A 46,058-nucleotide genomic window follows, 5' to 3' on the forward strand; every position below is an offset into this window, starting at 1 on the left:
GCCATCAACACCGTCGCATCCGACCAGCCGCTCTCAGGGGTGTCCGAGGTGCGCATCACGGGCCGCGATGCCGGTCGCGGCGCGGCCGCCGCCGCGTCCCACGACCGGCTCCGCTTCATCGGCGCCGACATGACCGATCGGGCGTCGGTGGAATCGCTGGTGCAGCGGGCCGGCGAGGTCGATGTGCTCGTCAACAACGCGGCCAGTTTTCCCGGAGCGATGACACTCGATCAGGACGCCGCGTCGTTCGCCCGCACCTTCGACACGAATGTGCGCGGGTCATACTTCCTGACCGCCGGTCTCGTCGCAGGCATGCTCGACCGCAGACGTGGCAGCATCGTCAACGTCACGTCGATGGTGGCGGTCAAGGGGGTGGCCGCCGCATCGGTTTACAGCGCGTCGAAGGCGGCGCTGGAATCGCTGACCCGCACGTGGGCTGTCGAATTCGGCCGTCACGGCGTCCGCGTCAACGCAGTCGCACCGGGCCCGACGAGAACCGAAGGCGTGCAGGCCGAATGGGGCGACATCAACGACGAGTTGGGGCGCGCCCTGCCGCTCGGACGCGTCGCCGAGCCGCAGGAGATCGCACACGCCGTGCTGTTCCTGGCGTCGCCGCGGGCCAGCTTCGTCACGGGGACCACCCTGCATGTCGACGGCGGCGGAGCCGCCATCTGAACCGGGGCCGGCGGAGCCGCCATCTGAACCGGGCCGGCGGATGAGTCTCGCCACTACCCGGTGTTCTGGGGGACGTCAGGCAATCCCGTCCGTTGTGAAGGAGAAGAACATGAGCGTGGTCGACACCACCTGGACCGGTAGGTACGGCGAGTTGGTTCCGTCGCGTTATGCGTTGCAGATCGGCGACATCGACGTGATGGTGATCAGTGACGGGGTATTGCCCATCACCGCCTCGACGTTGGCCACCAACGCCGATTCGGCCGAGCTGGCGGGCTGGCTGGACGGCATGTTCCTGCCTCCCGACGTGGTCAACTGGCCGCTGAACGTGGTGGTGGTGCGCAGCGGCGACCGGACGATCCTCGTCGACGCCGGACTCGGGGTGGAGTTTCCCGACTTCCCGAGGGCCGGGCAGACGGCGGCGCGACTGGAGGCCGCAGGCGTCGATCTCGCGTCCGTGACCGACGTGGTGCTCACCCATCTGCACATGGACCATGTCGGAGGCTTGCTCACCGACGGGCTCAAGGCCCGGTTACGTCCGGATCTGCGGGTGCATCTGGCGGCCCGCGAGGCGGAATTCTGGACGTCACCCGATTTCTCCCGAACCTGCATGCCGCAGCCGGTGCCCGACGTGCTCCGGTCCGTCGCCTCGCGGTTCCTCGACGAGTATCACGGCCGGCTGCAGGCCTTCGAGAGCGAGCACGAGGTGGCGCCCGGCGTGCTGATCAGCCGCACGGGAGGTCACACTCCCGGGCACAGCATGGTCCGGCTGGCCTCGCGCGGCGAGGGTCTGACCTTCGCGGGCGATGCAGTGTTCGCGCCGGGATTCGACAACCCGCAGTGGCACAACGGTTTCGATCACGACCCCGGCGAGACCGCCCGCGTCCGGGTCCAGCTGCTGCGGGAACTGGCGGCGACCGGCGAGTCGCTGGTGGCCACCCACCTGCCGTTCCCGTCTGTCTGCCACGTGGCCACCGCCGGGGATGCGTTCCGTTGCGTGCCAGCCGTCTGGGACTACTGACCCGCTTCAGCCGACGAAAGCAGGCATGGAGTCCCAGCCCCGCACGGTCGCCGTCGGGGCTCGGACTGCGTTCTGCTCGTCGATCGTCCAGTCGGGCCAGCGCTTGAGGATCTCCTCGAGCGCGATCCGGCCCTCGATGCGGGCCAGGGACGTGCCGAGGCAGAAGTGGGCGCCGCGGCCGAAGGTCAGATGGTTGGGGTTGCGGCGGATGTCGAACACGTCGGGGTCGGCGAACCTGCGCTCATCCCGGTTCGCCGCGCCCGCCATCAGCAGCAGCGCACTGCCGGCCGGCACCGTCTGACCGTGGTACTCCACATCTTTGGCGACGTACCGGGCGATGTTGTGCACCGGGGGCTCCATACGCAGGATCTCCTCGATCGCCGACGGGATCAACGACGGATCTTCTGCGAGTTCGTGGCGTGCGTCCGGGTGGTCGGCGAGCATCTTGCCGAGCCAGCCGAACAGCCGGCCCACGGTCTCGGTGCCGGCGTTGGCGATCACGCCGAGGAACACCAGCAGTTCCTCCTCACGCAGCTTCCGCTTCTCACCGTCGACGTCCTCGAACTCGACGTTGAGCAGTTCGGTGACGAGATCGTCGGCCGGATTGTCCTTGCGCCATGCGACGTAGTCACGAAACATGTTGCCGTTGAAGTAGTTGTCCTTCTTTACCGGCAGCGGTTCGCCCGGCTTGTTGCGCAACCGCGCGCCGGCCACCTTGCGGACGCTGCGCTGCAACGCCTCAGGCATTCCGACCAGCATGCCGATCACCCGCATCGGCATCTCCGAACCCAGGTCCAGGGTGAAGTCGAAGCGATCACCACCCTGCAGCGGGTCCAGGCACGCCGCACAGAACGCTCGAACCTGTTCCTCGATGGCTTTCATCTTGCGCGGGGTGAACGCGCGCGACACCAGCAGTCGGTGCACGGTGTGCACGGGCGGATCCTCGTTGATGAACACCCCGTCCGGCATCGTGGGCTCGGCCTTGACGACCTCGAGGATGTCTCCTTTGGCGTTGCTGAGATTGTCGACGTCCTTGAGCGCGGAGTCGACGTCTGCGAAGCGGCTCAGCGCCCAGAAGCCGAACTTCTCGTTGTGGTACAGCGGCGCCTCGTCACGCAGCCGTTTGTACACCGGGTACGGGTCGACATCGATCTCGACGTTGTAGGGGTCGTAGTACAGCTCGCTCACCTATACGATCGTACAGCAGTCGCGCCGCTTCGAGGGAGAGTCGATGGACATCGGATTCGTCAGCATGAACACCCCGGCAGATCTCCGTCCGGATGTGCTGGCAGCAGAGCTGGAGCAACGGGGGTTCGAATCACTGCGGGTCGGTGAGCACCCGCAGATCCCGGTGTCGGCCGCAGGTTCGATGCCGCCGGCGCTACTGCATGCACAGCAGCGGATCTGGGATCCGCTGCTGTCCCTGCTCGCCGCGGCGCAGAGCACCTCCACGCTGCGGTTGGGCACCGCGGTCGCGTTGCCTTTGGAGCACGAATTGTTCACGTTCGCAAAGCAGGTCGCGACGCTCGACCAGTTCGGTGACGGCCGGGTGCTGCTGGGCGTCGGCGTCGGGGTGCGTGCCGAGCTCGCGGTGTCGAGCTCGATCGCCTGGGCCGACCGCTACCGCGCGCTGGCCGACATGGTCACAGCGCTGCGGGCGCTGTGGACCCAGGACGAGGCGTCGCACCACGGTGAGTTCTACGCGTTCGAGCCGGTGTGGAGCCATCCCAAACCACAGCAGCAGCCCGGCCCACCGCTCCTCGCCGCCGCCACCGGCCCGAAGGCGATCGGCGACTGCCTTCCATGGGCCGATGGGTGGCTGCCCGGCGACGCCGCGTACCGGGATCTGCCCGCGGCGGTGCAGGATTTCAGAAGGCGGGCCGAGGACGCCGGACGTGACCCGGCGAAGCTGGACCTGACGGTGATGGCATGGGGAGACCCGTCGCAGAACCGCCTCAGCCGCTACCGCGACCTCGGAGTCAACCGGGTGGTGATCGGCGGCGGCCGGCGTGACGGCGATGACCCCTCGACCACATTGCCGTTCCTGGACCGGTATGCGGCGATGGTCACCGAGCTTCGTTGACCGGGGGGACCGGCCGTACCCGCTCGTTGACCAACTCGATCAACTGACCGTCGGGATCGCGCACCATACAGGCGAATCCGCCGCCGGGGTCGGCGACGACCGCTCCCCCGGCGGCCGTCACCGCATCCTGCGCCGCGGCGAGATCGGCCACGGCGACGGACAGATGCGTCAACCCGGCCCCGACCATCCCGCGCTCCGGTTCGTCGGGTGCCGGATAGCCGGAGAACGTCAGCAGCTGCAACACGACGCCGCCGTTGCGCAGATACACGGCCTCGAATCCGATGGGTGGCGACAAGCCCAGCAGGCCCTCGGCCATCTGGTCGGGCACGGTCAGGCGCTTCGCCTCGGTGAATCCGAGCGCGGTGTAGAACTTCACGGACGCGTCCAGATCACGCACCCGGACACCGATGTGGCTGACGTCCATGCTCACACCCCCGCCGGGCCGGGGCCGCCGTGCATGTAGAGCGTCTGCCCGGAGCAGTAGCTCGATGCGTCGGAGGCGAAGAACAGCACGCCGTAGCCGATCTCGTCGGGTTCGGCGATGCGGCCCGACCCGTTGGTCTGGCCGATCATGTCGATGTCGAAACCCTGCCGTTGCGCGTCGGCCTCCAATCCGGGGGTGCGGATGGCGCCGCAGGCGATGCAGTTGACCCGCACGCCTTTTCGCGTCCAGGCCGCGGCCATCGACCCGGTCAGATTGTTCAGGCCTGCCTTGGCGGCGCCGTAGGCCGCCGCCTGCGGCATGGCCAGCAGGCTGGCGCCGGACGAGATGTTCACGATCGCGCCCTTGCCTTGGGCGATCATCGGTTTGGCGGCGGCCCGCGACAGGTACCAGGCGCTGGACAGGTTCAGATCCAACACGTGGTGCCACTCGTCGTCGGTCCACTTCATCAGCGACTTCGTCTCGCCGCCGCCCGCGTTGTTCAGCAGCACGTCGAGCCGGCCGAACTCGGCGAGCGCCGCATCGACCAACGCCTGACATTCGTCGGAGCCGGTCACGTCGGTCGAGACCGCGATGGCGCGCCGTCCCAGCGCCTCCACCTCGGCGGCCGTCGCCTTCAGCGGTTCCTCACGTCGTCCGGCCAGCACCACGTCGGCGCCGTGCTCGGCCAGCACCAACGCCGAGGCCCGCCCGATACCGGTGCCGCCGCCGGTGATGACCGCGACCTTGCCCTCCATCGAAAACCTGTCGCTCACAGCATCACTCCCATCAGTCGGGCGTCGTGCAGTACGGCTGTACAGCATCCGTGGTGCTGGACACCCCGGCGTCGGTCGAGTACACCAATGGACATGCCGCATCCGACCGACGATGTCTGGGAAGTGCTGTCCACCGCCCGTTCGATCCGGCGGTTCACCGACGACCCGGTCGACGACGCGACGCTGGACCGCTGCCTGCAGGCGGCCACCTGGGCGCCGAACGGCGCCAACGCGCAGTTGTGGCGGTTCATCGTGCTCGACGGCCCCGAACAGCGGGCGGCGGTTGCGCAGGCGGCCAGGATCGCGCTGGAGTCAATCGAATCCATCTACGGCATGACCCGGCCCGCGCCCGACGACGACAGCCGCGCCGCCCGCAACAACCGTGCCACCTACGAGTTGCACGACCGCGCCGGTGAGTTCACCTCGGTGCTGTTCGCCGCGTACAAGAACGAGTTCTCCTCGGAGTTCCTGCAGGGCGGCTCCATCTATCCGGCACTGCAGAACTTCTACCTGGCGGCGCGCGCGCAGGGGCTCGGCGCGTGCATCACCAGCTGGGCCTCCTACGGCGGGGAGAAGGCCCTGCGCGATGCTGTCGGGATCCCCGACGAGTGGTTCCTGGCCGGGCATGTGGTGGTGGGCTGGCCACGTGGACGCCACGGTCCGGTGCGGCGCCGTCCGCTGCCGGACGTGGTGTTCCGCAACCGCTGGGACCCCGCTCGCGCCGACATCACCTACGGCCGCGGCGCCCGCCCCCGGGGCAAGTGACCTCAGCGCATCACATGGGCCTGTTGCTGATTCGGGCGCACCCCGAAAAGATCACGGTAGGAGGGCGGTTGACGGTTGCCTTCGTCCTTGATGCCGTACTGGAAGGCCAGTTCCGCACCGATCAGGGTCTGCCCGCTGACCGCCATGACGTCCGGATCGCGATACAGCGCCCAGATGACATGGCCGGTCAGCTCGGGCGTCTCGGCGGTGTCGAGGATGTGGCCGAATTTCACCGGGTTGCTCGCGATGATCGCGCGGACCCGGTCGGTGAGCAGCGATCCCATCCAGATCGACACCGCGGCGATGCCGACGTCGCGGAAGTCGTAGGCCATGTCCGCCGCCATCTTGTCGACTGCGGCTTTCGGGACGCCGTAGGCGGGACCGAAGGCGTAGTGCACCGCGCCGGAGGACGACGTGAAGACCACCAGTCCTTTGCGGTTCGGCACCATCAGCGGCGCGGCGTACACCGTGGCGACATAGCTGCTGCGCAACCCGACGTCGAGGGTGTCGATGACGTTGAGTGGCTCTTCCCAGAACTTGGTGCGCCCCATCATCTCGTCGCGGATGATCGCGGCGTTGTTCACCAGGATGTCGATGCGGCCGTGGTCGCGGGCGACCTGATCGACGAACGCCGCGACCTGTTGGTCGTCGTGGTGGTCGACCTGCACCGCGATGCCTTCACCGCCGGCGGCGGTGACCTTCTCGGCCGTCTCGCCGATGGTGCCGGCCCGCGTTCCGCCGCCGTCGACGGTGCGTCCCGTCACGTAGACGGTGCAACCGTGCATCCCGAGCGCATGCGCGATCCCCGCACCCGCCCCACGGCTTGCTCCGGTCACCACGGCGACCGGGCGATCGCCCGTCACACCGTCCCCTCGATGCGTGCGGCGTCCTTGAGTTCGGTGATCGGACGCGCCAATCCCTGGTCGTCGCAGATCTTCTGGAGCTTGGTGATGGTTTCGGCCACGCCGGGGCCCAGGCGCGTTCCCGGGGTGAACTCGGCCGGCAGGTGCCGCATGCCCTGGATGACGCCGATGCTGTCGTAGTGCACGGTCCCTTCCGGCAGGCAGTGGTAGTCCGGCATGCGGTCGAGCACCGCGGTCAGCATGGATTTGAACACGGTACGCGCCACGTTCGATCCGATGCAGCGGTGGATGCCGAGACCGAAGCTGAAGTGTCGGTTGCCCTTCCGATCCAGCACGATCTGATCCGGGTCGCTGAAGACGGCCGGGTCCCGATTGGCCATCGCCCAGGACAGCCACAGTCGCTGCCCTTCGCGCAGTTCGACACCGTCGAGTTTGATGTCCTCGGCGATGGTGCGGGCGTCGCCGGGGGCAGGGGTGAAGTACCGGAGGAACTCCTCGGTCGCCGGGTTCAGCAGCGTGTCGCGTCCGGCGCTGAGCCGTGCCCGCTCGTCGGGATGCTCGGACAGCCATTCCAGCGCGTGCGCCGTCAACGCGGTGGTGGTGTCGAACCCGCCTCCGATCAACAGGTTCAGCATGCCGACGAGCTCGATGTCGGGCGGGGCCTCACCGTCGATCCGCAGCTTCGCCAGCGCGTCGATGATGCCCGGGCGCGGGTGTTCCCTGATCTCGATCAGGGAGGTGAACAGGTCGACACCCATCGCCAGGTACAGTTCCCGCACCCGCTCGGCGTCCGGTGAGTCCGGCGGCGTATAGACCGATGCGTGCGCGGGCTCGTTGTACATCTCCCACTTCGCCAGCGGCACCCCGAGCATCGCCAGCGTCAGCACGGCGGGAACCACGTTGGCAAGGTCGTCGACGAAATCGATTTGCCCCGTGTCGATGTGGTCGTCCAAGCAGGCACGCACGATCTCGTCGACGAACGGTTCCCAGCGCTTCACCGCCGCCGGCGACAGGTACGGGTTGAGCGTGGTGCGGTAGTACCGGTGCTCCGGGTCGTCCATCTCGAGCATGCCGCCGCGGAAGCCTTCGGCCTCCACCATCCGCGGGATCGAGATGCCCTTGTAGCCGCGGCGTTCGTTGTTGACATCGTGGTCGTTGGACACGTGCGGACAGCGCGCCAGCTCGAACACCGCGTCGCCGCCCGCGGCCACCCAGTGCCCGTCGTAGGTGTCGGTCCACGCCAGTGGGCACCTCTGGTGCATCTCATGGGTGATGTCGAGGAACTTGTTCCGGTAGTCGCGGCTGTGCCGGTCGAAGTGGTAGCGGGTCTCGGGCTCGTCGCTCATACGACCGCACCGCCGTTCACACCGATGACCTGGCCCGTCACGTACCCGGCGGCATCCGAGCACAGGAAGGAACACACGGCGGCCACATCCCCTGGCCCGCCGACCCGTCCGACCGGGATGGCCTGGGTCAGATACTCGTCCGGCGGCAGCTTGCCTTCGGCCTGCTGCTGACGAAGCATCGGCGTCTCGATCGCGAACGGCGGCACCGAGTTCGCGGTGATCCCGTGCCGGGCGTAGTCGCGCGCCACGGTCTTGGTCAACGCGATCACGCCGCCCTTGGTGGCCGAGTAGTGGGCCTGCCGGGGCGCGCCCTGCTGTCCTGCGGCCGACGAGATCGTCACCACGCGGCCCCACCCCGCAGCGACCATGTCGGACTGTGCGGCGCGGATGGTCAAGAACGTGCCGGTGAGATTGACCGCGAGGTATCGGTTCCATTCGTCGAGGGTGATCTTGTCCAGGCGGGTGAAGCCCCCGATCGCGGCGCTGGTCACCAGAATTTCCGTGGGGCCGAATTCGGTTCGCACTGTGGCGAATGCGCGCTCGACCCCGGCCTCGTCGGCCACATCGACCGCGACGGCGACGGCCTGCGCTCCGCGGCCACGAAGTTCGGCCGCGACCTCCTCGGCCGCGTCGGCGTCGAGATCCAGCACGGCCACCCTGTGGCCATCGGCGACCAGGCCGGCACAGATCGCCTCGCCCAGCCCGGAAGCGCCACCGGTCACCACCGCCACTCGACTCACCAAGGCTCCTCACGTCGCTGTACGGATGTATAGCACACGCTCTATGCTCGGACCAACAGTTGACGAAGTTCAGCGCCCCTGCAGAATGAAATCCGCTGCGCGCCAGGCCATCGCCATGATGGGTCCGTTGAGGTTCCCGGCCACGATGGTCGGCATCACCGAGCAGTCCACCACCCGCAGGCCTTCGACTCCCCTGACCCGCAACTGACTGTCGACGACGTCCTCGTCATCGGGTCCCATCGCGCACGTGCCGACCGCGTGATAACCGCAGTAGCCGCCGTCGAGCGCGGCGTCGACGAGTTCCTCGTCGCTGCGCACCTGCGGTCCGGGATAGGTCTCGTGGCTGATCCGCTCGGTAATCAGTGACTGTTCGAAGACGGACCGCATCCGGCGCAACAGGTTCGCCGTCGCCTCGCGATCATGGGCGGTCGTCAGATAGTTCGGGGTGATCCGCAGCGGCCCTGCCGGATCGGCGCTGGTGATCTCGACAACGCCCTGCGAGGTCGGGCGCAGCACCATGCCGAGGCAGGACAGACCTGGTTCGCGTTCGATGACCACCGGTTCGCCGGTGTTGTACGGCGGCAGCGTCCAGGGCCCCATCATGATCTGCCCATCGGGACGTTCGGCGCCGGGCTGGGCTTTGACGAAGCCGACGATGTCGAAAGACGGTGCGGCCAACGGACCCTTGCGGGTGGCCAGGTACTTCATGCCGGTCATCGCCTGGCCGACATTGGTGGCCAGCATCTTGTTGTAGCCCAGGTCGTCTTTCAGCCGGTATCGCAGGGTGGCGCAGCGATGTTCGCGCATCCGGCGTCCGACGTTGTCCCGCTCCAGGTAGGTCGGCACACCGGCGGCGGCCAGTACGTCGCGCGGTCCGATCCCGGAGAGCTGCAGCAGCCTCGGCGAGTTGAGGCTGCCGAGCGACACGATGACCTCGCGGTCGGCCCGCAGCTGTTCGGTACCCGACGGCCCGGTTGCCCCCGCCACCTCGACCCCGACGGCGCGCTCACCGTCGAACAGCACGCGCCGGACCACCGCGCCGGTCCGCACGGTCAGGTTCGGGCGGCGCAGTGCGGGCTTGAGGAAAGCGGTGGCGGCGCTGACCCGGCGGCCGTTGCGGATGGTCGAGGTCGCGTAGCCTATCCGCTCACCGTCGGACTCGTTGATGTCGGACACCCGCCACAGCCCGATGCCGACGGCAGCGTCGATCATCTCGTCGCACAGCGGATCGGGGTCCCGCGGCACCGAGATGTGCAGGGGCCCGCCGGTGCCGCGGGTGTCGGACGCACCCAGCTCGTTGTTCTCGAAGCCTTTGAAGATCGGCAGCATGTCGTCCCAGCCCCAGCCCTTGTTGCCGAGCTGTTCGAGGCCGTCGTAGTCGGCGCGCTGGCCGCGGTTGTAGATCATCCCGTTGATCGCGCTGGAGCCGCCCAGCACCTTGCCGCGCATCCACTGCTCGACGTGCGGTTTCGGACCGAACGGGGTGGTCTCGTAGTGCCACATGTGGCGCTCGCTCTCGAAGAGCTTGCCGGCACCCTTGGGGATGTGCAACCACAGGTTCCGGTCCCCGCCGCCGGCCTCCAGCAGCAGCACGCTGATCTTCGGGTCGGCGGACAACCGGTTCGCCAGCACGCACCCCGCCGAGCCGGCCCCTGCGATGATGTAGTCATAACGCGTCACGGCGGCCCCGGCCTCTCGTCGAGCTGTGCTGTACGTCTGTATAGTACCCCGGTTTCCCACGGAGGAGGTCGAATTGCCGGGCGCCCCGAACTCTTTCGACACGGCGCGCGGAGTACGAGGTCTAAGCTGGTCGGACATTCGCCAAGAGGAGCTATTCGGTGATCGCCGCGTGACCGTGCCTGAAACCACGACCGACCGTGTGTACGCACACATTCGGGCAGCCATCATGTCCGGCGACTATCCGCCCGGCTCGCAGCATTCGGTCTACCGCGTCGCCGAGGACCTCGGGGTGTCCCGGACGCCCGTGCGGGAGGCGGTGCTCCGCCTCGCCGATGCCGGCCTGGTGTCCGTCGAGCGCAACCGCGGGTTCACGATCCGGCGAGCCACCCTCCGCGACATCCGCGAGATCTTCGAGTACCGCATCATCATCGAGGTCCCCGCCGCGTCATACGCCGCTTCCCATGCCGACGCGTCGGTGCTCGCCCGCCTGCGCGACGAACTCGTCGCGATGCGCGAGGCCGCGGACAGCGGCGCCGAGGCTGCGCTGACCGACAGCTGCATGCACGAGGCGATCATGGAGGTGATGGGCAACCCACGCATGTCGGCCACCCTGGCCGAACTGCGTGATGCGACTAAGCTGCGCTGGTTCTCGGAGGTCGGGCCCAGCAGGTCGCTGGCCGAGATCGAACGCGAGCATCGGCCGATCGTCGAGGCGATCGAGCGCCGCGACCCGTCCGCCGCCGCCGCCGCGATGGAGGAACACCTGGTGCGGTCCGGGATGCGCATCCAGGAACGCATCGTCGGTGACTCAGCGGTTTTCGGTTGGCAGCGCCGGTTTCACGATCACGTCCGGGTGGGCGGCAGTCAGCCCTGACGGCGCGGCGGTCCGCCGCGCCGGGCGGTCAGGGCTGGACGTACGCGGTTTTGGTGTGCGTGAAGAACTCCCGCGCGACGCTGCCCTGTTCACGGGGACCGTAGCTGGACCGCTTGCGGCCACCGAACGCCACGTGTGGGTCGACACCCGCGGTCGGCAGGTTCACCATCACCATGCCGGCGTCGGCATGGGCCTGGAAGTGCTCGGCGTACTTCAGCGACGTCGTGCAGATCCCGGCGACCAGGCCGAAGTCGGTGTCGTTGGCCAGGGCCAGCCCCTGCTCGTAGTCGTCGACCGCGATCACCCCGGCCACCGGGCCGAAGATCTCTTCCCGGTTGACCGTGGCGTTGTTGTCCAGGCCGGTGATCAACGCCGGGGCCAGGAAGTTTCCGCTGGTGGCCCGCTCGACGCGTTCACCGCCGTGCACGACACCACCGGCCGACCGGGCGAGGCCGAGGTAGTGCTCGTCGGTCTGGAGCTGGTTCTCGTCGACGACCGGCCCGATCGTCGTGTCCGGGTCCAGGGCGTGCCCGACGCGTAGCTCCGCCATGCGCGCCTTCATCATCTCGACGAACTGATCGTGCACGGAGCTCTCGACCAGGATTCGACTGGACGCGGTGCAGCGTTGGCCGGTCTGGTAGAAGGCTCCGTTGACGGCGACCTCGACCGCCGACGGCAGATCGGCGTCGGCGACGACCAGCAGCGGGTTCTTGCCGCCCATCTCCAGCTGCACCGGGATCATGCGTTGCGCCCCGGCAGCGGCGATATGGCGTCCCACATTCTCCGAGCCGGTGAACGTGACGGCATCGATTCCCTCGTGGGTCACGATGGCTTCCCCCACCGTCGAGCCGCGACCCAGCACCAAATTGAAAACTCCTGGCGGGAAACCGGTTTCGTCGATGATGCGGGCGAGTGCGATGGCGGTGGCAGGCACCACCTCGGCGGGCTTGAGCACGACGGTGTTCCCGAAGGCCAGCGCGGGCGCTGACTTCCAGGCCGGAATGGCGATCGGGAAGTTCCAGGGCGTGATGATGCCGACGACACCGATCGGCTCGCGGTGCAGCGTGACACTGACCCCCTCGCGGGTCGAGGCCTGCCGCTCTCCGGTGATCCGCAACGCCTCGCCGCTGAAGAACCGGAAGATCTGGGACGCCCGCACGACTTCCGCCCGCGCCTCGGCGAGGGTCTTGCCCTCCTCGCGCGCCAGCAGTTCTGCGAGTTCATCGGCCGAGGCCGCGATCCGGGCGGCCACTCCCTCGAGAAGATCGGCACGGCGCTGCGGTGACGTGCGTGCCCACCCCGGCTGCGCCCTGCGCGCCTCGGTGACGGCGTCATCGACCGCCGCCGGTGTCGCCTGTTGAACGACTGCGACGGTGTCTGCGTGGTCCGAGGGGCTGATGTCGCGCACCTCCGGGCCGCCGCCATCGGTCACCCAGTGGCCACCCACGTAACTCGTCTGCATGCTCATGCCCCGAACGTAGCATGTTACTAACACGCCACTCCGCGTTGAGTTACGGTGAACGCATGCCGCCCCGGGCCGATCACACGTCGACCTCCGATGTCGTATTCCGGAAGCTCCGCGGTGCGATCCTGTCCGGCGAACTCCAGCAGGGCAGCCTGCACTCCATCTACGAGTTCGCCGAGAAATACCAGGTGTCACGGACTCCGGTACGCGAGGCGGTGTTGCGGCTGGCGGATACCGGCATGGTGGTGATCGAGCGCAACCGCGGATTCCGCATCCGCGGCCTGAGCGTCGACGACGTGCGGGCGGTCTTCGAGTTCCGCCTCGTCCTGGAGACGACCTCGGCGTCCTACGCCGCGCAGCATGCTAGCCCGTCCGTGGTGGAGCGGCTGGTGGAGAACCTGATGCAGATGCCCCCCGTGATCGCCGCCGAGGACGGGGCGGCGTTCACCCGCTTGGACCGCGAGTTCCACGACGAGATCATCGCGACGATGGACAACTCGCGGGTGCGGCAGGAGTTGGCCGGTCTGCGCGCGGCCACCCAGTCGATGGGTGTCACCACGATGGGCAGGACGTCGCGCCTCCGCGAGATCTACTCGGACCACCAACCGATCGTGAAGGCGATCGTCGCCGGCGATTCACTCGCCGCGGCGCGCGCCATGACCCGGCACCTGGTGCACAGCGGCTGCGTGATCATGAGCGAGGTCGCCGAGCGCACCGGCGACACCCTGCCGCAGAACTGGCCGGACTTCCTGTTGCCGTCCCTGCTCGACAACCGCCCGGAAACAACCGACGCGCGCTAGTCGCCGCGGCGGCAGCATACTGCCGCACCGACCTGCCGCTGGCCGGCCAGTGGCATGCTAGCTTGCCGACAGTGAAGATGCGGTCCGCTGCCCCGCTACCGAGATGGCTGTGGCGCCTGCTCATCGCCATGACCCTCACCCAGGTCGCGGCGTTCCTGGTCCGCCCGGCACTGACCTACCGGGCGCTCGAACTCGGCGCGGACGACGTCTACGTGGGCCTGCTGGTCGCGATCTACGCCTTCCTGCCCGCCCTGCTCGCCGTGCCGATCGGGCGCTACACCGACCGGCACCGGCCGGGGCCGGTGTTCATCGCCGGCACCGGACTGCTCGGCATCGGATCGGCCGGACTGGCCGTCGCGCCGTCGCTCGCCACCGTCGCCGCCGCCACGGTCGTGCTCGGGCTCGGCGCGATGACGATCATGGTGGGTGCGCAGTCCATAGTCGCGCTGATGTCGACCGAAGACACCCTCGACCGCGACTTCGGACTGACCACCGCCGCCGCCGCGATCGGGCAGATGATCGGCCCGCTGGGCACCGGGTGGATCCTCACCGGCGAGCGGGGACCGACAGGCACACTCACCGCCTTCGCCTGCGGCGCCGTCCTGTGCGTGCTGGCGTCCGCGTTCACGTTCGGCTTTCCCGACCACCGGCGGCCGGCGCCGGACGCCCCTCCGCCGCAGTGGCGGGAAACCATGAGTATCCTGCGGATTCCCGGCGTCCCGGGGGCGATGACCGCGAGCATGGTCCTGCTGGCCACCGTCGACCTGCTCGTCGCCTACCTTCCGGTGATCGGCGAGCGCGCCGGCATCGGAGCCGGTGTCGTCGGCATTCTGCTGAGCCTGCGCGCCGCCGCCTCGGTGGGTTCGAGAGTGTTGCTCGGACGACTCGCGCGGCGCTTCTCCCGCCGCCGCCTCATCACCGCCAGCACGCTGGTGACCGCCGTGCTGGTCCCCGCCATCGCGTTCGTGTCGAACCCCTGGGCGCTGGGTGGCCTGCTCGTCGTGCTCGGGTTCTTCCTGGGCCTCGGCCAGCCACTGACGATGACCCTGATCACGACGGCGGTGCCCGCGACGTCCCGGGGCGCCGCACTGGCGATACGGATGCTGGGCAACAAGGCCGGGCAGGTGGGCGTGCCCGCCTTCATCGCCGCGACGACCGCCGTCGTCGGTATCGGCGGCGGTTTCGCGCTGCTCGGCGCGATCGTCGCGGCCGCCACCTACGCGGCCTCGAGACGGCACGGGTAGCCGCACGGGTAGCCCCGCCCACCGTCCCGCGCGTGCGTCAATTTCGGCCGGGCACCGTATTGACACAACATGTGAAGTGAGTAACATGCTACCAAGTAGCGTGCTACTCATCATGCGGTAGCACGCTAGGCCGGAAGTCAATGGAGACACACAAAGGAGTGCCCGTGAAGAAGCGCAACATCCTCGGCGGCCTCGCCCTGACGGCGACGCTGACGCTGACCGCGTGCGGTGGTGGCGGCGGCGCCGACGGAGCCGCCCCGGACGACTACCCCACGGGCCAGATCACGATCAACTCGCCGTTCAACCCCGGCGGCGGCATCGACCTCGCGATCAACAGCATCATCGCGGTGCTCGGCGAGACCGGGCTCACCGACGCCCAGCTGCGGCTCAACAACATGCCCGGCGGTTCCGGCATGGTCGCCACCGGAACGCTGGCCTCCGACCACAGCGGCGCCGACGACCAGCTGCTCGTGACGAGCGTCAGCAATCTGTCTGCCAGCCTTCAGGATTCGGCGAACGTGGGTCTGCTCAACATGGTTCCGCTGGCAGGTCTGTTCGCCGAGTACACCTACGTGTACGTGCGCCAGGACTCCCCGTTCACCCAGCTCAGCGACGTGGTCGACGCGATCGAGGCGAATCCCGGCGCCGTGAAGATCGGCGGGGCCTCGCTCGGCAGCGCCGACAACATCGTGGTCGCCAATCTCGCGAAGTCGGTCGACGTGCCGTTCTCCGCACTGGCCTACCTCCCGCTCGAAGGCGGTGAGAACCAGACCAACCTGCTCGGCGGGCAGATCGACGTCGCCTTCGGCGGACCCGACCTGCTGGACCTCGTCGAGAGCGGAGACGCCCGCGTGCTCGCCGTCAGCGCTCCGGAGCGCCTGACCGCCGAGCGGGTGAAGGACGTGCCGACGATGACCGAGCTCGGGTACGACGTGACCCAGTCCAACTGGCGCGGCGCGTTCGGCCCGCCGGAGATGCCGGAGTACGCCCAGAAGTACTGGGGCGACACGTTCAAGGCGATGTCGACGACACCGGAGTGGCAGGCCGTCGCCGATCAGAACTCCTGGGACATCACCGGATTGGACCCCGCCGAGTTCCAGGACTTTCTGGAGAACGAGCAGCAGAGCCTGACGGATTCGCTCACCGAACTCGGTCTGATCCAGAACTGACGCTGCCCGAACAACAGGGGCGGCGCGGGGTTTTCCCCGCGCCGCCTCTGCTGGAACGTTTTTCGATGACCCGGAGGAAGTGAGGACGACGTGCCTCCCGAACCATCCAACCCGTCCGACAGCGGCCCACAGCCGGTGTTCGCCGCCGGAACGACTGAGCCCCACCAGGAACCGGATTACGAGCTACCCCCGTTGGGGCATGTCGCCACCTGGATTCGGCACGTGTCGATCATCGTGGTGTTCCCCGCCTTCGCGCTGTTCTACCTGTGGCAGGCCAGGACCGTGGAGCTTCCCAACCGCGAACTGCTGGTGTCGCCGCGCGGCTTCCCGACGGCGATCGCCGTCGCCATGGTGGTGGTGTCGGTCCTCCTCGCGGCGCTGCAGGTGCTGAAGCTGGTCAGGCAACGGCTGGCCCGGCGCAACGGCACCACCGTGGCTGAGGACAAAGACGACGACCGCGAACGGATCACGTGCTGGCGTGACGCCTGGGTGACGCTGGGAGCGCTGGTCGTCTACATCGCCGTGTTCCCCCATCTGGGCTTCGCGCTGTCCACGCTGCTCTTCCTGGCCGGGTTGTCCACCTACCTCGCCCCGCGGCACCTGGTCCGCAACGTGATCGTGTCGGCGATCTTCGCCGGCGTGGTCTATTACCTGTTCACCTACCTGCTCGGCGTCCAGCTTCCCGCCGGACTGCTCTCGGGAGTTCTGTGACATGGACGCACTGCTTCAGCTCTTCGGCGCATTCGGCACGGTGTTCCAACCGGAGTATCTGCTGTATGCGCTTCTCGGCGCCGCGATCGGCACCGCCGTCGGCGTCCTGCCGGGTCTGGGCCCCGCCGTCACCATGTCGCTGTTGTTGCCGATCGTGTTCGCCCTGGGCGACCCGCTGGCCGCGATCATCATGTTCTGCGCCATCTTCCTGGGCGCCATGTACGGCGGGTCGACGACCTCGATCCTGCTGAGCACCCCCGGTGAATCCTCATCGGTGGTGACGGTCATGGACGGCTACCGAATGACCAGGGCCGGGCGCGGTGGAGCCGCGCTGCTCACCTCGGCCGTCGGCTCCTTCGTCGCCGGTGTGCTCGCGACCTTCGGGCTGACGCTCGTCGCCGAGCCGCTCGTCGGGTTCGCTCTGACCTTCGGTCCCGCAGAGTATTTCGCGTTCGCGCTGCTGGCGCTCTCCACCACCAGCATGCTGGGCGGCAAGCCGCTCAAGGCGGCGTTCGCCGCGCTGCTCGGCCTGGCCGTCGGCACGGTCGGGATCCACGCCGTCAGCGGCACCAATCGGTTCACCTTCGGAATCCTGGCCATCTACAACGGAATCGACTTCGAACTCGTCACCATCGGCATGTTCGCCATCGTCGAGGTCCTGTTCGTGGTCGGAACCATGCGCTACGCGTCCCGGGCGCGCGTCAACGGCACCATGGGCAAGCTGTACATGACCAAGGAAGAGTGGCGTCGCTCGCTGCCGGCATGGCTGCGCGGCTCCGGGCTGGGCTTCTTCGTCGGAATCCTGCCCGGCGCAGGGGCGACCGTCGCCTCGTATCTGTCCTACGGTGTCGAGCGCAACGTCTCCAAGACACCCGAGAAGTTCGGCCGCGGCGAAGGCATGATCGAGGGCCTGGCCGGACCCGAGGCCGCCAACAACGCCGCGGCCCAGGGCTCCCTGGTTCCGCTGCTCACGCTCGGCATCCCGCCCACCGCCGCCACCGCGGTCATGCTCGGCGCGCTGCAGGGCTTCGGCGTCACCACCGGCCCACTCATGTTGCGCGACAACGCGAACTTCGTCTGGGCGATCGTGGCCAGCCTGTTGGTGGGCAACTTCCTGTTGCTCCTGCTCAACGTGCCGCTGATCCGCGTATGGGTGAAGTTGCTCAGCGTCCCGGTCGCACTGCTGTCACCGATGATCCTCGTCATCTCCACCGTCGGGGTGTTCAGCCTGTCCCGTAACACCACCGACCTGATCCTGATGATCATCTTCGGCGCGCTCGGGTTGCTGCTCCGAATCTGCGATGTACCACTGGCCCCCGCGATCCTCGGCCTGGTGCTCGGCCCGCTGATGGAGGAACAGTGGGGCCGCGGGCTCACCACGTCACAGGGTGACTGGTCGGTGTTCGTGTCGAGCCCCACCGCGATCGTCATCCTCGTCCTCGCGGCCGTTGCCCTGCTCTTCGCCCCGATGAAGAACGTCCTACGCGCCCGATCCGCTGTCGACAAGAAAGAGGTTGTGCACTGATGAGATCCGCGACGACACCGGGGACGGTGTCACGCACCGGCGCACAGGTACTGGTCGACCAGCTCGCGCTGAACGGCACCGACACGATCTTCGCCGTCGCCGGAGAGAGCTATCTCGCGGTCACCGACGCGCTCTACGAGCACCCGCAGATCCAGCTGTACTCCTGCCGCCAGGAAGGCGGCGCCGCGTTCATGGCGGAGGCGACCGGCAAGCTCACCGGACGTCCCGGCGTCTGCCTGGTGACTCGAGGCCCCGGCGCCACCAACGCCAGCATCGGCGTGCACACCGCGTTCCAGGACTCGACACCGATGATCCTGCTCGTCGGTCAGGTCGCCCGGCCGGCCATGGGCCGCGAGGGTTTTCAGGAACTCGACTACGTCCAGGTGTTCAGCGGCCTGGCCAAGTGGGCCGTGCAGATCGACGACGCCGCGCGCATCCCCGAGATCATGCACCGCGCCTTCACCACGGCGATCTCCGGCAGGCCCGGCCCGGTGGTGATCGCCCTGCCGGAGGACATGCTCGAAGACCAGGTGACCGTCGCCGACGGCAAGGCCGCGGTGGCGCACCGGGCGCACGCGTCGAACGAGCAGATCGCCCGCCTGGCCGAGCTTCTGGCGGCCGCGCAGCGGCCGCTGCTCATCGCCGGGGGCAGCTGCTGGGATCAGGACACCGCGCACAACCTCGTGCGGTTCGCCGAGACCTGGCAGGTCCCGGCGATGACGACATTCCGCCGCCAGGACCTGGTCGACAACAACTCGCCGGCCTTCGCCGGTGCCCTCGGCGCCGGTCTGGGTAAACACCTGACGGCCCGGGTGCGCGAGGCCGACCTGATCATCGCGCTCGGCGGCCGGCTCGGCGAGATGACAACCGCCGGCTACACCCTGCTCGGCGTGCCCGACCCCGGCGTACCGCTGGTCCATGTCCACCCCGATGCCGACGAGCTGGGCCGCGTCTACACGCCCGAGCTCGGGATCAACGCCGATCCGCGGAACCTGGTGCCCCGGCTGCTCGAACTCCCACCGGTACCGCAGCCCCGCTGGACCCAGTGGTACGAGGACTCCCGCCGCGACTACCTGAGGTTGTCCGAGCCGTCCGGCGAATCCGTCGGCCTGAACCTGGCCGAGGCGGTGCGCGTGGTCTCCGACAGCGTGCCCGCCGACACCGTGATCACCAACGGTGCAGGCAATTACACCGCGTGGCTGCACCGGTTCCACCGGCACGCCCAGCACCCGACGCAGCTGGGCCCCACCAACGGCGCGATGGGGTACGGGCTGCCCGCGGCCATCGCGGCCGCGGTGCAGGACCGGCAGCGGCTGGCCATCGCGTACGCCGGTGACGGCTGCATGCTGATGAACGGTCAGGAACTCGCCACGGTCGCGCGGTATGACCTGCCCGTGATCGTCATCGTGGTCAACAACGGTCACCTCGGCACCATCCGGATGCATCAGGAGATGCGTTATCCGGGCCGCGTCATCAACACCGGCCTGACCAACCCCGACTTCGTCGCCTACGCCGAATCGTTCGGCCTGTGGGCCGAACGTGTCACCGAAACCGACCAGTTCACAGCCGCTTTCGGTCGCGCCCGCAGTTGCGGGCGGCCGGCGCTGCTGGAGTTGGTCACCGATCCCGAACAGTCGACGCCCGACGCCCGGCTGTCCGGCATGCGCGCCGCCGCACAAGACAGGAGCACCCGATGAGATACGCCCGCATCGCCGTCGCCGACACCCCCCGTTGGGGCGTCGTGGACGGCGACTCCGTCGAACTCGTGGACGGCAACCCCTACGACGGCGTGACGCCGACCGGGAAAACCCTGCCGCTGGACGAGGTTCGCCTGCTGGCCCCCGTCACCCCGTCGAAGATCTTCTGCCTCGGCAAGAACTATGCGGCGCACCGCACCGAAATGGGTTACGCGCACGACGGTGCGCCGTCGGTCTTCATGAAGGGCCCCACCACCGTGATCGGGCCCGGCGAGGACATCGTCCTGCCACCGCCGAGTATGAGCACGCACGTCGAACACGAAGCCGAACTGGCCGTCGTCATCGGCAAGCCCGCCCGGTTCGTCAGCGCGGACGACGCCCTGGACTACATCCTCGGCTACACCTGCGCCAACGACGTCAGCGCGCGCAACCTGCAACGCGGCGACCCCCATCCGACCCGGGGCAAGGGGTTCGACACCTTCTGTCCGGTCGGCCCGTGGATCGAGACCGACCTGGACCCGATCAGTGGGGTTCGGCTGCGCTGCAGCGTGAACGGCACGCTGCGTCAGGACGGGTCGACCTCGGACATGACCTACGGGATCCCCTTCCTCATCGAGTACCTCACCGGTTTCGCGACACTGCTGCCCGGTGACCTCGTGATCACCGGTTCGCCGGGCGGCACCGCGCCCATCGGCCCGGGCGACCGGATCGACATCGAGATCGACGGAATCGGGACGCTGACCAACGGCGTCGTCGCCTCCGACCGGTCCTGACCTCCACCTTCGACGACCTCAACAGAAAGAAGGCAACCATGCCCACCGTGTCCGAATCCACCCTGCGCGACATGCTCGTCAAGATCTACACCGCCAAGGGGGCACCGCTGGAGGAGGCCCAGATCGTCGCCAAACACCAGGTCGAGGCCAACCTGGTGGGACACGAGTCCCACGGCGCGATCCGCACCCGCAAGTACGTCGAACTCATCGACAAGGGCCACATCGTCCCCGGCGCGCCCTACGAGGTGGAGAAGTCCGGCCCGACATCGACTGTGGTGAACGGGAACTGGGGCTTCGGTTTCGTCGTCACCGAGCGGGCGATGACCGAGACCATCGCCAAGGCCAAGGACGCCGGTGTCGCGATGGCCGCCGTCCGTCATCAGGGGCACGTCGGACGGCTCGGTGCGTACGCCGCGATGGCGGCCGAGCAGGGCATGATCGCCATGATCATGGCCGACTCCGGGCTCGGACCGAAGTTCGTCACCCCGTTCGGTGGGCGGGAGTCGCGGCTGGGCACCAACCCGATCTGCTTCGCCGCACCTGCCGGGGACCAGGGACCCGTGGTGCTGGACATGGCGACCTCCGCGGTGGCCGCCGGCAAGATCCACGTGGCCCGCGACCGCGGACTGGACATCCCGGAGGGCTGGATCCTCGACAAGGAGGGCAAGCCGACCACCAACCCGCTCGACTACTATGACGGCGGCACGATCCTGCCGGTGGGCGGCGACCAGGGGCACAAGGGTTACGGGCTGTCGTTCATCGTCGAGATGTTCTGCGGACTGCTCACCGGCCTCGGCTTCGGTATCGATCCGCTCGGCAGGCACAACGACGGCATCTTCCTGTCGGTCTTCGACATCGAGCGCCTCCAGGACCGGGGCCGCTTCGAGGGCATGATGGGTGAGTTCATCGCCTACCTGAAGGACACTCCGCTGGCGGAGGGATTCGACGAGATCCTCTTCCCCGGCGAGATCGAACAGCGTCTGGGCGCCCAACGCCGCGAATCGGGCATCTCGCTCAGCGACAACACCTGGGCCGATCTGGTAGCCCTGTCCGAGGAAGTCGTCGCCGCGAAATGACAGGTCGACCAACGGTTTTCGTCACTCAGCCGATCGACGAGGACTCGCTGACACTGCTCGCCGAGCATGTCGAGGTCGTGCGCGGCTACGGGCCCGACGCGCAGGAACTGTCCGATCACCAGGCGCGCGTCGAGGTGCTCATCGTCCGGGCCGACAAACTCGACGCGTCGCTGTTCGCCAACGCCCCCCGGCTGCGGTTCGTCCAACGCGTCGGGATCGGGGTCGACGGCATCGACCTGGCGGCCGCGGCCGCGGCAGGGGTGCCGGTGTACAACACCTCGGGCGGCAACGTGCACACCGTCGCCGAGATGACCATCGGGCTCGCGCTGGCCGTGGCACGGCAGATTCCGCGCTGGGACACCACTGTGCGCCAGGGCGGGTTCGCCACCCGCAATCAGGATCCGGGCCGCGAACTGCACGGGAAGCGCTGGGGCATCGTCGGTCTCGGCGCGATCGGGCAGGAAGTGGGCCGCATCGCCCACCACGGCCTCGGCATGTCGGTGGCCGCCTATCACCCGACGCGCAGCGCGGAGTGGATTCGGGGCCGTGGCGCCGAGCCCACGCCCGGCCTGACCGACCTGATGGCGCAGTGCGACGTCGTCAGCCTGCACGTGCCCCGCACCGACGCGAACCACGGCATGATCGGCCGGGCCGAACTCGCCGCGATGCGCGACCACGCCATCCTGGTCAACGTCGCCCGGGGTGGCGTGGTCGACGAGCAGGCACTCTGCGAGGCGCTGCGGGCCGGACGGATCGGCGGGGCCGCGGTCGACGTCTTCGAGAGCGAACCCCCACCGGCGGACCACCCGCTGTTCTCGTTGCCCAACGTCGTGCTGTCCCCGCACCGGGCCGGCCGGACGCACGAGGCCACCGAGATCCAGGGCGAGCGGGCGGTGCGCCAGGTGCTGGAACTGCTCCGCAACCCGTCCATCGACGGCGCGCTGAACGAGGGCTTGCTATCGCGTGCAGGATGACACTGTGACCGATATCGACCACCGCGACCTCCGCGAGGCGGCCACCCGGCTGCGCACCGCGATCCGCGGCGAGGTGGACGTCGACACGCGCCGCCGGGCCGAGTACTCCTCGGACGCGTCGAACTACCGGGTGGTGCCGTCGGCGGTGCTGTTCCCGGCCGACGTCGACGACGTCCTCGCGATCGTGCAGGAGGCGCGCCGGCTCGGGATCGCCGTCACGGCCCGCGGCGGCGGAACGTCGGTGGCCGGTAACGCGATCGGACCCGGCTGGGTACTGGACTTCAGCCGGCACCTCGGCCGGATCCTCGACGTCGATCCGGTGCACAAGACCGCCCGGGTGCAACCCGGTGTCGTGCTGACCACCCTGCAACGCGCCGCCGGTCCCGCCGGGCTGCGATTCGGACCCGACCCGTCGACGCAGGCGCGCGCCACCCTCGGCGGGATGATCGGCAACGACGCCTGCGGGCCGCGTGCCGTCAGCTGGGGCCGGACCAGCGACAACGTGCAGTCACTGCGCATGGTCGACGGTCACGGCCGCCTCGTCGACGTCTCCAGCGGCTTCGCCGACTACCCCGAGCTGGAGGACTTCACCCGCCGCCACCTCGCGGTGATCCGCACCGAGTTCGGACGGTTCGGCAGGCAGGTGTCGGGTTACGCCCTGCAGCGGCTGCTGCCCGAATCGGGACGCCAACTGGCCCAGTCCCTTTCGGGCACCGAAGGCAGTTGCGGACTCCTCGTCGAGGCCACGGTGAAGCTCGTCGACGTACCGGCCGTCACCATGCTGACCGTTCTCGGATATCCGGACATGCCGTCGGCGGCCGACGACGTGACGGCGCTGCTCCCGATTCGGCCGCTGGCGATCGAGAGCATGGACTCCTACCTCGTCGACGTGGTCCGCCTGCACGCCGGTGAGCGTCCTGTCCCCGACCTGCCCCGGGGTGGCGCCTGGCTGTTCGTGGAGACCAGCGGTGACACCGCCGGCGAGGCGCGCAGCGCCGCCGAGGCCGTCGTCAGGGCGGCCACCGCGGTGGACAGCCGCATCGTGACGGCGCCGGAGGAGGCCCGCGCGTTGTGGCGGGTCCGCGAGGACGGCGTCGGCCTGGCCGGCCGCACCCCGGACAACCAGCCCGCCTGGCCGGGCTGGGAAGACGCCGCGGTGCCGCCACCGGTGCTGGGCGCCTACCTCCGCGATTTCGAGAAGCTCAAGCAACAGCACGGCGTCCAGGGGCTGTCCTACGGCCACGTCGGGGACGGCTGCATACACACCCGGCTGGACCTGCCGATCGCCGACGCCCCCCGACGATTCCGCGCGTTCCTGGAAGACGCCGCGGACCTGGTGGCCGGATACGGCGGATCGCTGTCCGGCGAGCACGGCGACGGTCGCGCGCGCGGCGCGCTGCTGTCCCGGATGTACTCCCCGGCGGCACTGCGCGCGTTCGGCGAGTTCAAGTCCGTCTTCGACCCCGACGGCGTGCTCAATCCCGGCATCGTCGTCGACCCGCCGGAGGTCGACGACGCACTGCGGCTCCCCCAGGCGCGCCGGGTACCGACCCTCGGCTTCGCGCTGCACAGCGACGGCGGCGACCTGTCGACGGCGGTGCACCGGTGCGTCGGCGTCGGGAAGTGCCGCGCCGACAACGCGGCCACGGGCGGCTTCATGTGCCCGTCCTACCAGGCCACCCGCGACGAGCGGGAAACCACCCGGGGCCGCGCGCGTGTCCTCCAGGAGATGGTCAACGGTTCCCTGGTACGGGACGGATGGCGGTCGCCGGAGGTGGCGGAGTCGCTGGACCTGTGCCTGTCGTGCAAGGCGTGTTCGACGGACTGTCCCGCCGGGGTGGACATGGCCACCTACAAGTCGGAGTTCCTGTACCGCCGCTACCGTCGCAGGCGGCGCCCGATGAGTCACTACACCCTGGGTTGGCTACCCACCTGGATGCGGCTGGCGGCGTTGGCGCCGTGGGCGGTCAACCAGACAGCGCGGCGATTCCCCGGCCTGGTACGGCTCGGGCTACGGGTCGCGGGCGCCGATCCGCGTCGCGAGGTACCCGCGCTGCCGCGCCGCACCTTTCGCCGAGAGTTCCGCAAACACGTTCGCGCACAACGTAATCCCCGCCCGCAGGTGGTGCTTTGGGTGGACACGTTCACCAACGGGTTCTCCCCCGACGTCGCCCACGCGGCCGTCCGAGTGCTCGAGCACGCCGGATACGACGTCGCACTCACCCGGCGACAGCAGTGCTGCGGGCTGACCTGGATCAGCACCGGCCAGCTCGACCATGCGCGGCGGTTGTTGCGCAGGAGCCTGGACGCGCTGGAGCCGTTCCTGGCCGACCCCGGCGTCGCCGTCGTCGGGTTGGAGCCCTCGTGCACCGCGGTGCTGCGCTCCGACGCGGCCGAGCTGCTGCCCGACGATCCGCGTGCCGCGCGACTGGCCGGCCGGGTCTACACCGTCGCAGAGTTCCTGACCTCCAAGGACATTCGGCACCCCGCCGGTTGGCAGACCCCACGCCTGGACGGCGTCGAGATCGTGGCACAGCCGCACTGTCACCATCACGCCGTCATGGGCTGGGAGGCCGACCGCGCGCTCCTGGCCCGGGCGGGTGCGACGGTGACCTCGATCGCCGGGTGCTGTGGACTGGCGGGGAATTTCGGGATGGAGAAGGGGCACTACGACGTGTCGGTCGCGGTCGCGGAGAACGGTCTGCTGCCTGCGCTGCGGGCGTCGGCCGGGGCCGAGTTCCTCGCCGACGGGTTCTCCTGCCGGACGCAGGCGACCCACCTGGCCCGCCGCAGCGGACGCCACCTGGTCGAGTTGCTGAGCGAACGGTTGACCTAGCGGCGCGAACCCCGCCGTGGGCTCGGCGTCGGGAACAATGGCGGGCGATGCAACTGCCAGTGATGCCTCCGGTGGCGCCGATGCTGTCCAAGCCGGTCATGGCGATCCCCGCCGGGGCGTCCTATGAACCCAAATGGGACGGGTTCCGGTCGATCGTGTTCCGCGACGGTGACGAGATCGAACTGGGCAGCCGCAACGAACGCCCGATGACGCGCTACTTCCCCGAGCTCGTCGCCGCGGCGCTGTCGGAGTTGCCGTCGCGGTGCGTCGTGGACGGCGAGATCGTCATCGCCACCGAAGACGGCCTCGACTTCGAGGCGCTGCAACTGCGGCTGCACCCCGCGGCGTCGCGGGTGCGGATGCTGGCCGAGGCGACGCCGGCGTCGTTCATCGCGTTCGACCTGCTGGCACTCGGCGACACAGACTACACCGCGCGCCCGTTCGCCGAGCGGCGGGCTGCGCTGGTCGACGCGCTCGCCGGTGCCGGGCGCTCGATCCACGTCACGCCCGCCACCCGGGACGTCGGCACCGCGGCCCGGTGGTTCGACGAGTTCGAGGGCGCGGGTTGCGACGGTGTGATCGCCAAGCCGCTCGACGGCCCGTACCTGCCCGACAAGCGCGTCATGTTCAAGGTCAAGCACCAGCGCACCGCCGACTGCGTCGTGGCCGGCTACCGGCTGCACAAGTCGGGCGCCGACGCGGTCGGGTCGCTGCTGCTGGGGCTCTACGACGACGGTTCGCTGGCGTCGGTGGGCGTGATCGGCGCGTTCCCGATGGCGCGGCGCCGCGAGTTGTTCACCGAGCTCCAGCCGCTGGTGACCACGTTCGACGAGCACCCGTGGAACTGGGCCGCGAACGTCGACCCGGACATGGTGCGCCGCTACGGGGGCGGTTCACGGTGGAACGCGGGCAAGGATCTGTCGTTCGTCCCGCTGCGTCCCGAACGCGTCGTGGAGGTGCGCTACGACCACATGGAGGGACGCAGATTCCGGCACACGGCGCAGTTCAACCGGTGGCGGCCCGACCGTGATCCGCGGTCGTGCACGTTCGACCAGCTCGACCGGCCGGTGACCTTCAGCCTCGGCGACATCGTGCCGGGCCTTGGCGGTCCTGCGCCCGGCCGCTGAGTTCCTGCCAACGGGGAATCCCGGCCCGGCACGACGCCTTGTAGCCGGCATGGAACTCGGAATTCATGTGCCAATTTTCGACATCGACGGCGGCACCACCGCCATCGCCGGTGAACTCGCCCGGGTCGGCACCGCCGTGGAGGAGTCCGGGGCGACGTGGCTGTCGTTCATGGACCACTTCTTCCAGATCGAGCCGACCGGGCTGCCGGCCGAAGCCAACATGCTGGAGGGATACACCACCCTGGGCTACCTGGCCGCCCACACCGCGACGGTGAGCCTCGGACTGCTCGTCACCGGGGTCACCTACCGGCATCCCGGCCTGCTGGCCAAGACGGTGACGACGCTCGACGTGCTGTCGGGCGGGCGTGCCGTGCTCGGCATCGGCGCGGCGTGGTTCGAGCGTGAACACCACGGCCTCGGCGTGCCCTACCCGCCGGTCGCCGAACGCTTCGAACGCCTCGAGGAGGCCCTGCAGATCTGCGATCAGATGTGGGACCCGGACAACAACGGGCCCTTCGAGGGCAAGCATTATCAGCTGCAGGAGACGTTGTGCTCACCGCAGCCGATCAACCGGCCGAAGGTGTTGATCGGCGGTGGCGGCGAACGCAAGACGCTGCGCCTGGTCGCCCGGTACGGGGACGCGTGCAACCTGTTCGCGACATCGCCCGACGAGGTGGCGCACAAACTCCAGGTGCTGCGTGGGCACTGCGACGACCTCGGGCGGGACTACTACGCCATCCGTAAGACGGTGACCGTTCACGATCCGCAGCCGACACCGGACACCCGCGACGAGTTCGTCCGCAGCATGGCCTCCTACGCCGCGCTGGGCATCGACACCGCGATCGTCATGCCGGCCGACGGGTCCCCGGCGAAGTGGATCGACAGCATCGCCCCCGCGGTGCGGCAGCTGGCCGATCTGGGCTGAGTCTCCGCCCGCCCGCGGCAACCCCTTGACCTCAACATTGGTTCAGGTTGCAGCCTGTGGGCATGAAACAAGTACTCAGCGATCTGTGGGAAACCCGTACCGACTCACCGTTTCCCGGGCTCACCACGCACGCCTACCTGTGGACCCCGGCCAACGTCCTGTTCTACTCCCCTGCCACCGCCGCCGAGTTCGACGCACTCGCCGGACTCGGCGGCGTCAAGGACCAGTATCTGTCGCACCGTGACGAGGCCGGTCCGATGCTCGCCCGCATCGCCGACCGCTTCGGCTCGACACTGCACGCACCCGCGGCCGACCTTTCCGACATCACCGGGCACGCGCACGTCGACGTGCCGGTGAAGGGGCGCTATGTCGACTACAACGGCATCGAGATCGTCCCGACCCCCGGCCACTCTCCGGGCAGCGTCTGCTATCTGGTGCCCGGCGCCGAGGGCAGGTATCTGTTCACCGGGGACACGTTGTACCGCGATCCCGACGGCCAATGGCATGCCGGCTACATCGAGGGCTTCCACCAGCGCACCGACGCCGACACCATCGCCGGCAGCCTGCGCGTCCTGGCCGAGATCGCCCCGGATGTCGTGATCTCCAGTGCGTTCCAAGGAAATTCGGCGGTGCACCGGATCGAACCGGGCCAGTGGCGCGGACACATCGCCCACGCGATCGCCGGCCTGCCGACCTCGGTCCGGGCGTAGTTCCGGTTGACGCAAATGGTCGTACCATTTACGTTGTGGTGACGCCCCGCCGACCGCACGACAGGGAGTCCCGTGTACGACTACGGCACGTTCTCGTTCGAGTCCAAAGCCCAGGTACTGGAGCTGGCCAAGAAATTCTGGAACCCGGACAAGACGCAGTTCTGGACCGACTCCGGTGTCGACCTGGTGATCGACCGCAGACAGGACTACTTCCTGTGGGACATGAGCGGCCGCCGGCTGATCGACATGCACCTCAACGGCGGCACCTACAACCTCGGGCACCGCAATCCCGAAGTGATGCAGGCGATCATCGACGGGATGGCGTACTTCGACGTCGGTAACCACCACTTCCCGTCCGTCGCGCGCACCGCGCTGGCGCAGCGGCTCATCGAGTCCGCACCCGACTCGCTGACCAAGGTCGCGTTCGGCTCCGGCGGCGGCGAGGCCATCGACATCGCGCTCAAGAGCGCCAGGCACGCCACGCAGCGCCGCAAGATCGTCTCGGTCATCAAGGCCTACCACGGCCACACCGGACTCGCGGTCGCCACCGGCGACGACCGCTTCGCCAAGTTGTTCCTCGCCGACCGTCCCGACGAGTTCGTCCAGGTGCCCTTCGGCGACGCCGAGGCCATGGAGCGGGCGCTGCGCGGCGGAGACGTGGCCGCGGTCATCATGGAGACCATTCCCGCCACGTACGGCTTCCCGTTGCCACCAACCGGTTACCTGGAAGCGGTCAAGGAGCTGTGCGAGCGTCACGGCGCGCTCTACATCGCCGACGAGGTGCAGACCGGGCTGATGCGCACCGGTGAGATGTGGGGCATCACCAAGCACGGCATCGACCCCGACATCATGGTCACCGGCAAAGGCCTGTCGGGTGGGATGTACCCGATCACCGCGACGCTGCTCAGCGACCGCGCCGCGCAGTGGCTCGACGAGGACGGCTTCGGCCACATCTCCACCTTCGGCGGTGCCGAACTCGGGTGTGTCGCGGCCATCAAGACGCTGGAGATCACCAGCAGGCCCGAGGTCCGGTCCTCGGTGCACGAGATCGCCGCGTTCTTCGCCACCGGCCTGGCCGGCATCCAGGCCCGGCACCCGGACTGGTTCGTCGGGATCCGGCAGAACGGCGTCGTGATCGGGCTGGAGTTCAACCATCCCGAGGGCGCCAAGTTCGTCATGCGCGAGCTCTACGAGAACGGGGTGTGGGCGATCTTCTCGACGCTCGACCCGCGTGTGCTGCAGTTCAAACCGGGTCTGTTGCTGAGCCCGGAGCTGTGCCGGGACGTCCTGGAACGGGTCGAGGTCGCGGTGGGACGGGCCCTGGCCACCGCTGCCGAAGCCGCCGCCGCGCAGTAGTCTGCGGCGATGGCAGTGAGTGACGACAGGCCCGTCGCCGAGAAGGCGCTGGCGGCTTTCGACCTGCCGCAGGGTTCGACACTGCGGCTGCTCAACCTGTCCGAGAACGCGACCTACGCCGTCGAGGAACCCGGGTGCGGGCACCGGTCGATCCTGCGGGTGCACCGCCAGGGTTACCACCGCGTCGACCAGATCGAGTCCGAGCTGACCTGGCTGGACGCGCTGCGCCGGGACAGCGACGTCACCGTCCCCACGGTGATCCCGGCGCACGACGGACGGCGCGTGGTCACCGTCGAGCACGACGGAAGCCGGCGCCATGTCGTGCATTTCGAGATGGTGCCGGGCGCCGAGCCGGACGAGAACACGGTGACCTCGACCGACTTCCATACCCTCGGCGCCATCACCGCGACGCTGCACGACCACTCCCGCGGCTGGACGCGGCCGAGCGGTTTCAGCCGGTTCGCCTGGGACTGGGAACACAGTCTCGGTGGCGCGCCCCGCTGGGGCCGGTGGCGTGACGCGGTCGGCGTCGGTGCGTCCGAGACCGAGATACTGAGCCGCGCCGAGCAACTGCTGCACCGCCGTCTCACCGAATACGGCACCGGTCCAGACACCTTCGGCCTGGTTCATGCCGACCTGCGGTTGGCCAACCTGCTGGTCGACGGCGACTCCATCACGGTGATCGACTTCGACGACTGCGGATTCAGTTGGTACTTCTACGATTTCGGGACGGCGGTGTCGTTCTTCGAGGACCACCCCTCCGTCCCCGAATGGCAGGACGCCTGGGTCAGCGGGTACCGCACGCGCCGGCCGATGGATCGGTCCGACGAAGACATGCTGGCCTCGTTCATCCTGCTACGACGCCTGCTGCTGCTGGCCTGGATGGGAACGCACAGTCATTCCAAGGAGTCGCAGGCGATCTCCGTGACGTACGCCGCGGGCAGCTGCAAGCTCGCCGAGCAGTACCTGACCTCCGACGGCCGCCGGCTGTTCTGATCCTCGAAAGGGCTTACCGCCATGTTCAATTCGCTGCAGGGCCGGTCGGCCGTCGTCACCGGCGGGAGCAAGGGCATCGGGCGGGGTATCGCCGAGACGTTCGCCAGGGCCGGCGTCGACGTCGTCATCACCGGCCGCACCAAGGCCGACATCGACAGCACCGTCGCGGATCTGAGCGGCCTGACCGGCACCGTCACCGGGGTCGCCGCCGACGTGACCAGCCCCGAGGACTGTCGCCGGGTCGTCGCGACCGCGGTGGAACGCCACGGCGGCTTGGACATCGTGTGCGCCAACGCCGGGATTTTCCCGTCCGGCCGCCTGCAGGACCTGACTCCCGAGGACATCGAGCAGGTCATCGGCGTGAATTTCAAGGGCACGGTCTACATCGTGCAGGCCGCGCTGGACGCGCTGACCGCCAGCGGGCACGGCCGGGTGGTGATCACCTCCTCGATCACCGGCCCGGTCACCGGGTTCCCGGGCTGGTCGCACTACGGGGCGAGCAAGGCCGCGCAACTCGGTTTCCTGCGCACGGCGGCCATCGAGTTGGCGCCCAGGAAGATCACCGTCAACGCGGTGCTGCCGGGCAACATCATCACCGAGGGCCTGATCGAGATGGGTCAGACCTACATCGACCAGATGGCCGCCGCGGTGCCCGCGGGCAAGCTCGGCGCGGTCGCCGACATCGGCAACGCCGCGCTGTTCTTCGCCACCGACGAGGCCGCCTACATCACCGGGCAGTCGCTGGTGGTCGACGGCGGCCAGATCCTGCCCGAATCACCCGAGGCCATGGCCGATCTCTGACGTCCGATGGGCTACTTTTGGTCTTACCAATTCCGCGGGTGAGGAGGTCCGGTGCCGACCCACAGCGAAGATCTGCGGCGCCGGATCGTGGCCGACATCAACGCCGGCGTGCCGGGCACCAAGCTCGGCAGCGAGCGTGAGCTCGCCGAGCGCTACCGGACCAGCCGCTCCAGCCTGCGCCAGGTGCTCGCCGCCCTGGAGGAGGCCGGGCTCGTCGACCGGGTGATCGGCCGGGCCGGCGGGATCTTCATCAGCCACGCGCAGGTGCAGCGCACCCTGACCGATGTCGTCGGCGTCCCGGCGTTCCTGGCCAGCCAGGGCTACGTCGCGGGCACCCGGGTGTTGTCGACCAGGATCGCCGCGCCCGACACCGCCACCCGGCGGGCGCTCGGCATCGGCGCCGAGGACTTCGTCGTCGAGATCCGGCGGGTGCGCCTGGCCGACGGTTCACCGATCTCGCTGGAGCTGGCTCAGTTTCCGGCCGATGCTTTTCCCGGCCTGCTGGAGCAACAGCTCGGCGGCTCCCTCTACGAGATCCTGGAGCGGGAGTACGGCGTGGTCACCGCGCGCGCCGACGAACGCATCGAGGCCGTCAACGCGACGCCGGAGGAAGCCGGCCTGCTCGGTGTGAAACCGAAATCGGCGCTGCTGCTGATCACCCGGATCACCTACGACCAGCACGACGCGCCGTGCGAGTTCTCCCGCGACCTGTTCCGCGGTGACCGCACCCGGCTCGCGGTCACCGCCCAGGGCCGCGGGGTCGGCGTCGGGCCGTCGGTGGCCACCGCATCGGTCGCACTGCAGAGCCAGGCGGTCTGAGAGAGTAGCCCCGTGACGAGCTCCCCGGGCGCGGGCAGGTTCGCGCCGAGCCCGTCGGCGGACCTGCACATCGGCAACCTGCGCACCGCCGTGCTGGCGTGGCTGTTCGCCCGTTCGACGGGCCGCCGGTTCCTGATGCGCGTCGAGGATCTCGACGACCGCACCGACACCGACATCGCCGACCGCCAGCTCGCCGACCTCGCCGCGATCGGCATCACCTGGGACGAACCCGCCACCCGGCAGACGCAGCACCCCGGGCGCTACGACGCCGTCGTCGACGCGCTCGCCGACCGCGGCCTGCTGTTCGAATGTTTCTGCAGCAGAAGGGATATCGCCCAGGCGCCGCGGGCACCACACGCTCCCGAAGGCGCCTACCCCGGTACCTGCCGGGACCTGACCGACGCCGAGCGCGAGACGCGCAGACAGCAGACCGGCCGGCCACCCGCGCTGCGGCTGCGCACCGACACCACGACGTTCACCGTGCACGACCTCCTGCACGGGGACTACACCGGCCTGGTCGACGACTTCGTGGTGCGCCGCGGCGACGGCGTGACCGCATACAACCTGGCCGTCGTCGTCGACGACGCCGCGTCCGGGATCGACCAGGTGGTGCGCGGCGACGACCTGCTGGCCTCGTCACCGCGCCAGGCGTACCTGGCGCGGCTGCTCGGCCACCCCGAACCGGTGTACGCCCATGTACCGCTGGTGCTCAACGCCGACGGCGCGCGGCTGGCCAAACGCGACGGCGCGGTGACGCTGGCCGAGATCGGCGTCGCGGACGCGCTCGCGCAGATCGCCGACTCGCTCGGGTACTCCGCGCGCACGGTCGAGGGCATGGTCGACGAATTCGACCCGCAGCGGCTGCCGCGCGCGCCGTGGGTGTACCGGCCGGGGTGACCACGAGAGCCGTTGTGAGACAGTGTCGGGCATGGCACGCCACGAGGCCGACGTCCTCATCGTCGGGGCAGGGCTATCCGGGCTGATCGCCGCACGCAGTGTTCTGGGTGCCGGACTGACCCCGCTCATCCTGGAGGCCGACACCCGCGTCGGTGGGCGCATCCTCACCGAGGACCTGGCCGGGCTGCCGGTCGACCTGGGCGCCCAGTGGATCGGCGACACCCACCACCGGATGGCCGCGCTGGCCGCCGAACTCGGGGTGCAGACCTATCCACAGTTCGACGACGGGGAGACGACCTACGAGCTCGCCGGCACAGGTGTGCTGCGCGGCGACGAGTTCCACCACCGGTTCGCCGATGAGCTGGCCGAACTGGAGAAGGTACTGCGCAGGCTCGACGAGCTGGCCGCGGAGGTCGACCCGGCGGCGCCGTGGACCGCGCCGCACGCGGCCGAGTGGGACGCCGTCACCGCGGGCGCCTGGTACGACGCGCAGGACCTGTCCCCGGTGGCCCGCACGCTGCTGGAGATCTGCACCGTCGGGATCCTGGCCGTCCCGACCGTCGAGGTGTCGTTCCTGCACCTGCTGTTCACGATCCAGACCTGTGGGGTGACCTCCGAGCTGTTCGCCGAATCCGAGGGCGGCGCCCAGACCACCCGGTTCGTCGGCGGCACCGCCGAGATCCCGAAACGGTTGGCGGCGATGCTGGCCGGGCATCTGGTGCTCGACGCCCCCGTGCAGCTCGTCGAGCACGCCGCCGACGGGGTCACGGTGCACTGCCGCGGCGGCCGAGTGGCCCGCGGGCGCCGCGTGATCGTCGCGGTGTCGCCGATGCTGGCCGGGCGGATCATGTACGACCCACCGCTGCCGGGCTACCGCGACCAGCTGACCCAGCGGATGCCGAACTCGTCGGCGATGAAGGCGTTCTTCGTCTACGACGAGCCGTTCTGGCGCGGCGACGGGCTCAACGGTCAGCTGATCTCCGACATCGGTCCGGCCCGGATGTCCAACGACACCTGCATCCGGGGCGACGGCCGCGGCGTCATCCTGCTGTTCCTCGAAGGTGAGCAGGCACGCACCCACGGGCGCTGGACCACCGAGGACCGGCGCGCGGCGCTGACCGCCGAGCTGGTACGCCACTTCGGTTCTCGCGCAGCACATCCCGAGCACTACGTCGACGGCGAGTGGGCCGACCGGCAGTGGACCCGCGGCTGCTACAACGCCAACTGCGGGCCGCTGGTGTGGACCACCTACGGGCCCGCACTGGCCGCACCGATCGGGCCGATCCACTGGGCCTCCACCGACACCGCCACCGAGTGGAGCGCCTATATGGAGGGTGCGGTGCAAGCGGGGGAACGCGCCGCCGCCGAGGTCATCGCGGCGCTGACGAAATAGCTTTCAGCGCAGGGAGATCGGCAATGTCGACATGCCCCGCAAGGTGACGTTCTGTTTGTAGACCGGCTCGCCGGCCAGCGTCGCGTCCGGGAAGCGGGACGTCAACGCGGTCAGCGCGACGGCGGCTTCGAGCCGGGCCAGTGGTGCGCCGAGACAGAAATGCGGGCCCTTGCCGAACCCGAGATGGCGGATCACCGGCCGGTCCGGGTCGAACTCGCCGGGCCGCTCGACGGCGTCGGGATCGCGGTGCGCGGCCGCCGTCAGCAGCAACATGTTGTCGCCCTTCGGGACCGGCACATCCCGAATCGTCATGTCCTCCCCCGCGATCCGGCCCACCAGTTGCACCGGCGGGTCGTAGCGCAGCGTCTCCTCGATCACCGCACCGGCCCGGTCCGGGTCGGTGGCCAGCGCGGCCCACTGGCCGTCGTTGCGCAACAGCGCCAGCGCCGCGTTGGCGATCAGGTTGACCGTCGTCTCGTGCCCGGCCACCAGCAGCAGGTTGCACGTCGCGACGATCTCGTCCTCGGTGAGCTGATCCCCGGACTCCACCACCTGGATCAGTCCCGACATCAGGTCGTCGCCCGGGTCGCGCCGCCGCCGGGACATCAACTCCCGCAGGTAATCCCGCAACCACAGCCCGGCCTGCATGCGTTCCTCGAACCCGTCACCGGCCGCGCCGGTCACCGTGATGAACGGATCCAGCGACTGCGCGAGCAGCGCCGAGGCCGCACTGAACTGCGGCTCGTCCTCCAGCGGTACGCCGAGCAGCCGGCAGATCACCGCGACCGGAAGCGGATACGCCAGGCCCTCGACGGCCTCGAATGGTTCCGACGTCTCGTCGGCCTCGTCCAGCAGCCCGTCGACCAACGCGACGATGTCGGGCTCGAGCGCCTTGACCACCTTCGGGACGAACGCCTTGCTCACCAGCCGGCGCAGCCGGGTGTGGTCGGGCGGATCCAGGAACAGGAACCCCGGCGGCCCGAACGGACGTTCCTCGGCGCCGTCGGCGATGGCGCGCTGGGCGACCGTGGACTTGAGCCGGTCACTGGCCGAATCAGGGTGGCGCAGCACCTCATCGCAGTCGGCGTAGGACGAGAACACCGTCAGGTTGTTGTCCGGCAGCTGGATCGGCCCGTGCGCCCGGATCTGGTCGTAGACCGGATACGGGTCGGCCCGGCGGTCGGGCGCGAGCATCTGCAGGAGCAGTGACTGCGAATCCGCGGCAGTGGTCATGCACTTATTGTGCACACGTCCAAGAGTGTGCAGGTAGACGCAACTAGACCCTGGCGTAATAGCGGCCCAGGACGTGCTCGCGCAGCTCGTCGAATCGGCCTGCGGGGATGGCCTCGCGGATCTGGTCGACCAGCCGGATGATGAACCGCTCGTTGTGGATCGTGCACAGCGTCGCGGACAGCATCTCCTTGGCCTTGAACAGATGATGCAGGTATGCGCGGGTGTAGTGGGCGCAGGTGTAGCAGTCGCACTCGGGGTCGATCGGGGTGAAGTCGCGCCGGTACCGCGACCCGGTGATGTTGAAGCGGCCGTCGGTCGAGTAGACCGCGGCGTTGCGGGCCACCCGCGACGGAGACACGCAGTCGAAGGTGTCGGCGCCCGCCTCCACCGCCGCGAAAAGGTCGTCGGGCTCACTGATCCCGAGCAGGTGCCGGGGCTTGTCGGCGGGGAGCTCGCTGCTGACCCACCCGACGATCGTCGCCAGGTTCTGCTTCTCCAGCGCTCCGCCGATGCCGTAGCCGTCGAAACCCCGGCCGTCCTCGTCGACGATCCCGGTCAGCCCCCGGGCCGCCTGCCGCCGCAGATCCTCGTACTGCGCGCCCTGGACCACCCCGAACAGTGCCTGCGGCGGCTTGTGCGACCGAAGCTCCGACAGCCTGCGGTGCTCGACCAGGCAGCGCACCGCCCACTCGTGGGTGCGCTGCACCGAGCGTTCCTGGTATTCGCGGGTGTTGACCAGTGTGGTCAGCTCGTCGAACGCGAAGATGATGTCGGCGCCGAGCTGATGCTGGATGCCGATGGAGGTCTCCGGGGTGAACCGGTGCGTTGACCCGTTCAGGTGCGACCGGAACGTCACCCCGTCGTCGTCGACGTGCGCCAACCGCTCCTTGCCCTCGGCGATGACGTCGTCGGCCTGCACCCGGCCGGTGTCCATCGCGAGCACTTTCTTGAAGCCCACCCCCAGCGACATCACCTGGAAGCCACCGCTGTCGGTGAACGTCGGCCCCGGCCAGTTCATGAACGCGCCGAGACCGCCGGCCTCGTCGACGACGTCGGGTCCCGGCTGCAGGTACAGATGGTAGGCATTGGCCAGAACCGCCTGCGCACCAAGCTCTTTCATGGTTTCGGGCAGGACGGCCTTGACGGAGGCCTGGGTGCCGACGGCGATGAACGCCGGGGTCCGGATGTCGCCGTGCGGTGTTCGGATGGTGCCGGCGCGGCCGAGCCCGCCGGGCAGTTCGGCGTCAACGCTAAAAAAGGGGCCGCTCACGCCGTAGATTCTGCACTGTGTACACACGCAGGTGTCTCGGAGCCGCCGTCGGCGCGACCGCGCTGGCCGCACCGGTCCTTGCCGGATGCTCGTCACCATCCCCCGAGTACCAGCCGCCACCCGGGGCGCTCGTCGCGGGCACCGCGCAGGTGACGATCAACGGCCAGGACGCCGGAACCACCGATTCCGTGCAGTGCGACCCGGCCGGATCGCTGATGATGATGAGGACCGGCGACGGGACCTCGGGCGTCACGGCGACGGTCTCCAGCGAAGACGAACTCATCGTCCGCGAAGTCGGTATCCGCGACCTCGGCGGGTTCACCGGCAGCTACAACCAGGGCCTCGGCGGCGACGCGACGGTGACGATGACGGGGCGCACCTACGACATCCAGGGCACGGCCGACGGCTTCGAGACCGACAGTCCCAGCTTCCGCACCACAGGCGAATTTCGGATAAAGATCGCTTGCTGAGTGAAGTTCTGTGCTCATACTGCTCGTGATGATCCGCCGGTCTCGGCGAATCACACGACACAAAGGAGAACCGTGATGAGGCGCGAAATCCTTGCCGCCGTCGGTGGCGCAGCAATCGTCATGGCCGGTCTGTCGGGCTGCGGATCGGACAAGTCGGAGACATCGGGGGAGACATCGCAGGCCGCGGCGGCCGAGGGCAGGAGCACCGTCACCATCGACGGCGCCGACCAGGAGGTCCAGGGCACGGTGGTGTGCTCCGACATGGGCGGTAACACCAACATCGCGATCGGCGACGCCACCGCCGGCATCGGTGCGGTGGTCAGCACCGGCGACGAGCCCACGGTCGTCTCGGTCGGTCTCGGCAACGTCAACGGCGTCACGCTCGGCTACCAGAGCGGGGCGGGCCAGGGCGAGGCCACCGCCGAGAAGGACGGTCAGACCTACACGATCTCCGGGACGGCCACCGGGGTGGACATGGCCAACCCGATGCAGCCGGTGAACAAACCGTTCGAGATCGAGGTGACCTGCCCGTAGTTCAGACGCCGGTGTAGCCGGCGGCCGACTGCCGTAATTGCCAGATCTGCGCGGGGCACAGCTCGTTGACGGCCTGATTGATCAGGTAGCCCGCCTGGTAGTAGTCGGTGGTGCGGAAGTCGGCTTTCACCTGGTTCACCAGTTCGGCGTAGCCCATCTGTGCCGCGACGCGGTCACAGATGGTCTGCCCGTACCCGATCGCGGCCTCGGCGTTGGGAAAGTTGTAGCCCGGCCGGACGTGCACATTGACCAGATAGGCGACGACGTCGGCGCTCGCAACCGGCGCCGAGATCAGCGCGGCCGAGGACAGCAGACCCGCCGACACCACTCCGACCAGCGATTTCATGGCCATGACCTTACGCCGCACCGCTCGCGGCCGCGGCAATGCCGGCAAGGCCGCCCGTAACCGCGGCACCGCCACTTAGGGTGTAGCCCATGAAGTTGATGGCTGCGTTGGCAATCGCCGGTGGTGTCCTCGCCGCGCCGTTGTCCGGTGCCGGGGCCGCCTCGGCGACCCCGAGCACGTGTGACGGTGCCGGCTGCGTGCCGTTCGTCGACCCCGACGCGCAGCTCGGTGAGCGCTGCATGCAGAAGACGCGCTACAACTTCGGCGTCGACGGCGCGGGCAATACGTTGGCCTGCAACTCCAAGAGCCTGTGGATTTCCTCCCCACCGCTGGTGGGGGTCCGCACGTTGCGTTCGCCGTGCGGCGATGCGACCGGCGTGGCGCAGACCCCTGACGGGGTGCCGCTCAAATGCGACGGCGGCGCCTGGACGGCCGATTACTGGACGATGTTCTACGGCTGACGGGAGCCGGCGGGCCGGTTGAGCGGCCCGGCGATCGGGCACACTCGTCAACATGGACGGAGACTATGACGAAGGCGGACCCGGCGACACGCTCAGCCCGAGCGAGTCGCTGGACTCCGACGAGGTCCGCAACGACGACGGTGACATCGTCGTCGATCCGCCCGAACGGTGGATCGAGACCGAGGTGGACGAAACCCTCGACGAGAGGCTGGCCGCGGAGGTCCCGGACGTGGCGCCCGACCAGGAGCCGACGGACGACCGGCCCACGCGCCGCACCAACCGGCAGATCGACGGGGCCCCCGAGGACGGTGACTCGTTCTACACCGTCGTCGACGACGACGAGAACCAGCTGGTTTCCGGCGACGACGAGGCGGACCGCATCATCGAGGACTGACCCGCATCCTGCTAGGCCCGGATGACCACCGGGCCGAGCGCTTCATAGCGCCGCGCCTCGTCGGCGCCGAGTTCACGTCCCGTCACGATCGCCTCGAAATCACCGATCTTGGCGAACCGGCAGAAACTGCTCTCACCGAACTTGGAGTGCGCCGCGACCAGAACGGGTCTGCGGGCGACGTGCACTGCTGTGCTCTTCACCGCGGCGACCGCGGGATCGGGCGTTGTCAGGCCGTGTTCGAGCGAAATCCCGTTGGTGCCAAGGTAAGCCACATCGATCACCAGGCTGCGCAGCATGTCGACCGCCCAATGGTCCACCGTGGCCAGCGTTCTGCCCCGCATCCGGCCGCCGAGCAGTAGCACCGTCACGGTGCGGCTGTGGGCCAGGGCCTCGGCGGCCAGCAGCGAGGACGTCACGACCGTCAGCTCCTGCTCCGCGACGCGCTCGGCGATCAGCCGCGGCGTGAAACCCTCGTCCAGGTACACGGTTTCGGCACCGTGCAACAGCTCGGTGGCCGCCGCCGCGATCCGGTGCTTCTGCGCGAGATCGACCTGGCTGCGGTACTCGACACCGGATTCGAACGCGGCGGTCTCCAACGGCACGGCCCCGCCGTGCACCCGCTTGAGCAGGCGCCGGCCCGCCAGGACCTTCAGGTCGCGCCGGATCGTCTCGCTCGCGACGTCCAGTTCGGTCGCGAGCGACGCGACGTCGACCCGCCCGCGGGTGCGGGCGAATTCGACGATCCGGCTCTGGCGGGTCTCGGAATCCACCTGCGCCACGCTACTTGTCGGCGGCCATCAAGATCTCCTTGACCTGCTCGGCGGTGGTCGCCTCACGCAGCCGGGCAACCTGGTCGGACTTGAGGAACACCTGCGCGATCTTGGTCAGCAGCGCCATGTGGTCCTTGCCCGCGCCGGCGATGCCGACGACGAACTCGGCAGGCTTGCCGTTCCAGTCGATCGGTTCGGGGTAGCGGACGAACGACAGCCCGGTGCGCCGGATGGCGTCCTTGGCCTCGTTGGTGCCGTGCGGGATCGCCAGCCCGTTGCCCATGAACGTCGAGACCGAGGACTCCCGCTCGTGCATGGCGTCGACGTAGGCGGGCTCCACCGCGCCCGCGGTGACCAACAGCCGGCCGGCCTCGTCGATGGCCCCGGCTGAGGTCGTCGCCGAGCCGTTCAGCACGATCGACTCCAGTGGCAGGACGTCGTCCTGCGGCGCCTGCGTCGGCTCGTCGGCCGGTACCGGCGCCGCACCGCCGTCGCCGTTGGTGCGCTTGAGCTGCTCGACGATCTCGTCGTAGCGGGGGCTGCTCATGAAGTCCTCGACCGAGACATGGACGGCCGAGCCGGTGCGCTGACGGGCACGGGCGGTCAGGTCCCGATGCGAGACGACCAGATCGTAGGTGTCCGTCAGATTCGAGATCGCCGAGTTGGTGACCTTGACGTCGCCAAAGCCGGCCTGCTGAATCTTCTTGCGCAGCACCGACGCACCCATCGCCGAGGACCCCATGCCGGCGTCACAGGCGAACACGATGCTCTTGATCGGCCGGGTGGCCGTCCCCACGAGAGTTCCCGCCACGCTGGACTTCTTGCCCTTCAGCGATTCCATCTCGGCGGTGGCCGCGGCCAGGTCGGGTTCGTCGGTGGCCCTGTCGGTCTTGAGCAGGAAGGCCGCCACGGTGAACGACACCGCGGTCGCGCCGAGCACCGACAGTGTGACGCCGAGGAAGCTGCCACCGGCGGTCTGGGCGTAGATGGCGATGATCGAACCCGGCGCGGCGGGGGCGCGCAGCCCGGAACCGAACAGCACGTTGATGAACACGCCGGTCATACCGCCGAGGATGGTGGCGGCGATCAGCTTCGGCTTCATCAGCACGTACGGGAAGTAGATCTCGTGGATGCCGCCGAAGAACTGGATGATCGCCGCGCCGGGCGCCGACGCGCGGGCGGCGCCCTTTCCGAAGAACATGAACGCCAACAGGATTCCCAGGCCGGGGCCGGGGTTGGTCTCGAGCAGGAACAGGATGGACTTGCCGGTCTCCAGTGCCTGCGTGGTGCCCAGCGGCGTCAGCACCCCGTGGTTGATCGCGTTGTTGAGGAACAGGACCTTGGCGGGTTCGATCAGGATCGAGGTCAGCGGCAGCAGGTCGTTCTCGACGAGGAAATCCACCGCATTGCCGGCGCCGCGGGTGAACGCGGACACGATCGGGCCGATCGCGAAGAAACCGAAGACGGCCAGGATCATGCCGAGGATGCCGGCCGAGAAGTTGTCGACCAACATCTCGAAGCCGGGCCGGATCTTGCCCTCCCACAACGCGTCCAGCTTCTTCATCGCCCACCCGCCGAGCGGGCCCATGATCATGGCGCCCATGAACATCGGCACGTCGGCACCGGTCACGACGCCGACGGTGGCGATCGCGCCGACGACGGCACCGCGGTTACCGTGCACCATCCGGCCGCCGGTGTATCCGATCAGGATCGGCAGCAGATAGGTGATCATCGGCCCGACGATGCCGGCGCCGTCGTAGGCGCCCCAGCCGCCGATCTTGGCGACCCAGCCGTCGGGGTTCTTCAGCTCGGCGAAGATGCCCTGAAGCCAGCCCTGCTCGATGAACAGCGCGGTGATCAGGCCCCACGCGATGAAGGCGCCGATGTTGGGCATGACCATGTTCGACAGCGCGGTGCCCAGTTTCTGCACCCGCACCCGTACCCCGGTCCGTGGGGGCGCGTCCTCGATAGCTGCTTGTGTCATCCCAAACCTCCGATTCGGTGGCGGTCGGCAGTGGTGGTGATGCCGGTCACATTCCGCCTGGTACGGCTAGTACACCGCATAAACGGGCATCAACGCAACCATTCGGTCAAAATCGGTCAGAAATTAGGGTGGTTTTGTGCCCGTATCGCGGTTAGAGTGCTGGAGAGCACATCCGCCGAGAGGATTCCCATGAAGGCTCTGCGCTTCTACGCCCCCGAAGACGTCCGGCTCGAAGAAGTCCCGGAGCCGACGTGTGCGCCCGACGAGGTGAAGCTGCGCGTGCGCAACTGCTCCACGTGCGGCACCGACGTCAAGATCTTCTACAACGGCCACCAGAACCTGACCCCGCCACGGACCATCGGGCACGAGATCGCCGGTGAGATCGTCGAGGTCGGCGCCGACGTCAACGCGACGTACGGCAGCAACTGGCAGGTCGGTGACCGCGTGCAGGTGATCGCCGCGGTGCCGTGCGGTGAGTGCCACGAATGCCGCAAGGGCTGGATGGCGGTGTGCCAGAACCAGACCTCGATGGGCTACCAGTACGACGGCGGTTTCGCCGAGTACATGATCGTGCCGCGGCAGGTGCTCAAAGTCGACGGGCTGAACCGCATCCCGGACAACGTCGGCTTCGACGAGGCCTCGGCGGCCGAGCCGTTCGCCTGTGCGATCAACGCCCAGGAGCTGCTCGGCATCGAGGAAGGCGACACCGTCGTGGTGTTCGGCGCGGGCCCCATCGGGTGCATGCACATCCGGATCGCGCGCGGTGTGCACAACTGCGGGCCGGTGTATCTGGTGGACGTCAACGCCGCCCGGCTGCAGATGTCGGCCGACGCGGTGGCACCCGACGAGATCATCAACGGCGCCGAGGTCGACGTGGTCGAGCGCGTGATGGAGCTGACCGGGGGCCGCGGCGCCGATGTGGTGATCACCGCGACCGCGGCCAATGTCGCTCAGGAGCAGGCGATCTCGATGGCGGCGCGCAACGGACGTATCTCGTTCTTCGGCGGTCTGCCGAAGAACGATCCCACGATCACGTGCGACTCGAACCTGGTGCACTACCGCCAGCTGCACATCCACGGCGCCAACGGTTCTGCGCCCGAACACAACAAGCGCGCGCTGGAGTACATCTCGACCGGCCAGGTTCCGGTCAAGGACCTGATCACCCGGCACATCCCGCTGGACAATGTGCTCGACGCGTTCCAGATCGTCAAGAACGGCGAGGCGATCAAGGTGACGGTGGAGCCGGTCCCGGCCGAGGTGACCGCCGCGGTCTGACACCTATTGACTTTCGATAGGTTTCTCACGATATTCGTTGCATGACGGTCGTGCGACGCGTGGTGCCGGTCCTCAAGCTCTTCCTCATCGCGCTCTTCGGGGTGCTGCTGTTGCTGCAGACGATGTCTCTGCCGGGGCAGTTCGCGCACATGGCCGCGGAGTCGCCGGACAAGGCCTATCTGCGGTGGCCGCTCACGGCGGTGTCGGTGTTCCTGGTGCTGTGCGTCCAGGCCGTCCTCGTCTGCACGTGGAAGCTGCTCACGCTGGTCAGCAGGGACCGGATCTTCCGGCCCGCGTCGCTGGTGTGGGTGGACGTGATCATCGGCGCGATCGCGGTCGGGTGGTCGGTGTTCCTCGGGTTGTTCCTCTACGTCGGGTTCCACGCCACCGATCCCGGGCTGCCGCTGTTGATGTTCGTGTTGCTGACCGGCGGCGCCGTGCTCGGCCTGCTGATGGTGGTGATGCGCGCGCTGCTGCAGCAGGCGACCACGCTGCGCACCGACATGGACGCGGTCATCTGAATGGCCATCGTCGTCCGCATCGACGTGCAACTGGCCCGGCAGAAGATGAGCGTGGGTGAGTTCGCCGAGCGCGTCGGCCTCACTCCGGCCAATGTCGCGGTGCTGAAAAACGGTCGCGCCAAGGCCGTCCGGTTCAGCACGCTGGAGGCCATGTGCCGGGTCCTGGAGTGCCAGCCCGGCGACCTGCTCGAGTGGGTGCCCGACTGAGCCTGCTTCAGCGTGCGGCGGCCGCGGCCAGCAGCTCGTCCCGGAACAGCGGATGGGCGATCTCCGCCAGCGCGTGGCCGCGCTGCCGGACGGTCCTGCCCTCCAGTTCGGCGGCCCCGTATTCGGTGACGATGACGTCGACGTGGTGGCGCGGCGTGGTGATCACCGCGCCCGCGTCGAACTGCGCCACGATCCGCGACTGCAGCCGGCCGTCCTTCTCGAACGTCGAGGGCAGGCAGATCAGCGAGCGGTCGGTCAGCTCCAGCCCGGCGCCCGCGACGAAGTCCTCGGCGCCGCCGACCCCGCTGAACTGCCGGCCGCCGATCGTGTCGGCGACCACCTGGCCGTGGATGTCGACCGCGAGCGCGCCGTTGATCGAGATCATGGTGCGGTTGCCGGCGATCACCTCGGGCGAGTTGACGATCTCGACCGGCAGGAACGCGACGTCGGAATTGCCGTCCAGCCACGCGTACAGCTCGTCGGAGCCGAACGCGAAGGTCGTCACGCTCACCCCGTCGAACTGTCCCTTCGCGGTGTTGGTGACCTTGCCGGCGAGGTGCAGCCGCAGACAGCCGTCGGTGAACATCTCGCTGTGCAGCCCGTAGTCACCGCCGTCCCCTTCGGCCAACAGCGTCGCGATCTGGGTTGGGATGGAACCGATCCCGGTCTGCAGGGTGGCACCGGACGGGATGAAGGCGACGGCGTGACGGGCGATCGCGGCGTCGGTGTCGGTGGGCGGTGGTTCCGGCAGCGCCAGCGGCGCGTCGGTCGACCGCACCAGGATGTCGATCTCGTCGACGTGCAGGGCATGCCGGTGCCCGGCGTAGCCGCACGTCCTCGGGTACGCGTCGGAGACCTCGACGACGAGCAGCCGGTCCGGATCGGCACCGGCGCGGCGTAACTCGGTGACCGTCCCGCCGGCGTGCAGCGACAGCGAGCACCAGCCGTCGGCGTCGGGCGGCGTCGCGACAGTGGTCATCACCCGCGGCGCCTGACGTTCCAGCAACGGCCCGAACCGCCGGAAGTCCGCGGGGGTGAAGTCGATGTCGGCACCGGCGTCCCGCAACGCCCGCTCCAGCGGACCGTAGAAGCCCGACAGATAGTGCACACCGGGCCGGCCGAACAGGTCGGTGCCGACGGCCAGCAGCGCACCGTACACCCGCAGATCGGTCCAGTCGGTGCGGGCGCCGAGCGCCCGCAGGAACGCCGGCGGCTGGCCGGGACCCAGCGGTATCCCGAGACTGTCGGCGGGACTCAGCCGCGCGGCCGCCGCGTCGGCGGTCAACTCCTCTGGCATGCCGTCACCCTGCCATGCCGGCGCCGATCTCAGGCCCACTGCCGGGTTTCAGACGTGGGGCGCCAAGGTATCCCGCTCGCGGGCTCGAAAAGCCCGGGCCTGAACGGACCACGGAAGGGGTGCACATGGGCGCCGACGACAAGGCAAGCAACAAGATCGACGACCTCGGCGGTAAGGCCAAAGAGGGTGTCGGCAAGCTCACCGGCGACAAGGACACCGAGAGCGAAGGCAAGGTCGACCAGGCCAAGTCCAGCCTCAAGGACGCCGGCGAGAAGGTCAAAGACGCGTTCAAGAAGTAGACCGCCGACAGCAGTCAGCCTGTCACCCACGTGGGTGACAGGCTGACTGCGTATGGCGGTGGCGGAGGGATTTGAACCCTCGGACGGGGGTTACCCGTCACACGCTTTCGAGGCGTGCTCCTTAGGCCGCTCGGACACGCCACCGTGTGGCAGCTTACCGAGGGAGCGGCTGCGGACCCAAATCGCCCGACTCACCGCTGGCGGGCGAAGAACTCCTCCAGCGGCGCCGCGCACTCGGCCTCCAGCACTCCGCCGCGGACCTGCGGCCGGTGCGTCAACCGCCGGTCGCGCACGACGTCCCACAGCGACCCCACCGCGCCCGTCTTCGGCTCCCACGCCCCGAACACCACGCGGGCGACGCGCGCCGGGTGAGATGGTCACGGGTCGCGGACAATCCGAACGGCAGCCGGCGCAACGGCTGGCTGTACCGCGACAGCCAGGACAGCGTGGTCTCGTCGCAGA

General features: G+C 68.7%; 46 protein-coding genes, 1 tRNA gene and 2 pseudogenes. 32 read left to right on the top strand and 17 right to left on the bottom strand.

Annotated features, from left to right (window positions below; genetic code table 11):
- Positions 1-3: 3 nt before the first annotated feature.
- Both ASJ79_RS01500 and ASJ79_RS01505 read left to right on the top strand, forming a co-directional pair.
- Positions 4-675: an SDR family NAD(P)-dependent oxidoreductase gene (locus ASJ79_RS01500; protein WP_082753613.1), complete on the top strand. Its 672-nt coding sequence runs from the start codon at positions 4-6 to the stop codon at positions 673-675.
- A 109-nt stretch (positions 676-784) separates the two neighbouring features.
- Positions 785-1,693 carry an MBL fold metallo-hydrolase gene (locus ASJ79_RS01505; protein ID WP_067952605.1) on the top strand — a complete coding sequence of 303 codons (909 nt, stop codon included), beginning with the start codon at positions 785-787 and terminating at the stop codon, positions 1,691-1,693.
- Positions 1,694-1,699: 6 nt separating this feature from the next.
- Here ASJ79_RS01505 and ASJ79_RS01510 read toward each other — a convergent pair whose 3' ends face one another.
- Positions 1,700-2,881: a cytochrome P450 gene (locus ASJ79_RS01510; RefSeq protein WP_067952517.1), complete on the bottom strand. Its 1,182-nt coding sequence runs from the start codon at positions 2,879-2,881 to the stop codon at positions 1,700-1,702.
- Between the two features lie 43 nt (positions 2,882-2,924).
- On the opposite strand from ASJ79_RS01510, the gene ASJ79_RS01515 reads away from it, so the two are divergent.
- Complete coding sequence (locus tag ASJ79_RS01515) at positions 2,925-3,776, top strand: TIGR03619 family F420-dependent LLM class oxidoreductase (RefSeq protein ID WP_067952520.1); 852 nt, start codon at positions 2,925-2,927, stop codon at positions 3,774-3,776.
- Here ASJ79_RS01515 and ASJ79_RS01520 read toward each other — a convergent pair.
- Positions 3,760-4,200, bottom strand: coding sequence for a VOC family protein (locus ASJ79_RS01520; protein ID WP_067952522.1), 441 nt, complete (start codon positions 4,198-4,200; stop codon positions 3,760-3,762). The genes ASJ79_RS01515 and ASJ79_RS01520 overlap by 17 nt on opposite strands.
- Before the next feature lie 2 nt (positions 4,201-4,202).
- Entirely contained in the window at positions 4,203-4,973 is a 771-nt protein-coding gene (locus tag ASJ79_RS01525) for an SDR family NAD(P)-dependent oxidoreductase (RefSeq protein WP_067952524.1), read from the bottom strand.
- A 93-nt stretch (positions 4,974-5,066) separates the two neighbouring features.
- Between ASJ79_RS01525 and ASJ79_RS01530 the strand changes: the two genes are divergently transcribed.
- On the top strand, positions 5,067-5,738 hold the full coding sequence (locus tag ASJ79_RS01530; RefSeq protein WP_156448242.1) for a nitroreductase family protein: 672 nt from the start codon (positions 5,067-5,069) through the stop codon (positions 5,736-5,738).
- A 2-nt stretch (positions 5,739-5,740) separates the two neighbouring features.
- Here the strand turns inward: ASJ79_RS01530 and ASJ79_RS01535 are convergent, their stop codons facing one another.
- The 4 genes from ASJ79_RS01535 to ASJ79_RS01550 all read right to left on the bottom strand — a co-directional run bounded on the left by ASJ79_RS01535 (position 5,741) and on the right by ASJ79_RS01550 (position 10,367).
- Positions 5,741-6,601, bottom strand: a complete 861-nt coding sequence (locus ASJ79_RS01535) for an SDR family NAD(P)-dependent oxidoreductase (protein ID WP_067952527.1) — start codon at positions 6,599-6,601, stop codon at positions 5,741-5,743.
- Positions 6,598-7,947 carry a cytochrome P450 gene (locus ASJ79_RS01540; protein WP_067952529.1) on the bottom strand — a complete coding sequence of 450 codons (1,350 nt, stop codon included), beginning with the start codon at positions 7,945-7,947 and terminating at the stop codon, positions 6,598-6,600. The genes ASJ79_RS01535 and ASJ79_RS01540 overlap by 4 nt, the downstream gene beginning before the upstream one ends.
- Entirely contained in the window at positions 7,944-8,687 is a 744-nt protein-coding gene (locus ASJ79_RS01545) for an SDR family NAD(P)-dependent oxidoreductase (protein ID WP_067952530.1), read from the bottom strand. Before ASJ79_RS01545 ends, ASJ79_RS01540 begins: the two co-directional genes overlap by 4 nt.
- Before the next feature lie 69 nt (positions 8,688-8,756).
- Positions 8,757-10,367, bottom strand: a complete 1,611-nt coding sequence (locus tag ASJ79_RS01550) for a GMC family oxidoreductase (protein WP_067952533.1) — start codon at positions 10,365-10,367, stop codon at positions 8,757-8,759.
- A 199-nt stretch (positions 10,368-10,566) separates the two neighbouring features.
- On the opposite strand from ASJ79_RS01550, the gene ASJ79_RS01555 reads away from it, so the two are divergent.
- The gene (locus ASJ79_RS01555) at positions 10,567-11,241 is read left to right on the top strand and encodes a GntR family transcriptional regulator (RefSeq protein WP_255374271.1); all 675 of its coding nucleotides are present in this window, start codon (positions 10,567-10,569) and stop codon (positions 11,239-11,241) included.
- A gap of 28 nt (positions 11,242-11,269) precedes the next feature.
- Here ASJ79_RS01555 and ASJ79_RS01560 read toward each other — a convergent pair whose 3' ends face one another.
- Positions 11,270-12,709 carry an aldehyde dehydrogenase family protein gene (locus ASJ79_RS01560; protein WP_067952538.1) on the bottom strand — a complete coding sequence of 480 codons (1,440 nt, stop codon included), beginning with the start codon at positions 12,707-12,709 and terminating at the stop codon, positions 11,270-11,272.
- A gap of 56 nt (positions 12,710-12,765) precedes the next feature.
- Between ASJ79_RS01560 and ASJ79_RS01565 the strand changes: the two genes are divergently transcribed.
- The 19 genes from ASJ79_RS01565 to ASJ79_RS01655 all read left to right on the top strand — a co-directional run bounded on the left by ASJ79_RS01565 (position 12,766) and on the right by ASJ79_RS01655 (position 34,535).
- Positions 12,766-13,506, top strand: coding sequence for a GntR family transcriptional regulator (locus ASJ79_RS01565; protein ID WP_067952540.1), 741 nt, complete (start codon positions 12,766-12,768; stop codon positions 13,504-13,506).
- 77 nt (positions 13,507-13,583) lie between these two features.
- Positions 13,584-14,750 carry an MFS transporter gene (locus ASJ79_RS01570; RefSeq protein WP_231750683.1) on the top strand — a complete coding sequence of 389 codons (1,167 nt, stop codon included), beginning with the start codon at positions 13,584-13,586 and terminating at the stop codon, positions 14,748-14,750.
- A 164-nt stretch (positions 14,751-14,914) separates the two neighbouring features.
- A complete protein-coding gene (locus tag ASJ79_RS01575; protein WP_067952544.1) occupies positions 14,915-15,919 on the top strand; it encodes a tripartite tricarboxylate transporter substrate binding protein in 1,005 nt (334 codons plus the stop codon).
- Between the two features lie 90 nt (positions 15,920-16,009).
- Positions 16,010-16,630, top strand: coding sequence for a tripartite tricarboxylate transporter TctB family protein (locus ASJ79_RS01580; RefSeq protein WP_067952547.1), 621 nt, complete (start codon positions 16,010-16,012; stop codon positions 16,628-16,630).
- Between the two features lies 1 nt (position 16,631).
- On the top strand, positions 16,632-18,155 hold the full coding sequence (locus ASJ79_RS01585; protein ID WP_067952549.1) for a tripartite tricarboxylate transporter permease: 1,524 nt from the start codon (positions 16,632-16,634) through the stop codon (positions 18,153-18,155).
- Positions 18,155-19,852 carry a thiamine pyrophosphate-binding protein gene (locus ASJ79_RS01590; protein ID WP_067952551.1) on the top strand — a complete coding sequence of 566 codons (1,698 nt, stop codon included), beginning with the start codon at positions 18,155-18,157 and terminating at the stop codon, positions 19,850-19,852. The genes ASJ79_RS01585 and ASJ79_RS01590 overlap by 1 nt, the downstream gene beginning before the upstream one ends.
- On the top strand, positions 19,849-20,625 hold the full coding sequence (locus ASJ79_RS01595; RefSeq protein ID WP_067952553.1) for a fumarylacetoacetate hydrolase family protein: 777 nt from the start codon (positions 19,849-19,851) through the stop codon (positions 20,623-20,625). Before ASJ79_RS01590 ends, ASJ79_RS01595 begins: the two co-directional genes overlap by 4 nt.
- A gap of 38 nt (positions 20,626-20,663) precedes the next feature.
- A complete protein-coding gene (locus ASJ79_RS01600) occupies positions 20,664-21,701 on the top strand; it encodes an Ldh family oxidoreductase (RefSeq protein WP_067952555.1) in 1,038 nt (345 codons plus the stop codon).
- Complete coding sequence (locus ASJ79_RS01605) at positions 21,698-22,675, top strand: hydroxyacid dehydrogenase (protein ID WP_067952557.1); 978 nt, start codon at positions 21,698-21,700, stop codon at positions 22,673-22,675. The genes ASJ79_RS01600 and ASJ79_RS01605 overlap by 4 nt, the downstream gene beginning before the upstream one ends.
- 4 nt (positions 22,676-22,679) lie before the next feature.
- Complete coding sequence (locus tag ASJ79_RS01610; RefSeq protein WP_067952607.1) at positions 22,680-25,511, top strand: FAD-binding and (Fe-S)-binding domain-containing protein; 2,832 nt, start codon at positions 22,680-22,682, stop codon at positions 25,509-25,511.
- 47 nt (positions 25,512-25,558) lie between these two features.
- Complete coding sequence (locus tag ASJ79_RS01615) at positions 25,559-26,638, top strand: ATP-dependent DNA ligase (RefSeq protein WP_067952559.1); 1,080 nt, start codon at positions 25,559-25,561, stop codon at positions 26,636-26,638.
- A 49-nt stretch (positions 26,639-26,687) separates the two neighbouring features.
- Entirely contained in the window at positions 26,688-27,563 is an 876-nt protein-coding gene (locus tag ASJ79_RS01620) for an LLM class F420-dependent oxidoreductase (RefSeq protein WP_067952561.1), read from the top strand.
- A 62-nt stretch (positions 27,564-27,625) separates the two neighbouring features.
- Entirely contained in the window at positions 27,626-28,273 is a 648-nt protein-coding gene (locus ASJ79_RS01625) for an MBL fold metallo-hydrolase (protein ID WP_067952563.1), read from the top strand.
- Positions 28,274-28,345: 72 nt separating this feature from the next.
- The gene (locus ASJ79_RS01630; RefSeq protein WP_067952565.1) at positions 28,346-29,629 is read left to right on the top strand and encodes an aspartate aminotransferase family protein; all 1,284 of its coding nucleotides are present in this window, start codon (positions 28,346-28,348) and stop codon (positions 29,627-29,629) included.
- 9 nt (positions 29,630-29,638) lie between these two features.
- Positions 29,639-30,625, top strand: coding sequence for a phosphotransferase enzyme family protein (locus tag ASJ79_RS01635; protein ID WP_067952567.1), 987 nt, complete (start codon positions 29,639-29,641; stop codon positions 30,623-30,625).
- A gap of 21 nt (positions 30,626-30,646) precedes the next feature.
- Complete coding sequence (gene fabG / locus ASJ79_RS01640) at positions 30,647-31,426, top strand: 3-oxoacyl-ACP reductase FabG (protein WP_067952569.1); 780 nt, start codon at positions 30,647-30,649, stop codon at positions 31,424-31,426.
- A 51-nt stretch (positions 31,427-31,477) separates the two neighbouring features.
- Positions 31,478-32,245: a GntR family transcriptional regulator gene (locus tag ASJ79_RS01645; protein WP_067952571.1), complete on the top strand. Its 768-nt coding sequence runs from the start codon at positions 31,478-31,480 to the stop codon at positions 32,243-32,245.
- A 12-nt stretch (positions 32,246-32,257) separates the two neighbouring features.
- On the top strand, positions 32,258-33,142 hold the full coding sequence (gene gluQRS / locus ASJ79_RS01650; RefSeq protein WP_067952574.1) for a tRNA glutamyl-Q(34) synthetase GluQRS: 885 nt from the start codon (positions 32,258-32,260) through the stop codon (positions 33,140-33,142).
- Positions 33,143-33,173: 31 nt separating this feature from the next.
- A complete protein-coding gene (locus ASJ79_RS01655) occupies positions 33,174-34,535 on the top strand; it encodes an FAD-dependent oxidoreductase (protein ID WP_067952576.1) in 1,362 nt (453 codons plus the stop codon).
- Between the two features lie 3 nt (positions 34,536-34,538).
- Here ASJ79_RS01655 and ASJ79_RS01660 read toward each other — a convergent pair whose 3' ends face one another.
- Both ASJ79_RS01660 and tgt read right to left on the bottom strand, forming a co-directional pair.
- Positions 34,539-35,768 (bottom strand): cytochrome P450, encoded by a 1,230-nt coding sequence (locus tag ASJ79_RS01660; protein WP_067952578.1) that lies wholly within the window; start codon positions 35,766-35,768, stop codon positions 34,539-34,541.
- Between the two features lie 43 nt (positions 35,769-35,811).
- Complete coding sequence (gene tgt / locus ASJ79_RS01665; protein ID WP_067952580.1) at positions 35,812-37,038, bottom strand: tRNA guanosine(34) transglycosylase Tgt; 1,227 nt, start codon at positions 37,036-37,038, stop codon at positions 35,812-35,814.
- Positions 37,039-37,055: 17 nt separating this feature from the next.
- Here tgt and ASJ79_RS01670 point away from each other — a divergent pair, with 17 nt between their 5' ends.
- Complete coding sequence (locus tag ASJ79_RS01670; RefSeq protein WP_067952582.1) at positions 37,056-37,508, top strand: lipoprotein LpqH; 453 nt, start codon at positions 37,056-37,058, stop codon at positions 37,506-37,508.
- Between the two features lie 75 nt (positions 37,509-37,583).
- Entirely contained in the window at positions 37,584-38,042 is a 459-nt protein-coding gene (locus tag ASJ79_RS01675; protein ID WP_067952585.1) for a lipoprotein LpqH, read from the top strand.
- Position 38,043: 1 nt separating this feature from the next.
- Here the strand turns inward: ASJ79_RS01675 and ASJ79_RS01680 are convergent, their stop codons facing one another.
- Positions 38,044-38,388, bottom strand: a complete 345-nt coding sequence (locus ASJ79_RS01680) for a DUF732 domain-containing protein (RefSeq protein ID WP_067952609.1) — start codon at positions 38,386-38,388, stop codon at positions 38,044-38,046.
- Between the two features lie 89 nt (positions 38,389-38,477).
- Here ASJ79_RS01680 and ASJ79_RS01685 point away from each other — a divergent pair, with 89 nt between their 5' ends.
- Complete coding sequence (locus ASJ79_RS01685; RefSeq protein ID WP_067952588.1) at positions 38,478-38,849, top strand: hypothetical protein; 372 nt, start codon at positions 38,478-38,480, stop codon at positions 38,847-38,849.
- A 52-nt stretch (positions 38,850-38,901) separates the two neighbouring features.
- Positions 38,902-39,243, top strand: coding sequence for a hypothetical protein (locus ASJ79_RS01690; RefSeq protein WP_067952590.1), 342 nt, complete (start codon positions 38,902-38,904; stop codon positions 39,241-39,243).
- Positions 39,244-39,254: 11 nt separating this feature from the next.
- Here the strand turns inward: ASJ79_RS01690 and ASJ79_RS01695 are convergent, their stop codons facing one another.
- Both ASJ79_RS01695 and ASJ79_RS01700 read right to left on the bottom strand, forming a co-directional pair.
- Complete coding sequence (locus tag ASJ79_RS01695; protein ID WP_067952611.1) at positions 39,255-40,013, bottom strand: DeoR/GlpR family DNA-binding transcription regulator; 759 nt, start codon at positions 40,011-40,013, stop codon at positions 39,255-39,257.
- Positions 40,014-40,023: 10 nt separating this feature from the next.
- Positions 40,024-41,997, bottom strand: a complete 1,974-nt coding sequence (locus ASJ79_RS01700) for a PTS mannitol transporter subunit IICBA (protein ID WP_067952593.1) — start codon at positions 41,995-41,997, stop codon at positions 40,024-40,026.
- A gap of 189 nt (positions 41,998-42,186) precedes the next feature.
- On the opposite strand from ASJ79_RS01700, the gene ASJ79_RS01705 reads away from it, so the two are divergent.
- Genes ASJ79_RS01705 through ASJ79_RS01715 form a run of 3 tightly spaced genes read left to right on the top strand, consistent with a single transcriptional unit; the run spans position 42,187 to position 44,000 of the window.
- Entirely contained in the window at positions 42,187-43,272 is a 1,086-nt protein-coding gene (locus ASJ79_RS01705) for a zinc-dependent dehydrogenase (protein ID WP_067952597.1), read from the top strand.
- Between the two features lie 41 nt (positions 43,273-43,313).
- Positions 43,314-43,793 carry a DUF2975 domain-containing protein gene (locus ASJ79_RS01710; RefSeq protein WP_067952599.1) on the top strand — a complete coding sequence of 160 codons (480 nt, stop codon included), beginning with the start codon at positions 43,314-43,316 and terminating at the stop codon, positions 43,791-43,793.
- A complete protein-coding gene (locus ASJ79_RS01715) occupies positions 43,794-44,000 on the top strand; it encodes a helix-turn-helix transcriptional regulator (protein ID WP_067952601.1) in 207 nt (68 codons plus the stop codon).
- Positions 44,001-44,007: 7 nt separating this feature from the next.
- Here ASJ79_RS01715 and ASJ79_RS01720 read toward each other — a convergent pair whose 3' ends face one another.
- Complete coding sequence (locus ASJ79_RS01720) at positions 44,008-45,297, bottom strand: acetyl-CoA hydrolase/transferase family protein (RefSeq protein ID WP_067952603.1); 1,290 nt, start codon at positions 45,295-45,297, stop codon at positions 44,008-44,010.
- A gap of 125 nt (positions 45,298-45,422) precedes the next feature.
- Here ASJ79_RS01720 and ASJ79_RS01725 point away from each other — a divergent pair, with 125 nt between their 5' ends.
- Positions 45,423-45,596 carry a CsbD family protein gene (locus ASJ79_RS01725; RefSeq protein ID WP_067952612.1) on the top strand — a complete coding sequence of 58 codons (174 nt, stop codon included), beginning with the start codon at positions 45,423-45,425 and terminating at the stop codon, positions 45,594-45,596.
- 53 nt (positions 45,597-45,649) lie between these two features.
- Here ASJ79_RS01725 and ASJ79_RS01730 read toward each other — a convergent pair.
- From ASJ79_RS01730 to ASJ79_RS33610, 3 genes and pseudogenes are all read right to left on the bottom strand, one after another.
- Positions 45,650-45,740: transfer RNA gene (locus ASJ79_RS01730), tRNA-Ser, on the bottom strand.
- Positions 45,741-45,787: 47 nt separating this feature from the next.
- Positions 45,788-45,961: pseudogene (locus ASJ79_RS01735) on the bottom strand (nucleoside deaminase); the annotation flags it as partial.
- Positions 45,934-46,058: pseudogene (locus ASJ79_RS33610) on the bottom strand (acyl-CoA dehydrogenase); the annotation flags it as partial. The pseudogenes ASJ79_RS33610 and ASJ79_RS01735, both read right to left, overlap by 28 nt.

Source organism: Mycobacterium sp. NAZ190054, assembly GCF_001545925.1.
Classification (GTDB): domain Bacteria; phylum Actinomycetota; class Actinomycetes; order Mycobacteriales; family Mycobacteriaceae; genus Mycobacterium.

Coding starts and splice junctions, on each gene's coding strand:
- ASJ79_RS01605 (WP_067952557.1), top strand. CDS start 21,698: ATGACAGGTCGACCAACGGTTTTCGTCACTCAGCCGATCGACGAGGAC.
- ASJ79_RS01530 (WP_156448242.1), top strand. CDS start 5,067: ATGCCGCATCCGACCGACGATGTCTGGGAAGTGCTGTCCACCGCCCGT.
- ASJ79_RS01680 (WP_067952609.1), bottom strand. CDS start 38,388: ATGAAATCGCTGGTCGGAGTGGTGTCGGCGGGTCTGCTGTCCTCGGCC.
- fabG (WP_067952569.1), top strand. CDS start 30,647: ATGTTCAATTCGCTGCAGGGCCGGTCGGCCGTCGTCACCGGCGGGAGC.
- ASJ79_RS01595 (WP_067952553.1), top strand. CDS start 19,849: ATGAGATACGCCCGCATCGCCGTCGCCGACACCCCCCGTTGGGGCGTC.
- ASJ79_RS01710 (WP_067952599.1), top strand. CDS start 43,314: ATGACGGTCGTGCGACGCGTGGTGCCGGTCCTCAAGCTCTTCCTCATC.
- ASJ79_RS01515 (WP_067952520.1), top strand. CDS start 2,925: ATGGACATCGGATTCGTCAGCATGAACACCCCGGCAGATCTCCGTCCG.
- ASJ79_RS01505 (WP_067952605.1), top strand. CDS start 785: ATGAGCGTGGTCGACACCACCTGGACCGGTAGGTACGGCGAGTTGGTT.
- ASJ79_RS01590 (WP_067952551.1), top strand. CDS start 18,155: ATGAGATCCGCGACGACACCGGGGACGGTGTCACGCACCGGCGCACAG.
- ASJ79_RS01675 (WP_067952585.1), top strand. CDS start 37,584: ATGAGGCGCGAAATCCTTGCCGCCGTCGGTGGCGCAGCAATCGTCATG.
- ASJ79_RS01725 (WP_067952612.1), top strand. CDS start 45,423: ATGGGCGCCGACGACAAGGCAAGCAACAAGATCGACGACCTCGGCGGT.
- ASJ79_RS01625 (WP_067952563.1), top strand. CDS start 27,626: ATGAAACAAGTACTCAGCGATCTGTGGGAAACCCGTACCGACTCACCG.
- ASJ79_RS01520 (WP_067952522.1), bottom strand. CDS start 4,200: ATGGACGTCAGCCACATCGGTGTCCGGGTGCGTGATCTGGACGCGTCC.
- ASJ79_RS01620 (WP_067952561.1), top strand. CDS start 26,688: ATGGAACTCGGAATTCATGTGCCAATTTTCGACATCGACGGCGGCACC.
- ASJ79_RS01705 (WP_067952597.1), top strand. CDS start 42,187: ATGAAGGCTCTGCGCTTCTACGCCCCCGAAGACGTCCGGCTCGAAGAA.
- ASJ79_RS01540 (WP_067952529.1), bottom strand. CDS start 7,947: ATGAGCGACGAGCCCGAGACCCGCTACCACTTCGACCGGCACAGCCGC.
- ASJ79_RS01660 (WP_067952578.1), bottom strand. CDS start 35,768: ATGACCACTGCCGCGGATTCGCAGTCACTGCTCCTGCAGATGCTCGCG.
- ASJ79_RS01570 (WP_231750683.1), top strand. CDS start 13,584: ATGCGGTCCGCTGCCCCGCTACCGAGATGGCTGTGGCGCCTGCTCATC.
- ASJ79_RS01655 (WP_067952576.1), top strand. CDS start 33,174: ATGGCACGCCACGAGGCCGACGTCCTCATCGTCGGGGCAGGGCTATCC.
- ASJ79_RS01715 (WP_067952601.1), top strand. CDS start 43,794: ATGGCCATCGTCGTCCGCATCGACGTGCAACTGGCCCGGCAGAAGATG.
- ASJ79_RS01700 (WP_067952593.1), bottom strand. CDS start 41,997: ATGACACAAGCAGCTATCGAGGACGCGCCCCCACGGACCGGGGTACGG.
- ASJ79_RS01685 (WP_067952588.1), top strand. CDS start 38,478: ATGAAGTTGATGGCTGCGTTGGCAATCGCCGGTGGTGTCCTCGCCGCG.
- ASJ79_RS01615 (WP_067952559.1), top strand. CDS start 25,559: ATGCAACTGCCAGTGATGCCTCCGGTGGCGCCGATGCTGTCCAAGCCG.
- ASJ79_RS01635 (WP_067952567.1), top strand. CDS start 29,639: ATGGCAGTGAGTGACGACAGGCCCGTCGCCGAGAAGGCGCTGGCGGCT.
- ASJ79_RS01600 (WP_067952555.1), top strand. CDS start 20,664: ATGCCCACCGTGTCCGAATCCACCCTGCGCGACATGCTCGTCAAGATC.
- ASJ79_RS01565 (WP_067952540.1), top strand. CDS start 12,766: ATGCCGCCCCGGGCCGATCACACGTCGACCTCCGATGTCGTATTCCGG.
- ASJ79_RS01585 (WP_067952549.1), top strand. CDS start 16,632: ATGGACGCACTGCTTCAGCTCTTCGGCGCATTCGGCACGGTGTTCCAA.
- ASJ79_RS01720 (WP_067952603.1), bottom strand. CDS start 45,297: ATGCCAGAGGAGTTGACCGCCGACGCGGCGGCCGCGCGGCTGAGTCCC.
- ASJ79_RS01560 (WP_067952538.1), bottom strand. CDS start 12,709: ATGAGCATGCAGACGAGTTACGTGGGTGGCCACTGGGTGACCGATGGC.
- ASJ79_RS01690 (WP_067952590.1), top strand. CDS start 38,902: ATGGACGGAGACTATGACGAAGGCGGACCCGGCGACACGCTCAGCCCG.